Raw genomic sequence first — 41,262 nt, forward strand, 5'->3', positions numbered from 1 at the left:
CTAGGCGGGAGATCCAGCCGGTGACGTCGCGGGCCACGTCCTGGGCGGTCAGGCCGAGGTCGGCCAGGATCTGGTTGCGGGAGCCGTGCGGGTGCCAGTCGGCCGGTACGCCCAGGTCACGCAACGGCACCCGGACGTCGGCGTCCCGCATCGCCTGGGCGAGGGCGTCGCCGACCCCGCCGACGCGTACGCCGTCCTCGACGGTGACCACCAGCCGGTGCCCGGCGGCCAGCTCGACCAGTTCGGCCGGGACCGGGCGGACCCAGCGCGGGTCGACCACGGTGACCCCGTAGCCCTGCTCGGCGACCCGGGCGGCGACCTCCATGCCGAGCTGGCCGAAGGAGCCGACCGCGACCAGCAGTACGTCCGCACGGGCGGACTCGGTCAACACGTCCACCGTGCCGACCCGGCGCACGGCGGGCAGGTCGGCGGCGACCGCGCCGGTCGGGTAGCGCAGCACGGTCGGGCCGTCGTCGACGGCGACCGCCTCGCGCAACTCCTCGCGCAGGGTGGCGGCGTCGCGGGGCGCCGCGATCCGCAGACCGGGCACCACCCCGAAGACCGACATGTCCCAGATGCCGTAGTGGCTCGGCCCGTCGGGGCCGGTGATGCCGGCCCGGTCCAGCACGAAGGTGACCGGCAGCTTGTGCATCGCCACGTCCAGCAGCACCTGGTCGAAGGCGCGGTTGAGGAAGGTGGCGTAGACCGCGACCACCGGGTGTAGTCCGCCGAGCGCCAGCCCGGCCGCCGAGGTGGCCGCGTGCTGCTCGGCGATGCCCACGTCGTAGGTGCGCTCCGGATACTTGCGGGCCAGCTTCGCGATGCCGGTCGGCTCGGCCATGGCGGCGGTGATGCCCACCACGTCGGGCCGCTCGTCGGCGATGGCGACCAGCTCGTCGGCGAAGACGTGGGTCCACTTCACCGACGGCGCGGCGGTGGCGACGCCGGTGGCGATGTCGAACGCACCGGGCCCGTGGAAGCAGTCGGCCTCGTCCTCCTCGGCGGGGCGGTAGCCGTAGCCCTTGCGGGTGACCGCGTGCACGATCACCGGGCCGCCGAAGTTCTTCGCCGCGCGCAGGGCCGTCTCGACCGCGGCGACGTCGTGCCCGTCGACCGGGCCGACGTACTTGATGCCGAGGTCCTCGAACATCGCCTGCGGCGCGACCGCGTCCTTGATGCCCTTCTTGACCGCGTGCAGCACCTCGTACATCGGCTTGCCGACCAGCGGGGTCGAGCCGAGCGCGTCCTTGACCGTGTCGAGCACCTTCTCGTAGCCGGGGTTGAGCCGCAGCGTCGAGAGGTGGTCGGCGAGCCCGCCGATGGTCGGCGCGTACGAGCGGCCGTTGTCGTTGACCACGATCACCAGCCGGTTGCCGGCGGCGGCGATGTTGTTAAGCGCCTCCCAGCACATCCCGCCGGTAAGTGCCCCGTCACCGACCACGGCGACCACGCTGCGCGCCTCACCCCGCAGCGCGTACGCCTTGGCCAGCCCGTCGGCGTACGACAGGGCGGTGGAGGCGTGCGAGTTCTCGATGATGTCGTGCTCGCTCTCGGCCTGGCTGGGGTAGCCGGAGAGCCCGTCACGCTGGCGCAGCTGGTCGAAGCCGGCCTGCCGACCCGTGACGATCTTGTGGACGTACGCCTGGTGACCGGTGTCGAAGAGCAGCCGGTCCCGGGGAGAGTCGAAGACCCGGTGCAGGGCCAGGGTGAGTTCCACCACACCCAGGTTGGGGCCGATGTGCCCGCCGGTACGCGACACCTTGGCGATCAGGAAATCGCGGATCTCGGCGGCGAGGATGTCGAGTTCGGTGCCCGACATCCGCTTGACGTCCTGGGGACCGTGCACGGCGGCCAGCAGCCGGCCCTGGTTGGCCGTGTCCTCATCAACACTCATGACCGCAGAGTCTATCGGCCCCCGCACCCACCGCAGCTTGTGCAAGGAAGGGCCCCCTTTTAACGCCTGCGGTATAGGAAGGGCCCCTTCTTAACATTCATCCGCCGGGCAGCCATCCGCCGAGCAGCCATCCGGCGGGCAGCCATCCGGCGGGCAGCCATCCGCCGCGTAGTCATCCGGCGGGCAGCCATCCGGCGGGCAGCAGCAGCCCGAGCAGATTCATCCGCCGGGCAGCAGTAGCCCGACCAGCTCCACGTGCTGGGTCATCGGGAAGAGGTCGTACCCGCGCAGCGCGGCCAACCGCCAGCCGAGACCGGTGAAGACCCGCAGGTCCCGGGCGAACGCGGCCGGGTCGCAGGCCACGTACGCCACGGCCCGGGGTGCGGCGGCGACCACGTCGCGCACCACCTGCGCGCCAGCGCCCGCTCGCGGCGGGTCGAGCACCACCACGTCCACCGGGCCGGTGATCCGGCGGCGGGCCAGGGCCTTCTCCACCCGGGCCGACACCACCTCGACCTGGGGCAGGTCGCCCAGGTTCTCCCGGGCCGCCGCGACGCCGTCGCCGGCCGCCTCGACGAGGGTCACCCGCCCGCCGGGACCGACCCGGTCGGCCAGCGCCGCGGCGAACAACCCGGCCCCGCCGTAGAGGTCCCACGCCCGCTCCCCCGGTTCCGGCGCGGTCAGCTCCAGGACCGCGCCGACCAGGGTGTCCGCCGCGGCCGGGTGCACCTGCCAGAACGACGAGACGGGCAGCCGCCACTGCCGGCCCGCAGCCCGCTCCCGGACCCTCTCCGGGCCACGCACCAGCTGGGTACGCCCCGCCGCGACGGCGAGCATCGCCACGTCCCCCTCGGTGGAGGCGACGGTCTCCACCGCCTCGGCCTCCGGCCAGCTCACCCCGGCGGAGGTGAGCACCGGCAGTTCCTGGATCGCCGGGTGCGCGATCAGGCAGCGGTCGACCGGCACCACCTCGTGCGAACGGTGCTTGAGCAACCCGGCCCGGCCCGCCGCGTCCACCGCGTACCGGACCCGGGACCGCCAGCCGAGCCGGCCGCCCGGCAACGCCTCGACACGTACGCCCAGCGCGTCGCACGCGGCCTCGTCCAGGCCGCCGAGGCGGACGAGTTGCTCCCGTACGACGGTCGCCTTCCAGCGCAGCTGGGCCTCCGGAGCGACGTGTTGCAGGTCGCAGCCACCGCAGCCACCCGGCCGGGCGTACGGGCAGGGCGGGGTGACCCGCTCCGGCGCGGCCTCCAGCACGGTCACCGCGTCGGCCCGGACGAAGCCCCGGTGCACCTCGGTGACCTCGGCCAGCACCCGCTCGCCGGGCAGCGCGTGCCGGACGAACACCACCTGGCCGTTCACCCGGGCCACGCAGTGCCCACCGGGGGCGACCGCCGCCACGGTCAGCTCGACCCGCTCGGCCTCCTCCAGACCGCTCGCCACATCCACCGCGTCGCCGCGCCCACTGCCGGCCGAGACCCGCCCACTGCCGGCCGGGGCCTGCCCAGGATCGGCCGAGACCCGCCCAGGGTCGGTCGAGACCCGCCCAGGATCGGCCGGGGCCTGCCCAGGATCGGCCGAGACCCGCCCAGGGTCGGCCGGGGCCTGCTGTGCCTCGGTGGGCCGGTCCGGTCGCCGTTGCTCGCTCACCGCGGCTCACTTCCTTCCTGCTGATCCGCAGCGGTGCTCGCCGGCGGGACGCTCGGCGGCAGCGTACTGCGCGGCGCGACCCGGGGTCCCCGGGCCGGTCCGCGGGTCAGCGTGGCGTCCATCCGGTCGAGATCCTTGCTGGCGGTCGAGGCGAGCTGCCAGGGCACGCTTGTCACCATCACGCCCGGCTCGAAGAGCAGCCGGCCCTTGAGCCGCAGCGCGCTCTGGTTGTGCAGCAGGTTCTCCCACCAGCGCCCGACCACGTACTCGGGGATGAAGACCGTGACCACGTCGCGGGGCGAGTCGCGTCGGACGCCCGCCACGTAGTTCAGGATCGGGCGGGTGATCTCCCGGTACGGCGAGTCGATCACGGTAAGCGGGATCGGCACGTCCCGCCGTTCCCAGTCGGCCTGCAACTGCCGGGTGTCGTTGTCGTCCACGTTCACGGTCACTGCGGTGAGGGTGTCGGGCCGGGTGGCCCGGGCGTACGCCACGGCCCGCAGCGTCGGCTGGTGCAGCTTGCTGACCAGCACGATCGCGTGGTTGCGGGCGGGCAGCACCGGCCGGCCGTCGTCCGGGGCCAGCTCGACGGCGACCCGGTCGTAGTGCCGGCGGATGGCCAGCATCAGCAGGTAGATCACGCCCATCGCGACGATCGCGATCCACGCCCCGAGCAGGAACTTGGTGACCAGCACGATGACCAGCACCGCGCCGGTCATCGCCATCCCGAAGGCGTTGATGGCCCGGGACCGGATCATCCGGCGACGCGTCTGCGGGTCCCGCTCGGTACGCAGCAACCGGTTCCAGTGCCGGATCATGCCCGCCTGGGAGAGGGTGAACGAGACGAAGACGCCCACGATGTAGAGCTGGATGAGCTTGGTCACCTCGGCCTGGAAGCCGACGATCAGCATGATCGCGAAGACGGCCAGGAAGAGGATGCCGTTGGAGAAGGCCAGCCGGTCGCCCCGGGTGTGCAGTTGCCGGGGCAGGTAGCGGTCCTGGGCGAGGATCGAGCCGAGGACCGGGAACCCGGTGAAGGCGGTGTTGGCGGCCACGAAGAGGATCGTGGCGGTCACCCCGACGACCAGGAACAGCAGCAGCGAGCCGGAGCCGAAGATCGTCTCGCCGAGCTGGGCGGTGACGGTCTTCTGCACGTACCCCTCGGGGCCGGAGACGATCTGGGCGCGCGGGTCCTCGACGAACTGGAGGCCGGTGAGCCGGGCCAGCCAGACGATGCCGACCAGCATGGTCACCGCGACCAGGCCGAGCATCAGTAGCGTGGTGGCGGCGTTGCGGCTCTTGGGCGCCTTGAACGCCGGCACGCCGTTGGAGATCGCCTCCACGCCGGTGAGCGCGGCGCAGCCGGAGGAGAAGCTGCGCAGCAGCAGGAAGGCCATCGCCCAGCCGGTGGTGTCGTGCCACTCGGCCGCGATCACCAGGTCGGCGCTTGGGGCGCGCAGATCCTCGCCGAGCACGACGATCCGGACCAGCCCGGTGAGGATCATGCCGACGATGACGATCATGAAGCCATACGTGGGGATGGCGAACGCGCTGCCCGCCTCCTTCAGGCCGCGCAGGTTGACCGCGGTCAACAGGACCACCGCGATGACCGCGATGAGCACCTTGTGCGTCGCCACGAAGGGAATCACCGAGCCGAGGTTCGCCACCCCGGAGGAGACCGACACAGCGACCGTCAGCACGTAGTCGACAAGCAGCGCGCTGGCCACCCCGACGCCGAAGCGGGGACCCAGGTTGACCGTGGCCACCTCGTAGTCGCCGCCGCCCGAGGGGTAGGCGTAGACGTTCTGCCGGTAGCTGGCCACCACGGTCAACATCACCACGACGACCGCGAGCGCGATCCACGGCGAGAAGACGAAGGCCGAGGCGCCCGCGATGGAGAGCATCAGCAGGATCTCGTCCGGCGCGTACGCCACGCTGGACAACGCGTCCGAGGCGAAGACCGGCAACGCGATGCGCTTCGGCAGCAGGGTGTGCTTGAGCCGGTCGGAGCGGAACGGCCGACCGAGGAGCAGCCGCTTCAACAGGGAGGTGGATCGGGCCACGATCGCCAAGCGTACGACCAGCGGCGACCGCCGGCCGGGGTGGCCGGCTGCCGGCCGGCGCGGCGCCGGAGTAGCGTCGGTCCCCGCCCGCGGTCCGGACATGGCAGGCTCGCGGACGACGAGCGCAACGGCGGGCAGCCTGGGAGGCAGCGTGCATGTCGTGATCATGGGATGTGGCCGGGTCGGCTCGACCCTGGCGCACAACCTGGAGTCCCGGGGGCACTCGGTGGCGGTCATCGACCAGGACGCCGACGCCTTCCGCCGGCTCGGCCCGGACTTCGCCGGGCTCACGGTGACCGGGGCCGGTTTCGACGGTGACGTGCTCCGCCAGGCCGGCATCGAGCGCGCGGACGCCTTCGCCGCCGTCTCCAGCGGCGACAACTCCAACATCATCTCGGCCCGGCTGGCCCGCGAGACGTTCGGCGTCTCCCGGGTGGCGGCCCGCATCTACGACCAGCGCCGGGCGCAGGTCTTCGAGCGGCTGGGCATCCCCACCGTGGCCACCGTCCGGTGGACCGCCGACCGGATGCTGCGACACCTGCTGCCCGAGGGCAACGTGGAGATCTTCCGCGACCCGACCAGCACGGTCTCCATCATCGAGGTGCCGGTGCACAAGGACTGGATCGGCCGCCCGGTGCGGGCCCTGGAGCAGGCGGCCGGCGCCCGGGTGGCGTACCTGACCCGCTTCGGCATCGGCACGCTGCCCACCGCCTCCAGCGTGGTGCAGGAGGGCGACCAGGTCTTCATGCTGGTCACCGACGACCTGGTGGCCACGGTCACCGCGGCGGTGGCGGCGGCACCGGAAGGAGGGCAGTGATCATGCGGGTCGTCATCGCCGGTGCGGGCAACGTGGGTCGGTCGATCGCCCAGGAGCTGATCGAGAACGGCCATCAGGTGATGCTGATCGAGCGGCAGCCACGGATGCTGCGCCCTGAACGGGTGCCGGAGGCCCGCTGGGTGCTGGCCGACGCCTGCGAGCTGACCAGCCTGGAGGAGGCCGACCTCGCCAGCTGCGACGTGGTGGTCGCGGCGACCGGCGACGACAAGGCCAATCTGGTGGTGTCGCTGCTGGCCAAGACCGAGTTCGCGGTGCCCCGGGTGGTCGCCCGGGTCAACCGGGCCGAGAACGAGTGGCTCTTCACCGAGCAGTGGGGCGTGGACGTGGCGGTCAGCAAGCCACGCGTGATGGCCGCGCTGGTCGAGGAGGCGGTGACCGTCGGCGACCTGGTCCGCATCATGACGTTCCGGCAGGGTGAGGCGAACCTCGTGGAGATCACGTTGCCGCCGACCGCGCCCTACGTCGGCCAGCCGCTGCACGCGGTGCCACTGCCCCGGGACGCCGCGCTGGTGGCGATCCTGCGCGGCAAGCGGGTGCTGGTCCCGACCCCGGACGACCCGATCGAGGCCGGCGACGAACTGGTCTTCGTCTGCACGGCCGAGATGGAGGACGCGGTACGGACGGTGGTGCTCGGTCCGGACAGCGTCGAACGTACCCGCGAGTCGCGCTGACCGCGGCCGGGCCCGGCGCCGGCCCCGACCGCTCGGCCGCTGCCGGCCCCGACCGCTCGGCCGCTGCCGGTCCGGCCCGCTCGGCCGCTGCCGGTCTGGGCGGATCGGTCAGCCGCCCGTGCGGGTCGGTCAGCCGCCCGGCAGCGGCGTCGGCTGCGGGTGCGGCTCCCGGGTGACCCGGCGCACCGTCCACACCGTGATCAACAACAGCATGATGTACGGCGGATAGCCCAGTAGCAGCCGCGCCACGCCGAGCGCGGTGTCCTGCTCGGCGAGGTACAACCCGGCCTGCACGCCGACCTTGGCCAGCCAGACCACGCCCCACAGCACGGTCAGCCCGGTGAAGGTCCGGACCAGTTTGGGATCGTGGCGCCACTCGGAACTGCCCTTGGCCACCAGCACCGACCATAGCCAGCCGACCAGCGGCTGGCGGATCGCCGCCGAGATCAGCAACGCCACCCCGTAGCCGATGCCGTAGAGGATGCCCGGAAGGTAGAAGTCGCGCGCCTCACCGGTACGCCAGGCGATGGCCGCGCCGATGCCGATGCCGAAGAGCCCGTTGACGGCGTGCCGCACCGGCCGGCGCTGGGCCAGCCGCAGCCCGCCGATCAGCACCGCCACGCTCACCGACGCGATCACGGCAGGTCGCAGCTCGCCGATGATGTTGGCGATCACGAAGACCACCACCGGGATGCTCGACTCGAACAACCCTCGCCAGCCGCCCAGCTGGTCGGCCATCTGCTCGGCGACGGTGGGTAGCCGCTCCTCCTCCGCCGGCCCGGTCTCCGGCTGGGTAGCCGGGGGCTGTCCCGTGGTCATCGCCCGCCTTCCGTCCGCCGTGCCCGCAGGTTCATCTCGACGGCTCCAACTCGTAGTACGGGTTGTAGATCACCTTGCGGTCGTCCCGCACCGCGACCCGTCCCCGGGCGGTCAGGTGTCGTCCCGGTTCGATGCCGGTGATGTGCCGGCGCCCGAGCCAGACCAGTGTCACCACATCGCTGCCGTCGTAGAGGTCCGCCTCCAGCGCCGGCTGGTTGGTCCGCGGCGTGTAGACGACGGTACGCAGCCGCCCGGAGACCGAGACCACCTGGCCGCGCCCGCACTGCCGCACCGGCACCGCGCCGCACCGGGCGCTCTCCCGTTGCAGCTGCTGGGCCTCGATCTCGGCCTCGCTCGCGGTGAGCCGGCGCAGCAGCCGGCGCAGCGAACCCGGACCATCGTCGGCGGCCATGACCTCCGCGTCACCCTCTCCACGCCGGCCGGCTGGCGCCGGCAACCGGCCGCGCCGGCGGCGCCGGGACGGCTCACGCCAGCGTACCGCCGACAGCGGCCGTCCCGGAGGTCCGGCAGTCGGCCGGAACACCGGATCAGCGGCCACCCGTGGTCGACGCGGCATCCGCATCCGCCGCACCGGCCTGCTCGGCGGCCTCCCGCGGCAGCCGCAGCGGCAGCGGCTCACGCACCGGCTTGGCCTCCACGCCCCGGTCCACGACCAGCCCGTCCAGGCACTGCGCCAGCGGACCGGCCGCAGCCGGGTTAGTGGCCGCCTCGCCCTGGTACACCGCGCGTACCATCCACCGCGGCCCGTCGACGCCGACGAACCGTAGCTCGGTCAGACCGTCCTCGTTCCGCACCCGGGCGTGCAGCTCGGTGCCGTACTCACCGGTTACCTCCTGCGCGGCGGCACCGTCGTTGAACAGGGACTGGCGGATCTCCTCACGCACCTCGTCCCAGATTCCCTCGCTGCGCGGGGCCGCGAAGACACCGAGTTGCAGGGCGCTACGCCCGTGCACCAGCACGACCTGCTGGATCACACCCTGCTGGTCGGCCTGCACCCGCACCTCGACGTCGGGCACCGCCGGGATCTGGAGGCTGCCCAGGTCGAGCCGCTGCACCCCCTCCGGTGCCTCGGTGACGTCGTACGGGCCGCGTGCCGGGGCCTCCTCGACGGCTCCGGTGGTCTCGGGCACCTCGGCCCGGGCGTGCCGCCCCGCGTCCCGCTTTCGGGAGAAGATCACTGCGTCCACCCTCCGCTGTTCGCACCCACGGTGCCATCTCGTCCGTCCGCGCCATCCGTCTCCGGTGGCGGCACCAGCCCGGCATGCCCGCCGGTGGAGCCGTGGCCGCCGGTCCCGCGTCCGGACGCGGGCAACTCGGCCACCGGCCGGAACGCGGCCCGCGCCACTCGCTGCACAACGAGTTGCGCGATCCGGTCGCCCCGGGAGATCTTCACCGACGTGGCCCGATCATGGTTGATCAGGTTGACCAGGATCTCACCCCGGTAGCCGGCGTCGACCGTACCGGGCGCGTTGAGCACCGTCACGCCGAGTCTGGCCGCAAGCCCCGATCGGGGATGCACCAGGCCCACGTACCCCTCGGGCAGCGCGATCGCCACGCCGGTCGGCACCAGCGCCCAGCCACCGGGCGGCAACTCGACGTCGGTGGCCGCCACCAGATCGGCGCCGGCGTCACCGGGATGGGCGTACGCCGGCAGCGGCAGCTCGGGGTCGAGCTGCCGGACCGGCACGGGCACCAGGTCGGTCACGGTTTCCCTCTTTCGTCCTCATCCGCTGGGGGTGACCCTGCCATCCTGCCCGGTACCCGGGCCAGCCCGCGCCGTACCCTGGCACGAGTGAGCCAGTCACCGTCTGCTTCGTCCACCACGGCGCCCGCGGTCTACTCCGAACGACTGCGGCTGCCCTGGTGGCTGTGGCTCGCGGGGCTGGCCGCCGCCGCTCTGGTCGCGGTCGAGGTGTGGATGGGTGGCGCCGGGGTGCGGGCCTGGTTGCCGTTCGCGGTGCTGCTCCCGGCCGCGGTCGCCGCGTTGGCGTGGCTGGGCCGGATCCGGGTCGCGGTGGCCGGCGGCGAGTTGCAGGTCGACGACGCCCGGCTGCCGGTCCGGTTCGTCGCCGACGCCATCCCGCTGGACGCCGAGGGACGGCGGGAGGTGCTCGGCGTCGGAGCGGATCCGCTGGCGTTCGTGGTCCAGCGGCCGTGGATCTCCGGCGCGGTCCAGGTGGTCCTCGACGACCCCGCCGACCCCACCCCGTTCTGGGTGGTCAGCTCCCGGCACCCGGTCGAGCTGGCCGAGGCGATCCTGGCCGCCCGGCAGCCGACGAACTGATCCGGCCGGCGCCGGACCGCGGCGCGATCCTCCGGCACCCTCAGGGCGCGCCGGGTAACGCTGGCGGAGTACCCGGTAACGGCGGTGGAGTGTCCGGCAGGCCGCGTCGCTGCCGACGCAGATCGGTGCGGAGCTGATCGGCAAGCGTCCGGGTCGCCCGCCGGTTCAGGTAGCTGGCCACCGCCGCGCCGGTGAGGAACGGGCCCAGCGTGGTCAGGTTCCGGCCGAACCGCTTCAACAGGGTCTCCCGCAGCTCGCGCCGGGCCGCCGTGCCCAGCACGGCGCCGACGCCCACCCCGGGCATCATCGGATTGACCCCACGTTGGTTGGCCCACGCCTGCACCAGGGCCACCGTCCGCTGGGTGCCGCCGGCCGGCAGCGGGGCGCGGTAGACCTCGTGCAGTTCCCCGGTCAGCTTCAGCTCGATCGCCACCACCGCCACCGTCTCGGCGGCGAGCAGGACCGGCGCGGAGAGCAGGCTCGGCGCGACCGTCCACTGCACGGCGGAGGCGCCACCACCGGCCGCACCGACGCCCGCGGTAGCCCGGGACGCGTTGCGCACCAGCCGGTCGGCCAGCGCCTCGTCGTCCAGGTCAGGGAAGTGCCGGCGCAACGTGGCCAGGTCACGGATCGGCACGTGGGGTGCGATTTCGGCAACCGTGTCGACCATCCAGCGCAGCGCCGCACGCGGCTTGAACAGATCGCGGACCCCACGGGCCCGGGCCTGCTGGACCAGTCGACCCAGCAACTGCCGACGGGTGGCCGGCTCGATCTCGTCGGCGGTCAGTGCCGCGACCGTCGCACCCAACTCGTCCGGTGCACGCTCGCCACCGCCATCGCTCATGTCCCGACCTCCCGGCTGGACGACCGCCAGCACGGCGGCCCGCCCTACGAGTCAACCAGGTCGGCCGGCGCGGCGCTCGCCGAGCCGGGCAGCGGCGGCTCCACCCGGGAGCCGCCGCTGTGCCAGTGGTGTCGATCCCTCTGTCAGACGCACTCGCGGCAGATCAGCTCGCCGTTGCGCTCGACCGCCAGCTGGCTACGGTGGTGCACCAGGAAGCAGCGGGCACAGCGGAACTCGTCCTGCTGCATCGGCAGCACCTTGACCGTGAGCTCCTCGTCGGCCAGGTCGGCCCCGGGCAGCTCGAAGCTCTCAGCCACTTCAGCCTCGTCGACGTCCACGGCGCCCGACTGTGAGTCGACGCGCCGGGCCTTGAGCTCTTCCAGGCTGTCCTCGCCGAGGTCGACCTCGTCGCGGCGCGGGGCGTCGTAGTCGGTGGCCATCGGTTTCACTCTCCCATTTCGATGTTGTCGCTTCCGGTTGTAACGCCGGACGACTCTGTTTCGGTTCCGCAGGCCGGCCACCGCTAGTGTCGGCCACCTGACCCGATGACCGCTCGGGTCAGACCGCCGGAGGATCTCTCCGGCGAGCGCGGAACCCTACCCCCCCTTTGGGCGAGGCATGTATACCGCCCTTGTGGCTGAGATGTACGCCCCTGCACGGGAAGTTGTTCCCAATGTGACTCAGGCGACACGAAGATAGGGGTAGTACTACCCGGTTATCGGATGGCGCGCCGGCATGTCGGACTGTTTCCACGCGACGGTCGGACAACCGCTAACCTCAGCGGCGTACCCGACGGCCGGCGGGACAGCCCCCAGCGTCGACGGCCGCCGCCACCCACCCACCGCCCGGGAGCGCACTGATGAGCTTTGCGCGAGTGCGAGCACTCGTTGTCGTCGGCATGCTGGCGGTGCTCGCCCTGGTCTTCGTGGTCGTCGCGGTCCTGCGGGACACCCAGAGCACCGCAGGCATCGCCGAAGGCTGCCCCGATGACTGGCCGCGCGCCGACGTCACGCTTCGGGAGCGCAAGGACGTCAAGATCAACGTGATGAACGGCACCGAACGCCCCGGGCTGGCCACCGTCGTCGGTGACGCCTTCCGCAATCGCGACTTCCAGGTGAAGAAGCGCGGCAACGAGAAGAACCAGGTCGACGGGGTGGCGGTCCTGCGCTACGGCCCGAAGGGCGTCGGGTCGGCGCACCTGCTGCGGGCGTACTTCCTGGGCCGGGCGAAGCTCGAGTACAACGCCGAGCGGGAGGACGACGTCGTAGACGTGGTGCTCGGCAACGACTTCCAGCAGTTGGCCACCACCACCGAGGTCAACCAGTCCCTCGGCGACCTCGGCGCTCCGGTTGCCCCGCCGGGCTCCTGCCCGATGCCGGTGGAGAAGTAACCGAACCGGCAGTCCGCCCGACCGAACCGGCAGTCCGCCCGACCGGACGGGCAGACTGCCGGTCGGACAGGCCGATCTGACCGGCCGGACGGCCGCAGCGACGGTCGCCCGACCGGTCGAGGGTCACGGGCCGCCGGAGGCATCCAGCCGGGCCAGGTGGTCGTGCAGGGGGTCGAACAGTGCCGGCGGGGCGGCGACGACCATGTCCGGTCCGGGTGCCAGGCCCTTGAGCCCGCCGATCCGCACACCGGCCTCGGCTGCCACCAGCGCACCGGCCGCCTGATCCCAGGTCGCCAGCCCCTTCTCGTAATAGGCGTCGGCCCGGCCCTCGGCGACCAGACAGAGGTCGATGGCGGCGGCGCCGAGCCGGCGGATGTCCCGTACGTGCGTGATCAACTCCGCGACCACCCGGGCCTGGTGAGCCCGGCGCCGCGAGTCGTAGCCGAACCCGGTGACCACCAGCGCCTGGCCAAGGTCGGTCTCGGTGGAGCATCGCAGCCGCTGACCGGCTCGCCAGGCGCCACCACCGATCGTCGCGGTCCACTCCTCACCGGTGTGGATGTTGCGCACCACCCCCGCCACCACCTCGCCGTCCACTTCCGCGGCGATGGACACCGCGCAGTGCGGTAGCCCGTACAGGTAGTTGACCGTGCCGTCGATCGGGTCGACGATCCAGCGCACCCCCGTCGGGACGTCCGTGTCGCGCTCTGCCGTGCCGTACTCCTCGCCCAGCACGGCGTCACCCGGCCGCAGCCGGCGCAACACGCCGGTGATCTGGCGTTCGACCGCCCGATCGGCGGCGGTCACCACGTCGGTGACGGTGCTCTTGGTTGCCGTGACCGAGACGCCCTCGGCCCGCATCCGGTACGCGGTGGCCGCCGCGTCCCGTGCCACGTCGATCGCGATCTCCAGAAGTTCCGGCGGCGGTGGCGCCGAGCGATCCATCATCCGTCCCCTTCCGGCACGGCCGGGTTTCCGAGTTTTGCGCGGGTATCATCCTTACAAAGCCCACAAGAGCACCGAATCGGCGGTCCAGGCCACCGATCAGCCGTGCGGCGCAGGATGATCGCCGCAGACGGCGTTACAATTCAGCCCTGCCCACGCGCCACGGGCGGCCGAGCGACCGGCCGGCCGGGGACACGGGGGTTCCTCAACCACATCGCCCGGCACGGTGCCCCACGCTGCGCCAGACGATCCGGCCGTGCTCGCTCTTCGCCTCCGGAAGGTCATTCGTGACAGAACCCCGCCAGACCGGCGCCGACGTTCGCTCGCTCACCGACACCTTGATCGCCCACGCGCAGAGCGCCGGCGGCCAGCTCACGTCGGCCCAGCTCGCGCGCACCGTCGAGTCCGCCGAGGTGACTCCGGCCCAGGCCAAGAAGATCCTGCGAGCGCTCTCCGAAGCCGGGGTGACCGTGGTGGTCGACGGCTCGGCCAGCACCCGCCGCCGGGTCGCCGCCGCCCGCTCCGCGACCCCGGCGTCGCGGGCCACCACCGCCAAGACCACCAAGAAGGCCGCGCCGGCGCCGAAGCAGGCGCCCGCCGCCGAGGAGGCCGCCGCCCCGGCCCCACGGAAGGCGACCTCGCGCAAGACCGCCGAGGTGGCCGCCAAGGCCGCTGGGCCGGCGAAGAAGACCACCCGGGCCACCAAGGCGACGGTGGCCGCCGCAGCGGGCGCGACCACGCCCGCCAAGGCCGCCGGCAAGGCCGCCAAGGGTGACGGCGCCGAAGGCGAGGTGGACCCGGAGGAGCTGGCCGCCGAGATCGAGGACGTGGTGGTCGAGGAGCCGGCCGAGCTGGCCCAGGCCGCCGAGGCCGACGCCGCGAGCTCCGCCAGCGACAACGACTTCGAGTGGGACGACGAAGAGTCCGAGGCGCTCAAGCAGGCCCGTCGGGATGCCGAGCTGACCGCCTCGGCGGACTCGGTCCGGGCATACCTCAAGCAGATCGGCAAGGTTCCGCTGCTCAACGCCGAGCAGGAGGTGGAGCTGGCAAAGCGGATCGAGGCCGGGCTCTACGCCGCCGAGCGGCTGCGCGCGGCCGACGAGGGCGAGGAGAAGCTCGTCCGGGAGATGCAGCGCGACCTGCTCTGGATCTCGCGGGACGGGGAGCGGGCCAAGAACCACCTGCTGGAGGCGAACCTCCGCCTGGTGGTCTCGCTCGCCAAGCGGTACACGGGCCGTGGCATGGCCTTCCTCGACCTCATCCAGGAAGGCAACCTCGGCCTCATCCGCGCCGTCGAGAAGTTCGACTACACCAAGGGCTACAAGTTCTCCACCTACGCCACCTGGTGGATCCGCCAGGCCATCACCCGCGCCATGGCCGACCAGGCCCGCACCATCCGCATCCCGGTGCACATGGTCGAAGTGATCAACAAGCTGGGCCGGATCCAGCGCGAGCTGCTCCAGGACCTGGGCCGCGAGCCCACCCCGGAGGAGCTGGCCAAGGAGATGGACATCACACCGGAGAAGGTGCTGGAGATCCAGCAGTACGCCCGGGAGCCCATCTCGCTCGACCAGACCATCGGCGACGAGGGCGACAGCCAGCTCGGCGACTTCATCGAGGACTCGGAAGCCGTGGTGGCGGTCGACGCGGTCTCGTTCTCGCTGCTCCAGGACCAGCTCCAGCAGGTGCTCCAGACGCTTTCCGAGCGTGAGGCGGGCGTGGTACGCCTGCGGTTCGGCCTGACCGATGGCCAGCCGCGTACCCTCGACGAGATCGGCCAGGTCTACGGCGTGACCCGCGAGCGGATCCGGCAGATCGAGTCCAAGACGATGTCCAAGCTGCGCCACCCGTCGCGCTCCCAGGTGCTACGGGACTACCTTGATTGATCAGCATCCGTCAACTGATCGTGTCTTTTTGATCACCTGGCGTGCAACGCCGCATGGTGATCAGGTGATGCACGAATGTGATCGTTGACGTGGCACCCTGGGTGCACGGCACACTGTCCGTGCCAGGTGTGACCTCGGTCCCCCGAGGGCACACAGGGAAGGCGAGGCCCGACAAGGGTGTTGCACGATAGGTGACCAAGACCGAAGAGAGTGTTCATCGGTGACGACCAGAGGAGGAAGGCGATGACCCCGACCCTCACGCCGCCGCCCGAGACGGTGAGCCCCCCGGCCGCCGATGAACGGTGCGACCGCTGCAATGCCGCCGGCAAGCTCCGGATCACCCTCGCTGGTGGTAGCGAGCTTGTGTTCTGTGGGCACCACGCGAACAAGTACGCCGAAGATCTCGTGAAGATCACCGTGCGGTACGCGACGGACCCGGAGTTCACCTGGCGCGGCGCCGACCTGATGGCCAACTGAGATCCATAACCTGCCGAGCCGGCCGGAGACATCCCCAGGATGTCTCCGGCCGGCTCTTTCCTGCCCACCCCTCCCGCATGGTCGTTGATCATGAAGTTATTGTCCGGGTAAGCGCTTACCTCGGACAATAACTTCATGATCAACCAAACTGGACCCGGGGTTGGGCCCGGGGAGAGGGTTTGGGGGGGTCAGAGGGTTTGGACGGTGGCGATGCGTTCTTCGAGTTGCTCGATGGTGGCCTGGGCGCTGGGTGGGCCGCCGCAGAGACGGCGCAGCTCGGCGTGGATCTTGCCGTGCGGTTGACCGGTGCGGTGGTGCTGGGCGGCCACCAGAGCGTTGAGCTGACGGCGTAGCGCCACCCGGCGCTGGGCGGCGCTCATCGGCGGTGGCGGGCTGGCCGGCGCCCCCGCCGGTTCGGCCGTACGCTCGGCGGCCCGACGCCGCTGGGCGGCCAACTGCTCAGCCTGCCGCTTGGAGAGCAGCGCCGCCACCTGCTCCGAGGTGAGCAGGCCCGGCAGGCCGAGGTACTCCTCCTCCTCGGGCGTGCCCGCCTGGGCCGCCGTGCCGAAGGAGGCGCCGTCGAAGATCACCTGGTCCAGTTCGGCGGTGGCGGAGAGCGCGGCGTAACGCTTCTCCAGCTCGCCGCTGGCCTGCTCCTCGCGCTGGGCCCGGTCCAGCAGGTCGTCGTCGAAGCCCTCCCGGTCCTTCGGCTTGCCCAGCACATGGTCCCGCTCGGTCTCCATCTCGCTGGCCAGCCCGAGCAGGTGCGGCACGCTGGGCAGGAAGACCGACGCGGTCTCCCCCGGCCGGCGGGCCCGGACGAACCGCCCGATCGCCTGCGCGAAGTACAGCGGGGTGCTGGCACTTGTCGCGTAGACGCCGACGGCCAGCCGGGGGATGTCGACGCCCTCGGACACCATCCGCACGGCAACCAGCCAACGCTGCTCGGACGCCGCGAACGTCGCGATCCGGGCCGAAGCGCCCACATCGTCGGAGAGCACCACCGCGGCCCGCTCCCCGGTGACCTGCTCGATGAGCTTGGCGTACGAGCGGGCCACCTGCTGGTCGGTGGCGATGACCAGGCCGCCGGCGTCCGGCATGCCCGCCTCCCGCAGCACGGTCAGCCGGGCGTCGGCGGCACGCAGCACCTGCGGCATCCAGTCGCCCGCCGGGTCCAGCGCGGTACGCCAGGCCTGGGCGACGAGATCCTGCGTCATCGGCTCGCCCAGCCGGGCCGCCAGCTCCTCCCCGGCGTTGGTCCGCCACCGGGTCTCCCCCGAGTACGCCAGGAACAGCACCGGCCGCACCACGCCGTCGCGCAGCGCGTCGGAGTAGCCGTAGACCGAGTCGGCTCGCGAGCGCAGCAGACCGTCGTCGCCGCGCTCGTAGCTGACGAACGGGATGGGATTGTCGTCGGAACGGAACGGCGTACCGGTGAGCATCAGCCGACGTACCGCCGGTTCGAAGGCCGCCTTCACCCCGTCGCCCCAGGTGCGCGAGTCGCCCGCGTGGTGGATCTCGTCGAGGATGACAAGCGTCCGCCTGGTCATGGTGCGCCGGCGGTGCACCTGCGGCGCCATCCCGACCTGGGCGTAGGTGACCACGGCACCGTGGAAGTCGGCCGAGGAGTGCAGGTCGGCGTTGCGGAACGCGGCGTCGAGCTGGATGCCGACCCGGGCCGCCGCAGCCGCCCACTGGCTCTTCAGGTGCTCGGTCGGCGCGACCACTGTGACCGCCTCGACGGTGCCGTCGGCGAGCAGCTCGGCGGCGATCCGCAGAGCGAAGGTGGTCTTACCGGCACCGGGCGTGGCCACCGCGGTGAAATCCTCGCTCCGGCGGCGCAGATACTCCACCATCGCCTTGCGCTGCCAGGCCCGCAGGGGCGGAAATGTCTCGAGCGCCGGCGTCCGGGCTGCCACGGGGTTGGCTCCTCTCCGACCGCACGATGTCCCGACCGCAAGCAGCGGGCCGGGCCGAGGGACACGCAGCCCCGCCCACGAAAACGCCTCCGCGCATCCGTAGCCGCGAAGGCCGACTCAGCATAACCAGCGCCGGCGGCCGCCCCCACTCGACGCCACACCGGGTGGGTCCGTGCTGTTCACCACTACCGGCCCGGCCGGGCCGGCTGGGCCACCTGCCGTCCGGTCCAGCTCACCCCGGCGGCGGGCCGGGGGTGCCGGTCGGCGGCCGGGGTGCCGGCACCGGTGCCGACCACCGCCGGCGCAGGGCCACCAGGCGTACGCCGAAGACAAGCATCGCCGCGCCGGTGAGCGGGAGCGGCCCGGTGTGCCCGAGGCCGTTCAGCAGCACCACCAGGATCGCGCCAGCGAGCGCCGCGACGGCGTAGATCTCCCGCCGCAGCACCACCGGGATCTCGCCGGTCAGCAGGTCCCGGACGAGCCCGCCCCCGATCGCGGTGATCATGCCGATCAGGACGGCACCGACCGGCGGCACCTGGGCGTCGAGGGCCTTCAGGGTGCCGGCGACGGTGAACAGGCCGAGCCCGGCCGCGTCCAGCACCAGCACGGTGGTGCGCAGCCGGGCGAACTGCGGGTGCAGCCAGAAGATCGCCGCCGCGGTCACCGCGGCGGTGGTCGCGTACCGCCAGTCGGCGAAGGCCAGCGGCGGGACCTCGTCGATCACGAGGTCCCGGACGATCCCGCCGCCGAGGGCGGCGACGAACCCGACGAAGACGACACCGAACAGGTCGAGCCGCTTGGCCACCGCCGCGGAGGCGCCCGAGGCGGCGAAGACCGCGACGCCGGCCAGGTCAGCCAGGAGCAGGGCGGTGGAGGTGGTCACCGCCGCAGGCTACGCCGACGATGGCGGCTCACTCGGAGTACGAGTCGTAGATCTCCTTGCACTTGGGGCAGACCGGCGAGCCCGGCTTGGCCGACTTCGTCACCGGGAAGGTCTCCCCGCACAGCGCCACGACGAAGGTGCCCATGACGGCACTTTCGGCGATTTTCTCCTTCCGGACGTAGTGGAACATCTCCGGACCGGTGTCGGCGTCCTTCAGCTCCGGACGCTCGAGGACCTGTGTGCTCACGTCTGCACCTCCAACCGACAAGTCTGGCAGGTCACCGGGAGCCCGGTCCAGCTGAGGGGAGCGAAGCGGCACGCTACGGTGGGCGACTGTGACCGACTATCCCCTTCGCCTCGGTTCCGAGGTGGCCCAGGCGCTGCGCGAGCGGCGTCCCGTGGTCGCCCTGGAGAGCACCATCGTCTCGCACGGCCTGCCCCGGCCGGACAATCTGCGGGTGGCCCGGCAGATCGAACAGGCCGTCCGGGACGCGGGTGCGGTGCCGGCCACCATCGGCATGGTCGGCGGTGATCTCGTGGTGGGCCTCGACGACGCCGAGTTGACCCGACTGGCCACCGCGGACGGGGTGGCCAAACTCTCCGTACGCGATCTCGCGGTGGCCGCCGCGACCCGGGCGGACGGCGCCACCACCGTGGCCGCGACCAGCGCCGTGGCCGCCGCGGCGGGGATCGGGGTCTTCGCCACCGGTGGTCTGGGCGGGGTGCACCGCGAGGCCGCGCAGACCTTCGACGAGTCGGCCGACCTGATCACCCTGGCCCGGACGCCGATCGCGGTGGTCTGCGCGGGGGTCAAGTCGATCCTCGACGTGGGGGCGACCCTGGAACGCCTGGAGACGCTGGGGGTGGCCGTGGTCGGCTACCGCACCCGCCGGTTCCCGGGCTTCTTCATCACCGACGGCGGCTTCGACCTGGACTGGTCGGTCGACTCGCCGGAGCTGATCGCCGACGTACTGGCCGCCCGCGAGCGGCACGGCGTGCACCGCGGCGGTCTGATCGTGGCCAACCCGCTCCCTGCCGAGGAGCAGCTCGACCCGGAACTGCACGACCGTACGCTCGCCGAAGGGCTGGCCCGGCTGGAGCGCGACGGGATCAGCGGCAAGGCCGTGACGCCGTTCCTGCTGGCCCACTTCCACTCCGCCACCGAGGGCGCGAGCCTGGCGGTCAACGTACGGATCATCCTGCGCAACGCCGACCTCGCCGCTCGGATCGCGGTCGCCGCCGCCACCCGACAGGGCGACGCACCGGCGTGAGCGCCCAAACCAGCGCCGCAGACCGCGACGTGACAGCGCGCGCCATCGGCCGGAGCGAGACGACGGCGTGAGCGGGGCGGACGGAAGAACCAGCCGGCCCGCCGGCCGGATCCTGGTGGTCGGTGACGTGATCACCGACGTGGTGGCGGTGCTCGGCGGTCCACCGGCGACCGGGTCGGACACCGCGGCGACGATCCGGTTCACCGGGGGCGGGCAGGCCGCCAACACCGCCTGCTGGCTCGCCGCGCAGGGCGTGCCGGTGACCCTGGTCGGCGCGGTCGGCGACGATGCCGCAGGCCGGGAGCGGGTGGCGGAGCTGGCCGCCGCCGGGGTCGACTGCGCGGTGGACCGGGTGACCGGCTACGCCACCGGCACGGTGATCGTGCTGGCTGTCGGTGCGGAGCGCACCATGCTCACCGAGCGCGGCGCGAACCTGCGGCTGCGTCCCGGGCATGTGGACACCGCACTGGACGGCGCGCCGGAGGCGGTGCACCTGCATCTGTCCGGGTACACCCTGCTGGACGCCGGCTCCCGCCCGGCCGGTCTGCGCGCGTTGGCCGTGGCCCGCGAGCGCGGCCTCACCACGAGCGTCGACGCCGCCTCGGCGGCCCCGCTGCGGGCGGTCGGCGCGGCGGCCTTCCTCTCCTGGGTACGCGAGGTGGACCTGCTGCTGGTGAACCGGGACGAGGCGGCCGTACTGGCCGGCGGGCTCGATTCGGCGGCGCAGGGGCGGGCGCTGATCGCCTCGGCGCGGCGGGTGGTGGTCAAGCGGGGCGCCGACGGCGCGACCTGGGTCGACCGGGACGGCACGGTCGTCGTGGCGGCGGCCCACCGGGTAGCGGCGGTCGATGTGACCGGAGCGGGCGACGCCTTCGCCGCCGGGCTGCTGGGTGCGTGGCTGGCCGGGGTGCGACCGGACGCCGCGCTGCGCCGGGGCGCCGACCTGGGCGCGGCGGCGGTCTCCCAGTTGGGTGCCCGTCCGGCCCGCTGACCGGGTCAGGGTTCGGCGTCGATGACCTTGTGCGGTCGTTCCTCGGCGGGCAGGCTCTTCGGCGGGGCGTCCTCCGCCGGGCGGGACCGCCAGCGGTTGGCCAGCCGGTGTTCCTCCTTCGGCGGCCGGTCGTTGGCGAGCAGCACCGCGAGCCACGGGATGAGCACCATGCCCAACGCGACAAGCGGAAGCCAGAGCCAGAGCAGCGGCGCCTTCACGCCGACCAGGATCGCGCCGATGATCACGCAGGCCACCCGGACGCCCATCATCACGACGTACCGTCGCTGCCGGGTGGTCAACTGGTCGTTCTGGCTGCGTGGAGCGTCGGTGATCAGGATCGGGCGGTACGCCTGACGCTTCACCTGGTACCTCCTCAGGGGTCAGCCCCATCCTGACACCAGGAACGTACGGACGGCGAGGTATCGCGTCGGCGGCCTGCGTATTACGTGCGTGGTACGCTCGCCCCGTGGGCAGCAGGTTCAGCTTCACCGACGAGGCGCTGTCCAACCTGCGGGTCTACGACGTCACGCCGGGGGAAGTCTGGGAGGCGCTGCACAGCGGCCGGCGGGTCATCCGCCACCTGGGAGACGACGTGATGGTGGTCTACGCCACCACCGGCCGTGGACGCCGGGTGGCCGTGCTGCTCGCCGAGGCCGACGGGACCGACAACGACTGGGACATCCTCTCCGCCCGCGAACTGAGCGACGTCGAGACCAAGCGCTACGACGAGGCCGTGCGGAGAGCTCCGGAGACGAGGAGGCGGTGACGATGGACCGTCACGACGCGACCAAGCAGTTCCACAGCGGCGGCGACCGGCTCGCCGAGTTGATCGACGAAAGCCGCCCGGTGGAGCTGCCCACCCCCGACACCGACACCCCGATGGTGAGCCGCTCGGTCCGGCTGCCGCTGGAGACGTACGAGCGGGTCCGCGCGGTCGCCGACGCCCGCGGCATCGGGGTGACCACCCTGATGCGGCAGTGGATCGAGGCTGGCCTCGCCGACCTGGACGACTCGGCCACCGTCTCGCTGGCCGACGTCCGCCGGGCCCTCGCCGCGCTGGCCCAGCCGAGCGCCGCCGCCTGACCGCAGGTGCGGCGGCATGCCGTCAGGCGCCGCCGGTCTTCGCCTTCGCCGCCGCCTTCATCTGCTGTTTGTACTCGCGGACCAGGCGAAGCGACTCGGCGTCGGTGACGTCGGCGACGGAGCGGTGGGCGTCCGGGTCGCCGTAGTCACCGGCCGCCTCCCGCCAGCCCGGCGGTCGCACGCCGAACCGCTTGCCGAGCAGGGCGAGGAAGATCTGCGCCTTCTGCCGGCCGAACCCGGGCAGGGCGGCGATCCGGGCGAGCAGCTCACGGCCGTCGGCCGGGTCGGCCCAGAGCCGGGCGGCGTCGCCGTCGTAGCGCTCGACCAGCGCCCGGCACACCTCCTGGACCCGGGCGGCCATCGCCTTTGGGAACCGGTGCAGCGCCGGCGGCTGGGCGAAGAGGGCCACCAGGGCCTCCGGGTCGTACCCGGCGATCTCCCGGGCGTCCAGGTCGTCCTGGCCGAGCCGCTGGGCCAGCACGTACGGCGAGGAGAACGCCTTCTCCATGGCGACCTGTTGGTCGAGAACCATCCCGGTCAGCAGCGCCAGCGGACTGCGGAGCAGCAACTGGTTGGCCTCCGGGTCGATGGGCAGGGCGAGTGTCATGGCCTCCATCCTGCCTTTTCGTCCTCGGCCGGCGTGATCCGCCGCGCATCCGGATTCCGGAGTGAGGTTAGCCTGTGCTAACTTCGCCCGGACGGTCGTCCTGGCCGGAAGAAAGGGCTCCCCGTGTCACTGAACCGCCGCTCCACCGCCGCGCTGCTCGCCGTCGGCGTGCTCACCCTCGGCCTGGTCGCCTGCGGCTCCGGCGGGGAGGACGCGACCGACCCGGGCAAGCCGGACGACAAGCAGATCACCGTCTACAGCGGACGCAATGAGCAGCTGGTCAAGCCGCTGCTGGAGAAGTTCACCGAGCAGACCGGCATCACCGTACAGGCGCGTTACGCCAGCACCGCGCAGCTCGCCGCCCAACTGGTCGAGGAGGGCGACAAGTCACCGGCCGACGTCTTCTTCGCCCAGGACGCCGGCGCGCTGGGCACCGTCGCCAAGCGCGGCATGTTCAGCACGCTGCCCGAGGCGACCACGGGAAAGGTGCCGCCGACCTACCGCGCCGGTAGCGGCCAGTGGGTCGGGGTGAGCGCCCGGGCCCGGGTGCTGGCCTACAACCCCGACCTGGTCCCGGCCGACCAGCTGCCGGCGTCGGTCTTCGACCTGACCGACCCGGCCTGGAAGGGCAAGGTTGCTCTGGCCCCGACCAACGCCTCGTTCCAGGCGTTCGTCACCGCGATCCGGGTGCAGCACGGCGACGCCAAGGCCGAGGAGTTCCTGGCCGGGCTCAAGGCCAACGACCCGCAGATCCGCGACGGCAACGTCAAGATCGTCGAGGACGTGAACAGCGGCGCCGTACCGGTCGGCCTGGTCAACCACTACTACCTGGGCGAGGTCGCCAAGGAGCAGGGCACCACCCCGGACGGGCTCAAGGTCAAGCTGCACTTCTTCCCCGGCGGCGACACCGGCGCCCTGGTCAACGTGGCCGGCGTGGGGGTGCTCAACCGCTCCGCCACCGATCCGGACGTGCAGAAGTTCGTGGACTTCCTGCTCGACACCGAGGCACAGACCTACTTCGCCGAGCAGACCTTCGAGTACCCGGTGGTCGGCGGCGTGGCCGGCCCGGCGTACGTGCCGGCGCTGGCCGAGCTGGCGGTGCCGGAGATCGACCTGAACGACCTGGACACGCTGGACGCCACCGTCACGCTGATCAAGAATTCGGGGTTGGTTCCCTGACCGCTACGCCGACCACCGCAGGGCCGTCCCGCACCGGGCCGGCCCTGTCCGGCGTACCCGGCCGGTGGCGGCGCCTGGCACCGCGCCCGGCGCTGCTCGCCGCCTCCACCGCCGCGGTGGCGGTCGCCCTGATCCCACTGGCCTACCTCGCGGTACGCACCGCCGAGGCGGGCTGGGACCGGATCGTCGCCGAGCTGTGGACCGAACGGGTGGGACTGCTCGCCCTGCGCAGCCTCGGGCTGGCCGCCGTGGTCACCACGGCCTGCGTGCTGCTCGGCGTCGGCACCGCCTTCCTGGTCACCCGCACCGACCTGCCCGGCCGTCGGCTCTTCGCCGTGCTGGCGGCGCTGCCGCTGGCCGTACCCACCTACATCGCCGCCTTCGCCTGGGTCTCCGCGATGCCGCGGCTGGAGGGCTTCTGGCCGGCGGCGCTGGTGCTCACCCTCTGCTCCTACCCGTACGTGCTGCTGCCGGTCGCGGCGGCGCTGCGCGGCGCGGACCCGGCTCAGGAGGAGGTCTCCCGGTCGCTGGGGCGCAGCGGCTGGCAGACCTTCACCGCCGTGACGCTGCGGCAGATCCGCCCGGCCACCGCCGCCGGGGCGCTGCTGGTCGCCCTCTACGTGCTCTCCGACTTCGGCGCGGTCTCCATCCTGCGCGCCGACACCTTCACCCGGGCCATCTTCGTCGCCTTCGACCTGGGCTTCGACCGCACCGGAGCGCTGGTGCTCTCCAGCGTGCTTGTCGCGCTGACCGTGCTGCTGCTGGCCGGCGAGACCGCCACCCGCCGACGCGGGGCCCGGTACGCCCGCCTCGGCGGCGCCCGCCGCCCGGTGGCGCGGCTCGCGCTCGGGCCCGCCCGCTGGCCCGCCATCGTGGCCCTGGTCGGGGTCGCCGGGCTGGCGCTCGGCGTGCCGGCGGTCAGCCTGGGCCGGCGACTCGCCGCCGGGGTCTCCCGCCCGGGGGCGCTGCCGGAGGTGCTCACCGCCGCCGGTAACTCGCTTACCGTCTCGCTCGCCGGAGCCGCGCTGACCATGCTGTTGGCGCTGCCTCTGGGTCTGCTCGCGGCCCGCGCACCGGGTCCGCTCACCACCGCGCTGGACCGGCTGGCGTACCTGGCTCATGCCCTGCCCGGCGTGGTGATCGGTCTCTCGCTGATCTTCTTCGGCATCAACGTGGCGTACCCGCTCTACCAGACGCGGTGGCTGTTGGCGCTTGCGTACGCCACGCTGTTCCTGCCGCTGGCGGTCGGTGCGGTGGCCGGCGCCGCCGCCCAGTCCCCCACCGGGCTGGAGGAGGTGGCCCGCTCGCTGGGCCGCGGACCGTGGACCGTGCTGCGCACGGTGACCCTGCCGCTGACCCTGCCCGGCATCGGTGCGGGTGCCGCGCTGGTCTTCCTCACCGGAATGAAGGAACTTCCCGCCACCCTGCTGCTGCGACCCACCGGGACGGACACCCTGGCCACCGAGCTGTGGACCAGTACGGCCGTCGGTGCGTACGCCGCTGCGGCACCCTACGCCGCGCTGCTGGTGGCGATCTCGGCACTACCCACCTGGCTACTGGTCGCCCGCAGCGGCCTGCTCGACAAGGAAGATGGAGGGCCGGCATGAGTGACGTCGTGCTCAATGCGGTGGTCAAGCGGTACGGGCGGGTCACCGCTCTGGCCGGCGCGGACCTCAGCGTGCCGTCCGGCCAGCTGACCGCCGTGCTCGGACCGTCCGGGTGCGGCAAGACCACCCTGCTGCGCTGCCTGGCCGGCTTCGAACGGCTGGACGCCGGTGAGATCCGCATCGACGGCAACCGGGTGGCGGGCGGCGGCAAGCACCTGCCGGCGCACCGGCGCAACATCGCCGTGGTGCCCCAGGAGGGTGCACTCTTCCCGCACCTGAGCGTGGCGGAGAACGTCGGCTACGGCCTCGACCGGGCCGCCCGGCGCTCCGACCGGGTCGAGCAGGTGCTGACCCTGGTCGGGCTCGCCGGGTACGGCGACCGGATGCCGCACCAGCTCTCCGGCGGGCAGCAGCAGCGGGTGGCGGTGGCCCGTGCCCTGGCGCCCCGGCCGTCGGTGGTGCTGCTGGACGAGCCGTTCAGCGCGCTCGACGCGGGCCTGCGCGCCGGGCTGCGGCACGACGTACGCGAGGCGCTGCGTGCCGACGGTGCGACCGGCGTACTGGTCACCCACGACCAGGGCGAGGCGCTGTCGGTGGCCGACCAGGTGGTGGTGCTGCGCGACGGACGGGTGATCCAGGCCGGCTCGCCGACCACGGTCTACCGCGAGCCGGCCGATCCCTGGGTGGCCAGCTTCGTCGGCGAGGCCGTGCTGCTGCCGGCGGTCGCCGAGCGCGGATCGGCGCGCACGGCCCTCGGTGTCGTACCGGTCGCCGGCACGGTGGCGGACGGCCCGGTCACGGTGCTGGTCCGGCCCGAGCAGGTGCGCTTCGCCACCGGTCCGGGTGCGGTCACCGCGACCGTGCTGCGGCACGACTTCCACGGCCACGACGCGCTGGTCGGGCTCCGGTTGGCCGACGGTACCCGGATCACCGCCCGGATCCTCGACGGCGACGCCGCCGTCTCCCTCGGCGGCGAGGTGACCGTGCACCTGGACGGCGCCGCACGCGCCTTCCCGGCGGACACCACCCCCGGCCGGTCCGCCGCCGCCCCGGTCGAACTGGCCGCGTGAGGCCGGCCGGCTGGCCGGCGCAGTTGTCCCAGGACACGAAGCGGCCCGGCGAACGGTGTTGCCGTCCGCCGGGCCGGTTCACGTCAGAGTCAATGACCGGTCAGGGTCAGTTGACTACGAAGAGCAGGCGGTTCGGCGAGCCGCTGCCGGGGCTGGTCACCACGCCGGTGGTGGCGTTGTTGATCAGGTAGCTCTTGACCTGTGCCGGCGAGTAGGACGGGTTGGCACCCAGGACGAGGGCCGCCGCGCCGGCCACGTGCGGCGAGGCCATCGAGGTGCCGTTGATCGTGTTGGTCGCGGTGTTGCTGGTGTGCCAGGCCGACGAGATGCTGGAGCCCGGCGCGAAGATGTGTACGCACGAGCCATAGTTCGAGAAGGACGACCGGGCGTCGGTGCTGGTCGTCGCGCCGACGGTGATGGCGGTCGAGGTACGGGCCGGGGAGTAGTTGCAGGCGTTGGCGTTCGAGTTGCCGGCCGCGACGGCGTAGCTGACGCCGGAGCGGATCGAGTTGGCCACCGCGTTGTCGATGCTGGTGCTGGCCCCGCCGCCGAGGCTCATGTTCGCCACGGCGGGCTTGACCGCGTTGGCGGTCACCCAGTTCACGCCGTTGACCACGCTGGTGGTGGTGCCGCCGCCGGAGCAGTTGAGCACCTTCACCGCGACCAGGCGGACCCCCTTGGCCACACCGTACGTCGAGCCACCGACGGTGCCGGCGACGTGGGTGCCGTGGCCGTTGCAGTCGGTGTTGTTGGAGTCGATCGTGTTGGTACCCCAGGTGGCCCGGCCGCCGAAGTCGTTGTGGGTGGTCCGGATGCCGGTGTCGATGATGTACGCCCGCACGTTCGAGGCGGTGTTCGGGTAGGTGTAGCTGTTGCTGAGCGGCCGGTTCCGCTGGTCGATGCGGTCCAGGCCCCAGGTCGGGTTGCTCTGGGTCGCGTTGAGGGTGATCACCTGATCCTGTTCGACGTAGGCGACGTCGGGGTTGGCGGCGAGCCGGGCCGCCTGCGCCGCGGTCATCTTGGCGGCGAAGCCGGTGAGCGCGGCACTGTAGACGTCGGAGACGCTGCCGCCGTACCGCTTGACCAGGGCGCTGGCCCGGTTCGGCACCGCGCTGCGGGCGGCGGAGGAGCCGGCCGTGCCGACCGTGTCGGAGCGCAGGACGACGAGGTAACTTCCGCTGACCGCGTTCGCCGCGCCGGCGCCACGGATCTCACCGGTGGGTGCGGCTACCGCCGCGGTGGTGCTGGCCGCCGAGACGGCCGCCGCGGTGGCGACGACGGCGAACGCCCGGATGAGGTGCCGTCGCGCGGGGGACCCTGCTGGCATCGTCTGCCTCCTTTGCAGGCGTGACCTGCCGGGCTTCTGGCCGGCCAGCTCACGCCATCGACTGAGTTGGATGAGATGCTAGCCCTTGATCGACAAATATGACAGAGAAGCTCATCAATACTTTGTGAATGTAATGGGTCGACGCGCCGTGACCGGCGGGACCAGGCAGGATTGCGGCGTGGACGGACACGACATGCTGCTCTCACCGGCCGGCGTCGACGCGCTGCGATCCGCGCTGGTCAGGGCCAACTTCACCGCGAACGGCATCGCCGCCCGGCTCGGCTCGCAGGCCACCGGCGGGGTGGCCCGCAACGACTTCCGGGCCGCGCTGCGGGCCACCACCGACGGTGACCCGCTCGCCACTCTGATCCGGGTGTTCATCTGCGAGCAGACCGAGCCGGAGGCAGCCGTGGCCGCCGCGCTGGCACCGCTCTCCGTCGCCGACGCGCTCGCGGCGGGACTGATCGAACGGCACGGCGACGGGTTGCGGATGGGGCTGGATCTGGAGCCGTACGGCGACGACTGGTGGGTGCTCGCGGACGTGCCGGCGAGCGCCCGCCCCGGGCGGCCACTGCATGCCGAGCACGTGCTGGGCATCGGCGGGGCGACCCAGACGATGATCGGTGCCGCCGTCCGCCGGCCCGTGCAGAGCGCGCTCGACCTGGGCACCGGATCGGGCGTACAGGCGCTGCACCTGAGCACCCACGCCCGACGGGTCACCGCCACCGATGTCTCGCGACGGGCGTTGCGGTTCGCCGCCACCACCGCCGCACTCAACGGCCAGGACTGGGAGTTGCTGCACGGCGACCTGGTGGCACCGGTGGCCGGCCGCCGTTTCGACCTGGTGGTGAGCAATCCGCCCTTCGTGGTCGGGCCCGGCACCACCACGCACGTCTACCGCGACTCCGGTCGCGTCGGCGACGCGATCGGCGCCGAGTTGGCCGCCGCCGCACCGGGGCTGCTCACCGAGGGCGGCACCATGCAGTACCTCGCCAACTGGGTGCACGTCACCGGCGAGGACTGGGGGGAACGGGTGGCCGGTTGGTTCGCCGGCACCGGCCTGGACGCCTGGGTGATCCAGCGCGAGGTCGCCGACCCGATGGCGTACGTCAACCTCTGGCTCACCGACGTCGGCGAGGCGGCCGACCCGCAGCGGATGGCCGACTGGCTGGACTGGTTCGACGCGCACAAGGTGGAGGCGATCGGCTTCGGCATCGTCTCGCTGCGCCGCAGTGGCAACGACGACCCGGTGCTGCGGGTGGAGGACCTGCGCCAGCGGGTGGAGGCGCCGATGGGCGACCGGATCGCCGCCTGGTTCGACCGCCAGGACTGGCTGCGCGGGCGGGACACCGCCGGGCTGCTGGACGTGCGGTACCGCGCCGCCGACGCGCTCCGGCTGCACCAGGAGGCGACCATGGGTGACGACGGTTGGGGCGTGGAGCGCCAGGTGCTCACCATGCCGCACGGCCTGCGCTGGACCGAGGAGATCGACCCGCTGGTGCTGGCCCTGGTCGGTGGGGCCGACGGCCGACTGCCGCTGCGTGACCAGCTCGCACTACTCGCGGTCGCGCACGACGTGGCCGTCGACGAACTGGCCGAGGCGGCTGGCCCGATCGTGGCGCACCTGGTCGAACGCGGCTTCATCGAGCCGGTGCAGTCCTGATGCGGGCGGCGGCGAGTCTGATGCCGACGGTGACTCTGATGGCGGCGGTGGTGACCTGATGCGGGCGGTGGTGCAGACCGTCGGCCGGGCCAGCGTCACGGTGGACGGCGAGGTGGTCGGTGCGATCTCCGACGGGTTGCTGATCCTGCTCGGGGTGACCCACAGCGACACGGTCGAGACCGCCCGGACGATGGCTCGCAAGGTGCACGAGCTGCGGATCCTGGACGACGAGCGGTCCGCGTCGGACACTGGCGGGCCGATCCTGGTGGTCAGCCAGTTCACGCTCTACGGTGACGCACGCAAGGGGCGCCGCCCGAGTTGGACCGCGGCGGCCCCGGCCGAGGTGGCCGAGCCGCTGATCGAGGCGGTGGTCGCGGAGCTGCGCCAGCGCGGCGCAAAGGTCGAGACCGGCCGTTTCCGCGCCCACATGCTTGTGGAGAGCGTGAACGTCGGCCCCCGCACCCTGCTGCTCGACCTCTGACGACCTCGCCCACCGCAACGTCGACCACGAAGTCTGTCGAACCGGGAGATCCGCCGCGACTTCGTGGTCGACGCCGGCTGCGCGGTCAGCCGAACAGGCCGCGACGGCGCAGGGACTGGCGTAGCCAGCCGTCGAGCTGGGCGGCCCAGTCGACCTGGTCGACCGTGGCGTGGTCGACGGTGAAGCGGCCGAAGACGTCCCGGCCCTCGGTGAACAGCCCACCGTGCTTGTCCAGCTCCAGCACCACCTCCATCTGCTGCGGACCGGCGACGAAGGTGACCTCCAGCTGTTTCATCGCGCCGGCGTACTGCGGTGCCGGATAGAACTCGATCTCCTGATAGAACGGCAGCGTCTGGTGCACGCCGTAGATGTGCCCGCGCTCCACGTCCGCCCGGGCGAACCGGAAACCGAGCCGCAGCAGCGCCTCCAACAGACGCTCCTGGGCGGGCAGCGGATGCACCGCGATCGGGTCCAGGTCCCCGGAGTCGACGGCGCGGGCCACCTCCAACTCCGTACGCAGTCCCATCGTCATCCCGTGCAGGTGCTGCCCGTACAGCTCGGTCAGCGGGGTTTCCCAGGGCACGTCGAAGCGGAACGGGATGTCGTACCGCTGTCCCGCCTCCAGCCGGAACGCCCCGGTCACCCGCTGCTGGTGGAACTCCTGGTTGGTCGTGTACTCATTGTCACCGCTCTCCACCTCGACCCTGGTGAGCAGGCCGAGCGACACGTACGAGACGTCCACCCCGTGGTCGCCGCCGGTCACCGCGATGGTGCCCGTCAACTGCCCGCCCGGGCGGCAGTTCGGGTTCGCCAACACCGTCTCCACGGACGGGCCGCCGACCCCCATCGCCTGCATGAGCCGCTTGAAGACCACGTCGCCTCCGTCGTTCGAATACCGTTGCGCCCGCTCGGGGCTCGACCATGCCCGGCATCTGCCGGCCGCTGGCACGGTAACCGGCATCGACAAGCTCGTCCGGTCGAACGGCCGAACCGGTAGGACCATCGGTCCCTTCCGCTGTCGGGTCCCCGATCGCCTCACTCCCGTTTTACGCCACACCCGCCAAGCTGTGTGTCACCGGCGGAACTTCGCCGAAGCGACACGGCACGGACGTGGAACGGGGAGACAAAGATGGCCCTGCAGATGATGGAGCACAGCACGCGCGCCGGCGTCGAGGTTGAGCCCGGCGTCGAGACCCTGACCGATCTGGACGCCACCGACGAGCGTGGCGTCTCCACCGACCTGGTCCGGGCATACCTGAACGGAATCGGCCGGCGGAAGCTGCTGACCGCGGCCGAGGAGGTCGACCTCGCCAAGCGGATCGAGGCCGGCCTCTTCGCCGAGGAGAAGTTGACCACCTGCACCCCGGTCTCCGCCGGGCTCCGCGCCGACCTGGAACTGGTCGCGCAGGAGGGCCGGGCGGCCAAGGACCACCTGCTGGAGGCGAACCTCCGCCTGGTGGTGAGCATCGCGAAGCGGTACACGGGCCGTGGCATGGCCTTCCTCGACCTCATCCAGGAAGGCAACCTCGGCCTCATCCGCGCCGTCGAGAAGTTCGACTACACCAAGGGCTACAAGTTCTCCACCTACGCCACCTGGTGGATCCGCCAGGCCATCACCCGCGCCATGGCCGACCAGGCCCGCACCATCCGCATCCCGGTGCACATGGTCGAGCAGGTCAACCGGATGGTCCGGGCCCGCCGCGAACTGGCGGTGTCGCTGGGCCGCGAGCCCACCCTCGCCGAGGTGGCCCGCGCGCTCGACGTGCCGGAGTACCAGGTGATCGAGCTGATCTCGTACGACCGGGAGCCGGTCAGCCTGGACCAGGCCGTCGGCGAGGACGGCGAGAGCGCCCTCGGTGACTTCGTCGCCGCCGTCGACCCGAATGCCCTTCCCGGTGACGTCGCCGCCCAGGGCGAACTGCGCAACGAGGTGAGCATCGTGCTGGCCACCCTGTCGCAGCGCGAGCAGGCGGTCATCCGGCTGCGGTTCGGGCTCGACGACGGCCGGCAGCGCACCCTGGACGAGGTCGGCCGCGAGTTCGGCCTGTCCCGGGAGCGGATCCGGCAGATCGAGAAGGTGACGCTGCTCAAGCTCCGGGCGCCGGAGCGGGCGCAGCGGCTGGAGGCGTACGCCTGCTGAGTTGGGCGGCACCACGTCGGCCCCGGCGGTTCACCGGGGCCGACGTTGTTTCTTCGCCGCTTGACTGGGACCGGGCAGATCCGATAAAAACCTCTTGGTTATCAAACCGAGGGGTTATATACAGTGCACAGCGACCTGGACGCCACCTTCGCGGCGTTGGCCGACCCGACCCGGCGGGCGATTCTCGCCCGGCTGGCGACCGGCGACGCGACCGTCACCGAACTCGCCGCGCCCTTCGCGATGAGCCAACCGGCGATCTCCAAGCACCTGCGGGTGCTGGAGCGGGCCGGTCTGATCAGCCGCAGTCGGGTGGCGCAGCGCCGCCCCTGCCGGCTGGAGGCGGATCCGCTACGGCAGGCCACCGCCTGGCTGGCGGCGTACCGGGACCACTGGGCGGAGCGCTACCAACGCCTCGACGCCCTGCTCGACGAACTGCACGCAATGGAAAACGCCGACCGCGACGGCGAGACGCCGTGATCGACGATCACCTCGTGGTCGCCACGCCCGGCGACCGGGAGATCGTGCTGAGCCGGATGTTCGACGCCCCGGCGCGCCTGGTCTTCACCGCCTTCACCCGCCCCGACCTGCTGATGCGGTGGTACGGCGCACGCGGCTGGCGGCTGGTCGAATGTGAGGTGGACCTGCGGGTGGGCGGGCGCTGGCGGTTCGTGTCGCAGGGGCCCGGCGGCGAGCGGATGGTCCAAAGTGGTGTCTACCGCAAGGTCGACCCGCCACGCCGGCTCGTGCAGACCGAGCGCTTCGAGCAGCAGTCCTACCCCGGACAGACCCTGGTCCGCCACGACTTCACCGAGCTGGCCGGGCGGACCACCGTCACCACCACGCTGCGGTTCGCCACGCCCGAGGGGCGCGCCACCGCACTGCGGTACCCGATGACCCGCGGCGTCACCGAGAGCTACACCCGACTCGCCGACCTGCTGGCGACGACATCAGAGGGAGAATCATGAACTGGACCCTGGAAGTGGTGGTCGTACCCGTCTCGGACCTGGACCGGGCCAAGGCGTTCTACGCCGACCAGCTCGGCTTCGTCGTGGACCACGACACGAAAATCAACGACGACGTACGGATCGTCCAGTTGACCCCGCCCGGCTCGGGCTGCTCGATCGTGATCGGCAAGGGCGCGGTGCCGGACATGCCGCCAGGCTCGTTGAAGGGGCTCCAACTCGTCGTGCCGGACCTGCACAAGGCCCGCGCCGAACTGCTCGAACGAGGCGTCGAGGTGAGCGAGATCCAGGTGGTAGGTAAGAATCCCCACCCGGTGCCGGACCCGCTGGACAACGTCGGCTTCGTCTTCTTCGCGGACCCGGACGGCAACGCCTGGGCGGTGCAGCAGATCTCCAGCCGCCCCTGACATACCGAGCGAGCTGGTGCCGAGCGGACTGGCACCGAGCGAGCTGGTGCCGAGCGGACTGGCACCGAGGGGCTGGTGTTAAAAGGGGGCCCTTGCTATGCACGAGGCGTTAACAGGGGGCCCTTCCTTGCTCACAGGCGGCGGGGGCCGGTGTCGGGGCGGGGGGTGGCCGAGCCGGTCAGGACGGTCGCGTGCAGCACCGACAGGCCGTCCGGTCGGGCGAGCACCGGGTTCAGCGTCAGGGCGCGGACCCGGGGCTGCTCGTCGGCGAGTTGACCGACCCGCAGCAGCAGGTCGGCCAGGGCCTGCCGGTCGACCGGGGCGGCGCCGCGATGACCGCGCAGCAGCGGCGCCGCGCGGGGGGCGTCCACCAGCTCGGCGGCGTCGCGGTCGGTCAGCGGCACCGCCCGCCAGGCCCGGTCGGCGAGCAGCTCGGTGGCGACCCCGCCGAGACCGAACCCGACCACCGGGCCGAACGCCGGATCCTCCACCAGCTCCACCACGCAGGCCACCCCGGGCGGCACCATCGGCTGCACCAGGACCTCCGTGCCGAACGCCGCCGCCAGCTCCGCGTACGTCCGGCGCACGGTCGCGGCGTCGGGCAGGTCGAGGCGGACCGCGCCGAGGTCGAGCCGGTGCCGCAGACCGGCGGCAGCAGCCTTCAACGCCACCGGAAACCCGAACCGGGTCGCCGCCTCGACGGCCGCCTCGGCCGAGCCGACCGGCGTCGAGGCGACCACCTCGATGCCGTACGCACCGAGCAGCGCCACCGGATCGGCCCCGTCGACGCGCAGCGCCGCCTGTGCCGCCGCCCGGTCGATACCGGGCAGCTCGGGCGGTACCCCGGGCGGTCGGCGCAGCCAGTGCGCGTACGCGGTGACCCGGGCGAGCGCCCGCACCGCCTCCTCCACGCTCGGATAGGAGGGCATGCCGGCCGGCGCCCGGCCGACCAGGAAGGTCGCCACCGCCGGCTTGGTGCCGGTGAGCGCGGTGGGCAGGGCTGCGGTGAAATCCGCCTCGGTGCCGGTGAACTGGCCGGGCAGCGGCGGCGCGAAGAGGGCCACCAGCGCGTCGACGGTCTCGGCGGCGGCGGCCTCGGCCAGCGCCTCGGCGAACTCGGCCGCACTGGCGCGCGGCCCAACATCCCGGGGGTAGCCCACGGCGACGGACAGTCCCTGAGCCGCGCAGGCGGTCGCCGCGAGGCCGGTCAGCGCCGAGGAGTTGCCGACGATGCCCACCCGGTTCCCGGCCGGCAACGGCTGGTTGGCCAGCAGCACCCCGACGTCGAGCAGCTCGGCGACGGTGTCCACCCGGACCACGCCGGACTGGGCGAACAGCGCACTCACCGCCGTGGCGTCCGGGCCGACGGCCTCGCCGACCCCGGGCGGGCGGGCCGGCGAGGCCAGGGCCACCACCGGCTTGTCCCGGCCGATGCGCCGGGCCAGTCGGGCGAACTTGCGCGGGTTGCCGAACGTCTCCAGATACAACATGATCACGTCTGTCGCGGGGTCGTCCTGCCAGTACTGCAACAGGTCGTTACCGGAGACGTCGGCCCGGTTGCCGGCCGAGACGAAGCTGGACAGGCCGAGCCCGCGCCGATCGGCCTCGGCCAGCAGCGCCACACCGAACGCGCCCGACTGGCTGAAGATGCCGACCCGTCCGGGCACCGGCAGACGCGGGGCGAGCGTGGCGTTGAGGCGTACCGTCGGGTCGGTGTTCGCCACCCCCAGGCAGTTCGGGCCGATCACCCGCATGCCCGCCGCGTGGGCCGCCCGGACCAGCGCCCGCTGCGCGGCGGCACCCTCCACTCCGGCCTCGGCGAAGCCGGCGGAGATGACGACCAGGCCGTGCACCCCGGCCGCGGCGGCGTCCGCCACCACCGCCAACGCGGACTCCGGTGGCACCGCGACCACCGCCAGGTCGACCGGCAGCCCCGCGTCGGCCGCCGACGGGTACGCGGGCAGCCCGGCCACCCGGGTGGCGGTGGGATGCACCGGCACCACCACACCGGTGAACCCGCCGTCGCGCAGATGCCCGAGCACCGCCGCGCCGACGCCCTGGCCGGTGGCGCTGGCACCGTAGACGGCGACCCCACGCGGCGCGAGCAGCCGGGCGATGGACCGGGCCTCGGTACGGTGCTCCCGCCCGCGCTGCACCTCAAGGGTGGCCTCGGTGGGCGCGATCGGAAAGGTCAGATGCACCACGCCGTCGGCGAACTGACGCTGCAGCTGATACCCGAAGTCGGCAAAGACCCGCAGCATCGCACCGTTGGCCGGCAACACCTCGGCGACGAAGTTGACGATCCCGACCCGCCGGGCGGCGTCGGCGAGGTGCTCCAGCAGCACCGACCCGATGCCCCGCCCCTGGTAGGCATCCTCGACCACGAAGGCCACCTCAGCCTCCGGCGAGGCCGGGCCGAGCCGCTCGTACCGGCCGACGGCGACGATCCGGTCGCCGGCCAGCACCACGAACGCCTCCCGGTCGCGGTGGTCGACGTTGACGAAGCGTTGCAGGTCCCGCTCCGGAATGCGCGGGTACGGCGAGAAGTAGCGCAGGTAGCGGGTGCGCTCGGAGAACCGGGAGTGCATGGCCACGATCGCCGGGGCGTCCGAGGGGCGGATGGGTCGCAACTGGACGGTGCTGCCGTCGCTGAGCAGCACGTCCACGGCTTGTTCGGCTGTGGTCACCTTGGGCGGCCCTCCCCCGGCCGACTCAGTCGCGTGGATCGTGCGGATCGAGGCCGAGCAGCGGGAAGACCGCCTTACGGGTGGCGGCGATCGCCCGGTCCACCGGGTTGGGCTCACCCGTGGGTTGCCACGGCTCGTACCCCGGATCGACGTCGTCGGTCATCCGCAGCGGCACGTCGAAGCCGGGGCGGCGGGCCGCGGCCAACTCCCGCCAGGCCGGTGGGGTCAGCGCGGCCGGCTCCAGCGGTGCACCGGTGGCCACCGCCAGCAGGTGCGTCCAGGCCCTGGGCACCACCTCCACCAGCGCGTAACCGCCGCCGCCGGTGGCCACCCAGCGGCCGTCGCACAACTCGTCGGCCAGTGCCCGCAGCGCCAGGTAGGTGGCCCGCTGACCGTCGACGGAGAGGTGCAGGTCGGCGAGCGGGTCCTTGCGGTGGGCGTCCGCGCCGCACTGGGTGAACAGCAGCTGCGGACGGAACGCGCGCAGCACCGACGGGACGATCGCATGGAAGGCGCGCTGCCAGCCGGCGTCCGCCACCCCGGGCGGCAGCGGAACGTTGACCGCCGTGCCCGCCGCGTTCGGGCCACCGGTCTCGTCGGGAAAGCCGGTGCCGGGAAAGAGCGCCAGCGGGGTCTCGTGCAGGCTGACGGTCAGCACCCTCGGGTCGTCCCAGAAGATCTGCTGCACCCCGTCGCCGTGGTGCACGTCGACGTCGACGTACGCGATCCGCTCCGCGCCGAGGTCGAGCAGCCGGGCGATGGCCACCGCCGGGTCGTTGTAGACGCAGAACCCGGCGGCGCGCGCCGGCATGGCGTGGTGCAGGCCGCCGGCCACGTTCACCGCGCGGCGGGCCTCGCCACGCCACACCGCCTCGGCTGCGGCCACGGTCGCCCCGGTGACCAGGGCGCTGGACTCGTGCATCCGCTCGAAGACCGGATTGTCCGAGGTGCCGAGCCCGAAACCGGCGAAGAGCGGGTCGTCCGGTGCGATCCGCACCGCGTCCAGGTAACGGGGATCGTGCACCCGGGTCAGCAGCGCGTCGTCTGCCGGTGCCGGCCGGACCAGCCGCACGCCGGGGCGGTGCAGGACGCCGAGTTCCCGGGCGAGCGCGATGGTCAGCTCCACCCGCACCGGATCGAGCGGATGGTCACCGAGGTCGTAGGCGAGCAGCGACTCGTCCCACACCACCACCGTGTCGTCGGACATCTGCCCATGGTCGCACGAGGCGGGCCGGGCGGCCGGTACGGCGGCCCGGCGTCGGGGCGTTCCGCGTCCCGCTGCCGGGACCGGTCACGACCTGGCCACCGGCCGGTCCGGGTCGGCGACCCAGTTGCTCCAGGAGCCGACGTAGAGCGCGGCGTCCGGCCGCCCGGCGAGGTGCAGCGCCAGCACGGCCTGCGCGGCGGTCACCCCGGAGCCGCAGTACGCGCCGACCGGCGCACCGGTGGCCACCCCGGCGGCGGCGAACCGGTCACGCAGCACCTCGGCCGCCGGGAAGTGGCCGTCGGTGACGTACTCCGACGCCGGCAGGTTCACCGCACCGGGCACGTGGCCGGCGACCGGGTCGATCGGCTCATGTTCGCCCCGGTAGCGGGGAGCGGCACGGACGTCGAGCAGCACGCCGTCGTCGCCAGCGGCCAGCCGGGCGGCGACCGAGGCGTCGAGCACCGGCAGGCCACCCGGCGCGACGACCACATCGCCCTCGGCCGGCATCGGCGCCTCGGTGCTGGTGGGCAGGCCGGCGGCGAGCCAGGCCGGATAGCCGCCGGAAAGCAGCCGTACTGGCCGGTGCCCCGCCCAGCGCAGCGTCCACCAGGCACGGGCCGCGGCCATGCCGTCGCCACCGTCGTACACCACCACCGGGTGACCGGCGCGTACCCCGGCGGCCCGCAGCGTCGCCTGCAACGCGGCCGGGTCGGGCAGCGGGTGCCGGCCCGCCGGGCCGGGCGGGCCGCACAACGCGGTGTCCAGGTCGACGAAGACCGCACCCGGCAGGTGCCCCGCCGCGTAGTCGTCCCGACCCGGCGGTCCGACCAACCGCCACCGCACGTCGAGCAGGGTGGGCGGATCGGCCGCGTCGAGTTCGGCGGCGAGCCGCCCGGCGTGGACCAGAAGCTCCTCGGTACCGGACATGGCGTCCAGTCAACACCATCCGTAACCGGGCGCGGTTCGCCGAAGCCCCTGCGACGTGCGGCGCGGTACCATAGATCACCGGAGGGCCGCTGACACTATGAAGTCTCACGACCTGGTCGACACGACCGAGATGTATTTGCGTACGATCCTCGAACTCGAGGAGGAGGGCGTGCCGCCGCTGCGCGCCCGGATCGCCGAACGGTTGCGCCAGAGTGGCCCCACCGTCAGCCAGACCGTCGCCCGGATGGAGCGCGACGGCCTGCTCACCGTCGAGGGTGACCGGCACCTCAGCCTCACCGAGTTGGGCCGCAGCACCGCCGTCTCGGTGATGCGCAAGCACCGGCTCGCCGAGCTGCTGCTGGTGAACGTGATCGGGATGCCCTACGAGGAGGCCCACGAGGAGGCCTGCCGCTGGGAGCACGTGATGAGCGACGCGGTCGAGAAGCGGGTCTACGACCTGCTCAACCGGCCGACCCGGTCGCCGTACGGCAACCCCATTCCCGGGCTGGAGGCGCTCGGTTCGCCGGGTCAGGCCGAACCGGAGCCGACCGACGCGGAGCGCAACCTGGCCTTCCCCGGCCTGACCGGCAAGGTGATCGTGCGGCGGATCTGCGAGAGCGTGCAGACCGACGCGACGGTGCTCCGGCAGTTGCACGCCGCCGGGGTCGACCCGGGTGCCACGGTCACGGTCGCCCAGGAACGCGACGGGGTCTCCATCGACCGCTCCGGGGAGAGCGTCCGGCTGCCCCGCGAGGTCGCCTCCCGGGTCTTCGTCGCCGCCACCTGATCACCCACCATCAATCGGTTCACCGCAGGTACGGGCAGTGCCGGCAACCCCGACCGCAGCAGGTACCGCGTCGGGCGAGGAAACCGGCGGTGAGCACGAAGAGGCCGCTGGCCGGGTCGAGGTAGCCAGCCTCCCCGGCGGCCAGGGCGTCGGCGTGCGCGGCCAGGATCCGCTCCCGATCCGGGTGCTCGGGTGACAGCCGGGACGGATGTGGCTCGGTCAGGGGTCGCGCCGCCAGGGGCCGTCGCTCACCGCTCATTCGCGGCAGTCTAGGCAGCCGACGACCGGCCGGCGTCGGTGCGGGCCGCGTCGGTCGGTGCGGGCGGCATCGGTGCGGGCGTCCGTCGGTGCGGGCGGCATCGGCCGGTGCGGGCGTCGGTCGGTGCAGGCGGCATCGGCCGGTGCGGGCGGCATTGGTGCGGGGCGTCGGCCGGTGCGGGCGTCGGTCGGTGTGGGCGGCATCGGTGCGGCGGCGAAGCGGTCGGGAGATTTCTTCCGGGACGAGTCGATTCGCGCTGGCCTCGTGCGTCGGTTCAGCAGAGGATGGGCAGCGATTCAAGGAGGAAGCATGGCCCAGTACGCAGTCCTGATCTACTCGCCCGCACCGGCCGACCCGACGGAGCTGACGCCCGACTACGTGGCGCTGCTCGAACGCTACCCGGCCCAGGTGGCGGAGCTGGGTGGGCAGATCGTCACCGGTTTCGCCTTGGCACCGAGCACCACGGCCACGGCGGTACGCGGCGACGTCGTCACCGACGGCCCGTTCATCGAGGCCAAGGAGGTCGTCGCCGGGTTCTTCGTCCTGGAGGCGCCCGACCTGGACGTCGCCCTGAAGATCGCCAAGCTCAACCCGGCCACCATCCACGGCGGGGTGGAGGTCCGGCCGCTGTTCGCGCCGCCCGCCGAGTGAGCGATCCGGATCAGTCCGGCGCGGCCGAACGCGCCGTGGTCGACGCGCACCGTCGCGAGTGGGCCTTCGTGCTCGCCGCCACGGCGCGCGTCGCCGGTGACCTCGACCTCGCCGAGGAGTGCGTCCAGGAGGCGTACGTCGCCGCGTTGGGCTCCTGGACCCGCGACGGCGTACCGGACCGACCGGGCGCATGGCTCACCGCGACCGCCCGACGCAAGGCCCTCGATGTACTGCGCCGACGGCAGGTGCTCCGCACCAAGCTGCCGCTGCTGGTCGAACCGGACACGGCCGAGTTGGAGCTGCCCGACGAGGTCGCCGTACCCGACGACCGGCTGCGCCTGGTCTTCACCTGCTGCCATCCGGCGCTCGCCCGGGAGGCACAGGTGGCGCTCACCCTGCGCCTGGTCTGCGGGGTGACCACCGGCGACATCGCCCGCGCCTTCCTGGTCACCGAGCCGACCATGGCGGCCCGGGTCACCCGGGCCAAGAAGAAGATCGCCGCCGCCCGGATCCCCTACCGGGTGCCGGAGGCCGCCGAGCTGCCCGAGCGGCTGGACGCGGTGCTCACCGTCGTGCACCTGCTCTACACCACCGGGCACACCGCGCCCTCCGGAACCGAGCTGGTCCGCGCCGACCTGGTGGACCGGGCGCTGCACCTGGCCCGGATGCTGCTCTCGCTGATGCCCGACGAGCCGGAGGTCCGCGGGCTGCTCGCCCTGCTGCTGCTCACCGACGCCCGGCGGGCCACCCGCACCGACGAGCGGGGGCGGCTGCTCCGGATCGAGGACCAGGACCGCACCGCCTGGGACCGGCCCGCCATCGACGAGGGCCGCCGCCTGGTGGTCGAGGCGTTCCGCACCGGGCGGGTCGGCCGGTACGCACTCCAGGCCGCCATCGCCTCGCTGCACGCCCTGGCACCCAGCTACGAAGCGACCGACTGGCCGCAGATCGTCGCGCTCTACGATGCGCTGGCCCGCGCGTGGCCGTCACCGGTCGTGGCGTTGAACCGGGCGGTGGCGGTGTCGATGGTGCACGGGCCGGCCGTGGCGCTCGCCGAGGTCGACACGCTCGCCGAGGACGGGCGGCTGGCCGGCTACCACTACCTGCCGGCGATCCGCGCCGACCTGCTGCGTCGGCTGGACCGCCACGCGGAGGCCGCCGAGGCGTACCGCGCGGCCCTGGCCCTGGTCGACAACGACACCGAACGCGACTTCCTCACCGCCCGCCTCGCCACCCTCCCCACCCCATAACCCCCTCCCCACCCTCCCACCTCTCCCTCCCTCCCACCCACCTCTCCCCGCGTCGATCTTGCACTCTTGGTCGCTGCTACGCGGCGTACGCGGCTTTTGTCCCGACGGAAAGCGCAAGA

43 protein-coding genes are annotated in these 41,262 nt (G+C 72.6%); 22 read left to right on the forward strand and 21 right to left on the reverse strand.

The features are described 5' to 3' along the window. The 3 genes from dxs to AC507J_RS29335 all read right to left on the reverse strand — a co-directional run. Positions 1-1,894, reverse strand: a 1,894-nt coding sequence (dxs, locus tag AC507J_RS29325; RefSeq protein ID WP_496293254.1) for a 1-deoxy-D-xylulose-5-phosphate synthase, incomplete at its 3' end; no start/stop codon positions are given. 219 nt (positions 1,895-2,113) lie between these two features. After that, a complete protein-coding gene (locus tag AC507J_RS29330; protein ID WP_496293321.1) occupies positions 2,114-3,346 on the reverse strand; it encodes a class I SAM-dependent RNA methyltransferase in 1,233 nt (410 codons plus the stop codon). 197 nt (positions 3,347-3,543) lie between these two features. After that, entirely contained in the window at positions 3,544-5,610 is a 2,067-nt protein-coding gene (locus AC507J_RS29335; protein WP_496293256.1) for an APC family permease, read from the reverse strand. 151 nt (positions 5,611-5,761) lie between these two features. Here AC507J_RS29335 and AC507J_RS29340 point away from each other — a divergent pair, with 151 nt between their 5' ends. Continuing rightward, on the forward strand, positions 5,762-6,427 hold the full coding sequence (locus AC507J_RS29340; protein WP_496293258.1) for a potassium channel family protein: 666 nt from the start codon (positions 5,762-5,764) through the stop codon (positions 6,425-6,427). A gap of 2 nt (positions 6,428-6,429) precedes the next feature. Beyond that, a complete protein-coding gene (locus AC507J_RS29345; RefSeq protein ID WP_496293260.1) occupies positions 6,430-7,119 on the forward strand; it encodes a potassium channel family protein in 690 nt (229 codons plus the stop codon). 129 nt (positions 7,120-7,248) lie between these two features. On the opposite strand, the gene AC507J_RS29350 is transcribed toward AC507J_RS29345, so the two are convergent. The 4 genes from AC507J_RS29350 to dut form a co-directional block, all read right to left on the reverse strand. Further along, the gene (locus AC507J_RS29350; RefSeq protein ID WP_496293262.1) at positions 7,249-7,938 is read right to left on the reverse strand and encodes a DUF3159 domain-containing protein; all 690 of its coding nucleotides are present in this window, start codon (positions 7,936-7,938) and stop codon (positions 7,249-7,251) included. Between the two features lie 31 nt (positions 7,939-7,969). Further along, complete coding sequence (locus tag AC507J_RS29355; protein WP_341719715.1) at positions 7,970-8,350, reverse strand: OB-fold nucleic acid binding domain-containing protein; 381 nt, start codon at positions 8,348-8,350, stop codon at positions 7,970-7,972. Between the two features lie 136 nt (positions 8,351-8,486). Beyond that, positions 8,487-9,137 (reverse strand): DUF3710 domain-containing protein, encoded by a 651-nt coding sequence (locus tag AC507J_RS29360; RefSeq protein WP_496293264.1) that lies wholly within the window; start codon positions 9,135-9,137, stop codon positions 8,487-8,489. Continuing rightward, positions 9,134-9,664 carry a dUTP diphosphatase gene (dut, locus tag AC507J_RS29365; protein WP_496293266.1) on the reverse strand — a complete coding sequence of 177 codons (531 nt, stop codon included), beginning with the start codon at positions 9,662-9,664 and terminating at the stop codon, positions 9,134-9,136. Before dut ends, AC507J_RS29360 begins: the two co-directional genes overlap by 4 nt. A 78-nt stretch (positions 9,665-9,742) precedes the next feature. Between dut and AC507J_RS29370 the strand changes: the two genes are divergently transcribed. Then, positions 9,743-10,243: a DUF3093 domain-containing protein gene (locus AC507J_RS29370; RefSeq protein ID WP_496293323.1), complete on the forward strand. Its 501-nt coding sequence runs from the start codon at positions 9,743-9,745 to the stop codon at positions 10,241-10,243. 40 nt (positions 10,244-10,283) lie between these two features. On the opposite strand, the gene AC507J_RS29375 is transcribed toward AC507J_RS29370, so the two are convergent. Both AC507J_RS29375 and AC507J_RS29380 read right to left on the reverse strand, forming a co-directional pair. Next, positions 10,284-11,087, reverse strand: coding sequence for a hypothetical protein (locus AC507J_RS29375; protein WP_496293268.1), 804 nt, complete (start codon positions 11,085-11,087; stop codon positions 10,284-10,286). A 143-nt stretch (positions 11,088-11,230) separates the two neighbouring features. Then, positions 11,231-11,527 (reverse strand): DUF4193 domain-containing protein, encoded by a 297-nt coding sequence (locus AC507J_RS29380; protein WP_007075406.1) that lies wholly within the window; start codon positions 11,525-11,527, stop codon positions 11,231-11,233. A 434-nt stretch (positions 11,528-11,961) separates the two neighbouring features. Here AC507J_RS29380 and AC507J_RS29385 point away from each other — a divergent pair, with 434 nt between their 5' ends. Further along, positions 11,962-12,477 carry a LytR C-terminal domain-containing protein gene (locus AC507J_RS29385; protein ID WP_496293325.1) on the forward strand — a complete coding sequence of 172 codons (516 nt, stop codon included), beginning with the start codon at positions 11,962-11,964 and terminating at the stop codon, positions 12,475-12,477. A 123-nt stretch (positions 12,478-12,600) separates the two neighbouring features. Here AC507J_RS29385 and AC507J_RS29390 read toward each other — a convergent pair whose 3' ends face one another. Then, positions 12,601-13,422: an inositol monophosphatase family protein gene (locus AC507J_RS29390; protein ID WP_496293327.1), complete on the reverse strand. Its 822-nt coding sequence runs from the start codon at positions 13,420-13,422 to the stop codon at positions 12,601-12,603. A gap of 287 nt (positions 13,423-13,709) precedes the next feature. Between AC507J_RS29390 and AC507J_RS29395 the strand changes: the two genes are divergently transcribed. Then, entirely contained in the window at positions 13,710-15,308 is a 1,599-nt protein-coding gene (locus AC507J_RS29395; RefSeq protein WP_496293272.1) for an RNA polymerase sigma factor, read from the forward strand. Between the two features lie 243 nt (positions 15,309-15,551). Then, positions 15,552-15,785 (forward strand): DUF7455 domain-containing protein, encoded by a 234-nt coding sequence (locus AC507J_RS29400; protein ID WP_093410327.1) that lies wholly within the window; start codon positions 15,552-15,554, stop codon positions 15,783-15,785. Positions 15,786-15,973: 188 nt separating this feature from the next. Here AC507J_RS29400 and AC507J_RS29405 read toward each other — a convergent pair whose 3' ends face one another. From AC507J_RS29405 to AC507J_RS29415, 3 genes are all read right to left on the reverse strand, one after another. Beyond that, a complete protein-coding gene (locus AC507J_RS29405) occupies positions 15,974-17,704 on the reverse strand; it encodes a DEAD/DEAH box helicase (RefSeq protein WP_496293275.1) in 1,731 nt (576 codons plus the stop codon). Positions 17,705-17,936: 232 nt separating this feature from the next. Next, positions 17,937-18,587 (reverse strand): trimeric intracellular cation channel family protein, encoded by a 651-nt coding sequence (locus AC507J_RS29410; RefSeq protein ID WP_496293277.1) that lies wholly within the window; start codon positions 18,585-18,587, stop codon positions 17,937-17,939. Positions 18,588-18,615: 28 nt separating this feature from the next. Further along, positions 18,616-18,834 (reverse strand): DUF3039 domain-containing protein, encoded by a 219-nt coding sequence (locus tag AC507J_RS29415; protein ID WP_341719707.1) that lies wholly within the window; start codon positions 18,832-18,834, stop codon positions 18,616-18,618. An 88-nt stretch (positions 18,835-18,922) separates the two neighbouring features. Here AC507J_RS29415 and AC507J_RS29420 point away from each other — a divergent pair, with 88 nt between their 5' ends. Both AC507J_RS29420 and AC507J_RS29425 read left to right on the forward strand, forming a co-directional pair. Then, complete coding sequence (locus AC507J_RS29420) at positions 18,923-19,858, forward strand: pseudouridine-5'-phosphate glycosidase (RefSeq protein WP_496293279.1); 936 nt, start codon at positions 18,923-18,925, stop codon at positions 19,856-19,858. 67 nt (positions 19,859-19,925) lie between these two features. Continuing rightward, the gene (locus AC507J_RS29425; RefSeq protein ID WP_496293281.1) at positions 19,926-20,849 is read left to right on the forward strand and encodes a carbohydrate kinase family protein; all 924 of its coding nucleotides are present in this window, start codon (positions 19,926-19,928) and stop codon (positions 20,847-20,849) included. 5 nt (positions 20,850-20,854) lie between these two features. Here AC507J_RS29425 and AC507J_RS29430 read toward each other — a convergent pair whose 3' ends face one another. Next, positions 20,855-21,211 (reverse strand): DUF3099 domain-containing protein, encoded by a 357-nt coding sequence (locus AC507J_RS29430; RefSeq protein WP_496293283.1) that lies wholly within the window; start codon positions 21,209-21,211, stop codon positions 20,855-20,857. 104 nt (positions 21,212-21,315) lie between these two features. Here AC507J_RS29430 and AC507J_RS29435 point away from each other — a divergent pair, with 104 nt between their 5' ends. Beyond that, positions 21,316-21,615, forward strand: a complete 300-nt coding sequence (locus tag AC507J_RS29435; RefSeq protein ID WP_496293285.1) for a hypothetical protein — start codon at positions 21,316-21,318, stop codon at positions 21,613-21,615. Between the two features lie 2 nt (positions 21,616-21,617). After that, the gene (locus AC507J_RS29440; RefSeq protein ID WP_496293287.1) at positions 21,618-21,932 is read left to right on the forward strand and encodes a hypothetical protein; all 315 of its coding nucleotides are present in this window, start codon (positions 21,618-21,620) and stop codon (positions 21,930-21,932) included. A 22-nt stretch (positions 21,933-21,954) separates the two neighbouring features. On the opposite strand, the gene AC507J_RS29445 is transcribed toward AC507J_RS29440, so the two are convergent. Beyond that, complete coding sequence (locus tag AC507J_RS29445) at positions 21,955-22,539, reverse strand: HhH-GPD-type base excision DNA repair protein (RefSeq protein WP_496293289.1); 585 nt, start codon at positions 22,537-22,539, stop codon at positions 21,955-21,957. A 123-nt stretch (positions 22,540-22,662) separates the two neighbouring features. On the opposite strand from AC507J_RS29445, the gene AC507J_RS29450 reads away from it, so the two are divergent. The 3 genes from AC507J_RS29450 to AC507J_RS29460 are packed head-to-tail and all read left to right on the forward strand — an operon-like array spanning position 22,663 to position 26,395. Then, positions 22,663-23,718, forward strand: coding sequence for an iron ABC transporter substrate-binding protein (locus AC507J_RS29450; protein WP_496293291.1), 1,056 nt, complete (start codon positions 22,663-22,665; stop codon positions 23,716-23,718). Positions 23,719-23,762: 44 nt separating this feature from the next. Beyond that, positions 23,763-25,325: an ABC transporter permease gene (locus AC507J_RS29455; RefSeq protein ID WP_496293329.1), complete on the forward strand. Its 1,563-nt coding sequence runs from the start codon at positions 23,763-23,765 to the stop codon at positions 25,323-25,325. Continuing rightward, positions 25,322-26,395 carry an ABC transporter ATP-binding protein gene (locus AC507J_RS29460; RefSeq protein ID WP_496293293.1) on the forward strand — a complete coding sequence of 358 codons (1,074 nt, stop codon included), beginning with the start codon at positions 25,322-25,324 and terminating at the stop codon, positions 26,393-26,395. The genes AC507J_RS29455 and AC507J_RS29460 overlap by 4 nt, the downstream gene beginning before the upstream one ends. A 106-nt stretch (positions 26,396-26,501) precedes the next feature. Here AC507J_RS29460 and AC507J_RS29465 read toward each other — a convergent pair whose 3' ends face one another. Beyond that, a complete protein-coding gene (locus AC507J_RS29465; RefSeq protein ID WP_496293295.1) occupies positions 26,502-27,722 on the reverse strand; it encodes a S8 family peptidase in 1,221 nt (406 codons plus the stop codon). 178 nt (positions 27,723-27,900) lie between these two features. Here AC507J_RS29465 and AC507J_RS29470 point away from each other — a divergent pair, with 178 nt between their 5' ends. Next, on the forward strand, positions 27,901-29,385 hold the full coding sequence (locus AC507J_RS29470; RefSeq protein WP_496293297.1) for a DUF7782 domain-containing protein: 1,485 nt from the start codon (positions 27,901-27,903) through the stop codon (positions 29,383-29,385). Positions 29,386-29,443: 58 nt separating this feature from the next. Beyond that, positions 29,444-29,866, forward strand: a complete 423-nt coding sequence (dtd, locus tag AC507J_RS29475) for a D-aminoacyl-tRNA deacylase (RefSeq protein ID WP_496293299.1) — start codon at positions 29,444-29,446, stop codon at positions 29,864-29,866. An 85-nt stretch (positions 29,867-29,951) separates the two neighbouring features. Here the strand turns inward: dtd and AC507J_RS29480 are convergent, their stop codons facing one another. Continuing rightward, entirely contained in the window at positions 29,952-30,740 is a 789-nt protein-coding gene (locus AC507J_RS29480; RefSeq protein ID WP_496293301.1) for a sporulation protein, read from the reverse strand. A 255-nt stretch (positions 30,741-30,995) separates the two neighbouring features. On the opposite strand from AC507J_RS29480, the gene sigB reads away from it, so the two are divergent. The 4 genes from sigB (at position 30,996) to AC507J_RS29500 (ending at position 33,375) form a co-directional block, all read left to right on the forward strand. Further along, positions 30,996-32,006, forward strand: a complete 1,011-nt coding sequence (sigB, locus tag AC507J_RS29485; protein WP_496293303.1) for an RNA polymerase sigma factor SigB — start codon at positions 30,996-30,998, stop codon at positions 32,004-32,006. A gap of 123 nt (positions 32,007-32,129) precedes the next feature. Continuing rightward, positions 32,130-32,483 (forward strand): ArsR/SmtB family transcription factor, encoded by a 354-nt coding sequence (locus AC507J_RS29490; RefSeq protein ID WP_496293305.1) that lies wholly within the window; start codon positions 32,130-32,132, stop codon positions 32,481-32,483. Positions 32,484-32,539: 56 nt separating this feature from the next. Beyond that, positions 32,540-32,971, forward strand: coding sequence for an SRPBCC family protein (locus AC507J_RS29495; protein WP_496293331.1), 432 nt, complete (start codon positions 32,540-32,542; stop codon positions 32,969-32,971). Next, complete coding sequence (locus AC507J_RS29500) at positions 32,968-33,375, forward strand: VOC family protein (protein ID WP_496293307.1); 408 nt, start codon at positions 32,968-32,970, stop codon at positions 33,373-33,375. The genes AC507J_RS29495 and AC507J_RS29500 overlap by 4 nt, the downstream gene beginning before the upstream one ends. Before the next feature lie 131 nt (positions 33,376-33,506). Here AC507J_RS29500 and AC507J_RS29505 read toward each other — a convergent pair whose 3' ends face one another. From AC507J_RS29505 to AC507J_RS29515, 3 genes are all read right to left on the reverse strand, one after another. Then, on the reverse strand, positions 33,507-36,062 hold the full coding sequence (locus AC507J_RS29505; protein ID WP_496293309.1) for a bifunctional acetate--CoA ligase family protein/GNAT family N-acetyltransferase: 2,556 nt from the start codon (positions 36,060-36,062) through the stop codon (positions 33,507-33,509). 25 nt (positions 36,063-36,087) lie between these two features. Then, positions 36,088-37,269 (reverse strand): acetoin utilization protein AcuC, encoded by a 1,182-nt coding sequence (locus AC507J_RS29510; RefSeq protein ID WP_496293311.1) that lies wholly within the window; start codon positions 37,267-37,269, stop codon positions 36,088-36,090. Positions 37,270-37,353: 84 nt separating this feature from the next. Beyond that, the gene (locus AC507J_RS29515) at positions 37,354-38,196 is read right to left on the reverse strand and encodes a sulfurtransferase (protein ID WP_496293313.1); all 843 of its coding nucleotides are present in this window, start codon (positions 38,194-38,196) and stop codon (positions 37,354-37,356) included. 97 nt (positions 38,197-38,293) lie between these two features. On the opposite strand from AC507J_RS29515, the gene AC507J_RS29520 reads away from it, so the two are divergent. Continuing rightward, the gene (locus AC507J_RS29520) at positions 38,294-38,983 is read left to right on the forward strand and encodes an iron-dependent transcriptional repressor DtxR (RefSeq protein WP_496293315.1); all 690 of its coding nucleotides are present in this window, start codon (positions 38,294-38,296) and stop codon (positions 38,981-38,983) included. 19 nt (positions 38,984-39,002) lie between these two features. Here AC507J_RS29520 and AC507J_RS29525 read toward each other — a convergent pair whose 3' ends face one another. Continuing rightward, positions 39,003-39,242 carry a DUF5522 domain-containing protein gene (locus AC507J_RS29525; RefSeq protein WP_496293317.1) on the reverse strand — a complete coding sequence of 80 codons (240 nt, stop codon included), beginning with the start codon at positions 39,240-39,242 and terminating at the stop codon, positions 39,003-39,005. Positions 39,243-39,551: 309 nt separating this feature from the next. On the opposite strand from AC507J_RS29525, the gene AC507J_RS29530 reads away from it, so the two are divergent. Together AC507J_RS29530 and AC507J_RS29535 are read left to right on the forward strand one after the other, a co-directional pair. Next, on the forward strand, positions 39,552-39,893 hold the full coding sequence (locus tag AC507J_RS29530) for a YciI family protein (RefSeq protein WP_496293319.1): 342 nt from the start codon (positions 39,552-39,554) through the stop codon (positions 39,891-39,893). A gap of 68 nt (positions 39,894-39,961) precedes the next feature. Beyond that, a complete protein-coding gene (locus tag AC507J_RS29535; protein ID WP_496293333.1) occupies positions 39,962-41,143 on the forward strand; it encodes an RNA polymerase sigma factor in 1,182 nt (393 codons plus the stop codon). Positions 41,144-41,262 lie beyond the last annotated feature (119 nt).

Source organism: Micromonospora sp. PRAS1, assembly GCF_059553435.1.

Excerpts from the sequence above, each read along its gene's own strand:
- AC507J_RS29515 (WP_496293313.1), bottom strand. The coding sequence starts at position 38,196 with ATGTCCGGTACCGAGGAGCTTCTGGTCCACGCCGGGCGGCTCGCCGCC.
- AC507J_RS29400 (WP_093410327.1), top strand. The coding sequence starts at position 15,552 with ATGACCCCGACCCTCACGCCGCCGCCCGAGACGGTGAGCCCCCCGGCC.
- AC507J_RS29510 (WP_496293311.1), bottom strand. The coding sequence starts at position 37,269 with ATGTCCGACGACACGGTGGTGGTGTGGGACGAGTCGCTGCTCGCCTAC.
- AC507J_RS29345 (WP_496293260.1), top strand. The coding sequence starts at position 6,430 with ATGCGGGTCGTCATCGCCGGTGCGGGCAACGTGGGTCGGTCGATCGCC.
- AC507J_RS29380 (WP_007075406.1), bottom strand. The coding sequence starts at position 11,527 with ATGGCCACCGACTACGACGCCCCGCGCCGCGACGAGGTCGACCTCGGC.
- AC507J_RS29440 (WP_496293287.1), top strand. The coding sequence starts at position 21,618 with ATGGACCGTCACGACGCGACCAAGCAGTTCCACAGCGGCGGCGACCGG.
- AC507J_RS29500 (WP_496293307.1), top strand. The coding sequence starts at position 32,968 with ATGAACTGGACCCTGGAAGTGGTGGTCGTACCCGTCTCGGACCTGGAC.
- AC507J_RS29465 (WP_496293295.1), bottom strand. The coding sequence starts at position 27,722 with ATGCCAGCAGGGTCCCCCGCGCGACGGCACCTCATCCGGGCGTTCGCC.
- dtd (WP_496293299.1), top strand. The coding sequence starts at position 29,444 with ATGCGGGCGGTGGTGCAGACCGTCGGCCGGGCCAGCGTCACGGTGGAC.
- AC507J_RS29495 (WP_496293331.1), top strand. The coding sequence starts at position 32,540 with ATGTTCGACGCCCCGGCGCGCCTGGTCTTCACCGCCTTCACCCGCCCC.
- AC507J_RS29350 (WP_496293262.1), bottom strand. The coding sequence starts at position 7,938 with ATGACCACGGGACAGCCCCCGGCTACCCAGCCGGAGACCGGGCCGGCG.
- AC507J_RS29375 (WP_496293268.1), bottom strand. The coding sequence starts at position 11,087 with ATGAGCGATGGCGGTGGCGAGCGTGCACCGGACGAGTTGGGTGCGACG.
- AC507J_RS29530 (WP_496293319.1), top strand. The coding sequence starts at position 39,552 with ATGGCCCAGTACGCAGTCCTGATCTACTCGCCCGCACCGGCCGACCCG.
- AC507J_RS29390 (WP_496293327.1), bottom strand. The coding sequence starts at position 13,422 with ATGGATCGCTCGGCGCCACCGCCGCCGGAACTTCTGGAGATCGCGATC.
- AC507J_RS29460 (WP_496293293.1), top strand. The coding sequence starts at position 25,322 with ATGAGTGACGTCGTGCTCAATGCGGTGGTCAAGCGGTACGGGCGGGTC.
- AC507J_RS29445 (WP_496293289.1), bottom strand. The coding sequence starts at position 22,539 with ATGACACTCGCCCTGCCCATCGACCCGGAGGCCAACCAGTTGCTGCTC.
- AC507J_RS29355 (WP_341719715.1), bottom strand. The coding sequence starts at position 8,350 with ATGGCCGCCGACGATGGTCCGGGTTCGCTGCGCCGGCTGCTGCGCCGG.
- AC507J_RS29525 (WP_496293317.1), bottom strand. The coding sequence starts at position 39,242 with ATGAGCGGTGAGCGACGGCCCCTGGCGGCGCGACCCCTGACCGAGCCA.
- sigB (WP_496293303.1), top strand. The coding sequence starts at position 30,996 with ATGGCCCTGCAGATGATGGAGCACAGCACGCGCGCCGGCGTCGAGGTT.
- AC507J_RS29520 (WP_496293315.1), top strand. The coding sequence starts at position 38,294 with ATGAAGTCTCACGACCTGGTCGACACGACCGAGATGTATTTGCGTACG.